The following is a 56,643-nucleotide window of genomic DNA, read 5'->3' on the forward strand; positions in this document are numbered from 1 at the left end:
TCGTTTAATATTCTTGCTCAAGATAACGCATAGCATTATCTGTCTTTTCATTACTTTTGTTTTGTTCTTTTTTAGAACTCTCAAAGGTTTCTTATGCTGTTTTATTGTCTATGTTCGTTGCTGTCATTTGAGACAGCTTTAATAGTTTAGCACATTCGCTTTAACTTGTCAAGAACTTTTTTAACTTTCTTTTTTCTCAACCGCTGCTCTTTCGAGACAGCTTGAACAGTTTATCACGTTTGTTGCTGCTTGTCAAGAAGTTTTTTCTTCTTTTCAAAACTATCTTTTTCTTTGTTTATTCTGTCAAGTTCGACAGCTTTGTTAGTTTATCACAACCGGCTGATAATGTCAACTGGTTTTTAACTTGTTTTTCAATTAATATTTGCTCACCCAGCTTCTAAGGCTGAAGTGCTTTTATATTGTAGCTCACTTATTTATCTTTGTCAATCCCCTTTTTACCCTTTGAAATAACTTTTTTCCTGCCGCTAAATTTCTGCCGTCATCTTCATTCCTATCAGATATTGACCCTGGCCGTACACTTGCAGACCTCTGATTATCCCTGAGAGACTGTTCCATTGCAAATGAAAATGAACGCATTTCTGCGTTCATTGCATTTATTGATTTTCATGTTTTTCTATTTCTTCCTTTATGCTCAAAGCAACAGGATCATCAGGGTTTATCTTAAGAGCTGTCTGAATGTCTTCTTTTGCTCTTTCTATCTGATTGCTGTAGTAACATGCAACAGCACGGTTGCAGAATACTTCGCAGTTGCCGGGATCTATGCTGAGCAAAGTGGAGAACAGTTCCTCGGCTTCAACATACTTATGTCTGCATATTTTGCACATGCCCAGCTCGTTTAAAGCATCCTTCTGCATGTTTTCAATCTTTAACACATTTTCAAAATAGGTTTCCGCAATTTCATACTCACCCAGCATTCTATAGGCAAGTCCAATGAAAAACAACAGATTCCACCAGCCTCCGAAGTCCTTCACAAGAGGAAGCAGCAGATCAAGACCTTCCAGAGGCCTTTCCTTAAGAACAAGATTGTACCCGTTTTCATAATCTACCAAAGGTTTCAGTTCGATGAGCTCATTTCTTACTTCATCTATTCTAATTGCATCATCATCCAGCTCCTGATGTTTTTCCCATATAATCATAGCCTTCACATACTGCTGCTGCCGCTTGTAGTAATATCCAAGCTTGTAAAGAGACAAAACAAACTTGTCATCGTAATCCAGGGTTTTCTCAAAGTATTTCAGGGCTTCTTCCAAAAAGTACTGTGCTGTTTTTTCTTTCCCCGTAGTGCTTTGTTCCATCCCCATTTTTTCCAATGACGATGCATATATGAAGCAGCTTTTTTCGTTTTCTTCGATGTTTACCAGTGCCCTGGCGTAAAGAACTGCGTCCTTGGCTTCACCGTCACCAAATTTGTTTATGCAGTAGATTATATACGGTTTTATGTCAAATTTCAGTTCATCAAGCATTTCATCGTAATCATTCATGAATTCAAAGTCTTTATCTGTGCCTTTAACCGCAATGATTCCGTCAATGATGCTGTTCAGCGTTATGCCGTCTCTTTCGTTTTGCTTTTTTATGTCCTCCATGAGCTTTTCAACTCTCACGGGAACAGGAAGTTCCTTGCCCGTATTGTATGTTTTTTCCTTGAAGCTTATGGCTGCACCCTTTTTTAATGTTATAAAGGATATGTCATTTCTTTTCTTTTCAAAATATTCATGAAAATATTTATCTCTTTTGTTCATAGTCTCTCCTTATTAAATCATTGATTACATATGTACCGCACCTGTTGAATATGTTGTTTTTATCACTGTACACAAACAATATTGCGTCTTTGCCTATTTCAACGATTCTGAACTCATTAATCACCTTTTCGTCCTTCCCTGCACCGGGAAAGTACTTGTTTTTAAAATGCTCATCGTTTGAAATGCTTCTTTTGATGAACCTGTACTTTTCTTCGCTTTCCCTCCCAAGATATTCTGGCAGGTCCTCAAACTGATTGTTGTACACATAATCGTACCTCATACAGTCTAAGAATTGACTGTCCGCTCCATTTATGTATTTTATATAATCATACATTATTTTGTAAAGCTTTTTTCTGCTGTGTGAAACCTTGTACAATCCGTTTTGCTTCCAAAACAAACTGAAGGATTCGTAAAATTTAAAGGCTGATTCAGGGAAAAATTCAGCTGTAACATACTCAAGAGTTTGTTCGAAATATTTTTCGTTGTAATATTTGTCTACGAGCTCTTCTATGTCTTTTAGCTTCAAAATTTCATCAACCGTAATGTAATTTGTGCGTATGACTTCGTAGGGTGCCGTTCGCCTGTACCTGATGCCGTGCTTGAATCTGTCTTCGTAAATCTTCGTTCCCTTTAAAATCTTGAGAAATCCAAGCTGTATTTTTTCGCAGTTCAGGCTGTGCAATCCGTCAAAGGACTTCTTAAATGAATCATAGCCTTCGTACGGGAGCCCTGCTATGAGGTCCAGGTGCAGGTGAATATTTCTTTTATTCTCTATGAATCTTACTGTTTCAAACAGCTTATCAATGTCCATGTGTCTGTTTATTTCCTTCAGTGTTTCTTCGTTCAGCGACTGCACTCCGATTTCAAACTGAAACATGTTTACGGGAAGAGTGCCTATAAAGTCAAGAAATTCTCTGTTTATAATATCTGCTGTTATTTCAAAATGAATTGTCATGTTGTTTTTGTTGTTGTCCACTATGAAGTTTATTATTTCCATGGACCTTTTGTAGTCTGCGTTGAATGTCCTGTCCACGAACTTTATCTGCCTTGCTTTTGTTTTTAAAAGCTTTGCCAGGTCGTTTCTAACTCTTTGCAGAGAAAATGTCCTCATCCTTTTATCTATGGAAGACATGCAGAAGCTGCAGCAAAAGGGGCATCCTCTGGAAGATTCGTAATATATTATCTTGTCTTCAAAGCTTTCTTCTTCTTCGTAGGGATAGTTGACACTATCTAAATTCATAATGAGATTTCTTTCTTCATTTATGACAACGCAGCCGTCTTTTCGAAAAGCCAGTCCTTTCACCGCCCCAAAGTCTGGGTACTGCTTATGGTATTCAAGCAGGAATTCCCTGAATGTCGCTTCTCCTTCCCCGAATATCACAAAGTCCGCATAGGGCTGTTCCTCCATAAGTTTTTCTACCTCAAAAGAAACTTCGGGACCGCCGTACAATATTTGGATGCTGCTTTTTGCTTCTTTAATTATATAGCTGAGTTCCTTTACGAACTCAATGTTCCATATGTAGCACGAGAAACAAACTATATCAGGATTTGCTGAAAAGATTTCGCCAAGTATGTATTCCTGCTTCTGATTTATGGTAAATTCTTTTATTTCTATGTCAAAGCCGTCATCCCTGCAGAATTTTTTCAGATATCTCACAGCCAGATTGGCGTGGATGAATTTTGAATCAAGAGTTGTCAAAAGTATTTTCATATGTTCACCTTCATTAGTCCTGTCTTGTTTCTAAGCACCACATATTCTTCGGACCTCTTTACTATTTTACACTTTCCTAAAAGAGGGTGGCTGAATGTCTGAGACTTAAAAAATTCCCTGAGCTCCGGTATTCTCCCTTCAGGCATTTTCAGTTTTTCCGGGCTGATGATACCCTTTCGCAGCTTCAAAAGATATGAAGAATAGCTTGAAAGCAATTCTTCGTTGTATTCTCCCACCGCAGCATTCATGTTGAAGATGTGCCTGAGCAAGCTGAACTTTTGTATGTAATCCTCAGAATAAATATCTGATGTGGAAATTTTTTTGATTCTTTCCCTCTCATAATCTATTATGTTTCTTTTGTTCAGTTCAAAATTGTTCTTTTGAGAATATTCCTTCAAGGAAAAATCTATAAGCCTTTCCTTTGCATTTTTTTCTATAACGTCATATTCAGCATCTTCTTCTTTTAGGAAGTCATGCACTGCCGACGATAAAAGAATTGAGTCCAGTATGGTTGTATTGCTGACAGAAAAAAACGTTGCTGCCTTTACAGCTTCATTAACAATGTTATCCCATTCCGTGTTTGCAATAACAGCAGGAAGTATTTTATATTCCATAAGTTTGTCTTCTTCTTCACCGGCCTTGCTGGTTTTCAGGTAACTTTCAAGAGAATCATCCCGCCCGTTTTTGTAGAGCTTAAGAAGTTCAATTTCATTGTTGTATCTTTTCAGATCCAGGTAACATCCTATTTTGTCCTCATAAGGCATCATCGATTTCACCGCAGTTAAAAACAGCTGAAACCTTATGTCCGGCAACTTGTCCGTAGTATTTTCCCCATAGCAGCTGTAAAGAAGATTTTGTATTTTTGAAAGCATACATGCTCCTTGTAAAAAAATAGAATCTGCAGCGAACTGCGATTCTATTATACATTCAATTGATGAAATTATCAAACTCTTCTTTATACTGGTTTGCAAACTGCAAAACAGTGGCTGAATAATCGCTTTGACCCGGTGTTTCAAAGTGGCGCCTCATTTCCATGTAATCTGAAAGCCCCTGCTGTCCTCTGTTGTAGGCCGTAAGCGCCATATGAATGTCTCCGCCGTAAAGGTTCACAAGGTAAGAAAGCTGCGTAATCGTAAGCTTCAGGTTGTATTTCGCATCAAACAGTTCGTCTTCATTGTATGTGTATCCCAGGTTGTTTGCGACGATTCGTGCAGTGTTGTCCATAAGCTGTCCCAAACCCCGCTCTCCGGCAGCACCCCTGGCTTGGGGATTAAAATTGCTTTCCCTTTTGATGACGCCAAGCACAAGAAACGGATCAATGTTTTCTTTTTTGCTTTCCTTCACCAGAAATTCACAGCCGCCGTAGTCAAGTTCAGTAAGATTTTGAGTGTATTGCACCAGTTTTTTCTCGTTTATATACGAATCTCTTAAATCAAATATAAAGGTATCCCGCCTGTCCGTGTTTACTTCCGAGCCGTAATATCTGGATAAATCTTCGGCTTCAGCCGTCATGCTCAAATTAACCATCATGAAGTAGGAAAAAACACAAATCACCAGCAGCACTGTCATGTATTTTTCGCGTTTCATCTTATCACCCTTTTCGTTTGTTGATTAATTATATTTTAGCAACATTTACAGGTCAACAGAGAATAAAGGGATGTATTGTTGAAATTTGATTGTTTTTAGCAGATAAGAAAAGTCCATGACCAGCATGGACTATAATATTACATCTTTTCGGGTGTTTCCATTCCCAGAAGTTCCATTCCTTTTTTAAGAACAGAGTTCACTGACTGAGTCAGCAGAAGTCTGGCCTTCTGTACCTCAGTGTCTTCAACTATGATAGGACACTCGTGATAGAAACGGTTGAACTCTTGTGCAAGGCTTACAATGTACCTAGTGATGAAGAACGGCTCGTATTTTTCGTGGGCTCCCAGCACTGCAGCCTTAAATCCTTCAAGCTTCCTGATGACGTTGAAGGCTTCCTTGTCAGTAAGCACAGAATAGTCAACGCTGTCGTCGATTTCAACTGTAGCCTTTCTCAGCAGACTGCATGTTCTTGCGTAGGTGTACTGAACGTAAGGTCCGGTTTCACCTTCAAAGCTCAGCGTCTTTTCCCATGAGAACATGTAATCCTTTATTCGGTTGTTAAACAGTTCCTGGAATATAACGGCTCCTATTCCCACCTGTTTTGCAACCTCTTCCTTGTTTTCAAGATTTGGATTTCTTTCATCTATTATTTCTGTTGTCTTTTCTATGGCTTTTTTCAATACATCTTCAAGGAACACGACTCTTCCCTTACGTGTTGCCAGCGCTCCGTCTTCCAGGCTCACTGTTCCGAACATTACATGGACACAGTCGTATGCCCAGTCATACCCCATCAGATCGATGATTTTTCTCCACTGGTCAAAGTGAAGTTTTTGCGGTGCTCCTACAACATATATGTTTTTATAGAAATCGTAAGTCTTCTTTCGGTACATGGCTGCTGCAATGTCTCTTGTTACATACAGCGTAGAACCGTCGCTTTTTTGAATTACAGCATCTGTCAGGCCGTATTCCTGAAGCTCAACAATTTTTGCTCCCTCCGAATCCTTCAAAAGGCACTTATCTTCGAGTTCATCCAAGATGGCAGGCATTTTGTCGGAATAGAAGCTTTCTCCTGCATATGAGTCAAACTTGATTCCGAACATGTCGTATACGCGGTTGAATTCCTTAAGGCTCACTTCCCTGAACCATGCCCAAAGCCTGTGAGCTTCCTCATTCCCCGTCTCCAGCTCCTTGAACCAGTATCTTGCTTCGTCCTTGTATTCAGGGTGAACTTCTATTTCCTGGTTGTATCTAACATACAGCTTCAGAAGTTCAGGAATAGGATCTTTTTCTATTGCTTCAACTATTTCCGGAGTTCCCCATTTCTTATATGCTGAAATAAGCATTCCGAACTGAGTGCCGTAATCTCCCAGGTGGTTTATGGTTATAGTGTTGTATCCTAAGTACTTGTATATTTTGAATATTGAATTTCCTATGAGCGTAGAACGTATGTGTCCTATATGGAACGGCTTTGCAATGTTGGGAGATGAAAACTCAACTATGACTGTTTTTCCCTGTCCTACCTTTGTGCTTCCGAAGTCTTCTTTTTGGCCGAAAGCTTCCTTTAAGATTCTTTCAGCAAAATGCTTCTTGTCAACGAAAAAGTTTACGTAGGGTCCGTTGCTTTCAATTTTTTCAAACGCATCAACGGTTCCGATTTTTTCTGCGATTTCCGCTGAAATTGCATTAGGTGCTTTTCTGTATTTTTTTGCAAACTTAAAACATGGAACGGCATAATCGCCCATGTCCTGGCTTGGCGGTGTCTCTATTAACTGAAGAGCATCATCCATGGACAAGTCAGTCTCTATGGAAGTGAATAGCTCTGCTACCTTTTCTTTAAAATCCATCTCTTTCCTCCAATGTAATCCCTTGTATTAGTTTAGGTTATAATATCACAGCTGTATTTCAATGTCAATGCATGAGCAAGATAGAACCATTGATTTCGCAGTTGATAAGCAATAGATTTTTTTAATTTTCCTGACCGCGTCTGTTTCTTCTAAAGGTCCAGCTCTGTTTCCCCGTCACCCTGCGTTATGTGCCAATTCTCGTGTCCTGTTATTTCTTCCAGAGTAACCCTGTCTGACAGTATGTTGGCTATCATCATGTTGTTTTTCGGAGGCTTTCTAGTAATCATGAAGCCGTTATCCAACAATGCTTTTTTGTATTTTCCGTAAAGACCCGTGCCTATGACCACATATTCCAGGTCGTTTTCATAGCAGTACTTGGCAAGGCCGTCAGCCAGTGACTTTATGTATCTTTCGCTTGTGGGATCCGTGAAAAATTCCACGGCTGACGTCATTTTTGAGCCGTTGGCAACGGAATTGTGGAGTATTGCAAATCCTATTATCTCACCTTTATGCTTTGCCAGGACCGTCACATAATTAACGTCTGGTCTTTCATTGTATCGGTAGTTCAGATACTTGTAGTCACGGACAAGCATGACGCTGTACTTTGATTTGTATTTGTCCCAGCATTCTTGAACTTTTTCCGGCACCCTGTCAAGTATTTCAAAGGTGATTTCCTTGTCCATCTGATTTTTGAGCTTATTTTTCATGTATGACGAATAAACGGCATTTCCCATGGAAGCAAGGAATCCTACCTTAATTCTTCTTTTCAATATGTTGTTTATTAATATTGGCTTTACATACACTTCCTTTTCAAACAGCGTAGGCCATCCGAACCTTTGGTATGCAGGGTATGACTGGTCGTTTGCGAGACCTATTACTACATCGACACCGTCCTTAAGCCCTCTCTCGCAGGAGTTCTGTGTCATGGTTCTGAATATTCCCTGCTTCTTGTAGTCCGGGTGAGTCATGGACTTGACGGAATGGGCGGTGAGAAGAACCTTGCCGTTAACGTAAAGCTCGTTTGGCAAAAGGCCGTCGCAGCCTATTACCTTATCTCCTTCTTTTAAAAGGTACATCATGTTTCCTGATTTATTGTATGGGTTTTTATCAAAAAGCCATTGATACATTTCCTTCTTGCTGTTTGTTCCTTCTCCGAAAGATATGACGGAAAGTTCTTCAAAAGCTTCAAAATCCCTATCCATGTCCAATCTTACTATTTCTCTTTCCATAAGACCTCCAGTAAAATTTTGCTTCTATTTTATGCTTTTTGTATTTTATTATAATGTTTGCAACATAAAAATGCAAATAATTTAATTATTTCTATTATTTGTAAGCGCTCTGCGTTATTGTATAAAAGAAACGACCCTGCCGGGTCGTTTTGATTATTGAGCTGTTATATTTGACCTACTTGAAAGTCACTATGGTCACGCCGTCTCCTCCTTCATTGAAGGAGCCAAGCCTGGATTCCTTCACATGCTTGTGCTTTTTAAGAAACTGCGTCACCCCCTCACGGAGTATTCCCATGCCCTTGCCGTGAATAACCTGCACTTCGTTCAGGTTGGACATGAATGCGTCGTCCAGATATTTGTCGAGTTCAAGAAGTGCTTCGTCCAGGTTAAGTCCCCTCAGGTCAATAACCGGATTGATGGAGGATGTCTTCAGCTTTATCATTCTTGAGGTGTTGGTCTTTTGTTTTACTTCCTCATCCGATTTTATTTTAATCAAATCGGACTTCTTGACCTTCATTTTAATGAGACCCAGCTGTACCATGACGTTTTGCGAACTGTCTGCGTCTGAAATGACAAATCCCTTCTGGTTTAGGCTTTTTACAGTGACAGCATCTCCCTTTTGTATTTCACCGTTTGTGTCGTAATTGTCTTCCTCGTAGATTTGTTCTGTAAACTTGTTGTTGTCTTCAAGCTGTTTTGTCATATCATTCAGATTTTGTCTCAGATCGTTTACCCTTCGGTTTTTGTCCCTGTCCATTTCAAGGTTTAATTTCCTTAATTCCTTGATTATTTCGGCAGCTTCCTTTCTGGCGTTTTCAACGATCTTTCTTGCTTCGTAGTTTGCTTCGTCAACGAGCTTTTCACTCTTTTCAAGAGACTTTCTTTCCTTGGCGATGAAGTCTGCGTGCTTTTTTTTGCTTTGTTCGTCAAGTCTGTCGATTTCCCTTTTCTTTTCTTCCATGTATATTCTGTTGTCTTCAATTTGCTTTAACGCATCTTCAAATTCAACCTTGTCTGTTTCGATGGTTTTTTTTGCCTTATCTATTATCTGCTGGCCAAGACCGAGCTTTTTAGATATTTCAAAGGCATTTGACTTCCCCGGAACACCTATGAGAAGCTTGTAGGTTGGACTCAGTGTTTCAACGTTGAACTCCACGCTGGCGTTTATGACGCCTTCAGTGTTCAGGGCATAAAGCTTCAGCTCGCTGTAATGTGTTGTTGCAGCCGTGACGATTTTTTTGTCATGCAACGTGTCAAGTATTGCAATTGCAAGAGCAGCTCCTTCCGTGGGGTCTGTACCGGCTCCCAGTTCGTCGAAAAGCACAAAGGACCTTTCGTCCACTTCCTTCATAATCTTCACTATGTTCGTCATATGAGAGGAGAAGGTGCTCAGACTTTGCTCTATGCTCTGTTCGTCTCCGATGTCTGCGTACACGGCGCTGAACGTTGAAATCTCTGTTCCGTACTCTGCAGGAATATGAAGACCTGCCATTCCCATGAGTGAAAAGAGCCCCAGGGTTTTTAATGATACAGTTTTTCCTCCGGTATTAGGTCCGGTAATTATGAGGGTTGTGAACCCATCTCCAAGCCATGCGTCTATGGGAACCACAATCTTGGGGTCAATGAGGGGATGCCGTCCTTTCTTAATGCGGATGTATCCTCTGTCGTTTATCCCGGGCTCTACTGCATTGATGCTGATTGCATACTTGCCCTTTGCAAATATGAAGTCCAGTTTGGTCAGTATCTCCTGATTGGTGATCATTTCTTCGCTTACAGCTCCGATCATGCCGCTGAGCTCAAGCAGTATCCTTTCAACTTCCTTCTTTTCTTCTGTCTTGAGATTTGCTATGTCATTGGTCATCTCCACTACGGCAATGGGCTCAATGAACAATGTGGAGCCTGTTGAAGACTGGTCGTGGATGATCCCTCTTACCATTGAGCGGTATTCCTTGCGCACAGGAATAACATACCTGTCGTTTCTCATGGTCACGATGCTTTCCTGCAGATACTTCTGCATTGCAGATGAGCTGACAATTTGATTGATCTTGTTCTTTATGGCGTTGTTCTTAATCTGGATTTCCCGTCTGATTCGTTTAAGCTCTGGGCTTGCATCGTCGGCAATTTCTTCTTCGCTGATGATTACCCGGTAAATTTCATCTTCTGTATCCTTGTTTGTGTATATGTCCATACACAGCTTTTCAAGCATGCTGTAGTCACGGTCTTCCTTGTTGTTCAGGAGCACGTAATTTTTTACAAGCCTGGCAGCCCTTAGTGTGTCGGCGCAGTTAACGAGACCCCTCAGGGATATTATCCCCCCTACGGAACCTCTTTTTACGTATTCCTTTATATCGTATATTCCTCCCATGGGAGGGTTTCCTTTTTCAATTATGATGGAAAGGGCCTGCGCAGTTTCCTTTTGCCTGAAAGTTGCCCCGTCAAGGTCTGAAGATACGTCTAGGCGCAAAACTTCGTTCTTGCCGTTTGAAGTTTCCGCAAACTCCGCCAGTTTCCCTATAATCTTGTCAAATTCCAAGACTGATTTTGATTTTTGCTTCATTTCCAATCCCTTCTTTTATTAATTAAGAATTAAGAGTTAATAGTTTAGAATTAAAAATTATGGAAGGAATTTTGCTTGTAAAATTCCAACAATTAATTCTTAATTCTTCATTCTTAATTATTAACTTTAACTAATTACAATATGTTTTTTAGGTAGTGGCCCCGTGTAAAGGAATTTTCCCTGAGGACCGCCGGTGTCCTTACTCCGTTTATGCTGCAGTACATTGCATCTATTATTTCCTCTGGCTCCTCCAGATATTTCGTGTCAACCATGAAGTAGTCGATGCCTGCCCTTATGAAGTCATCGGCCCTGTCCAGTATTGTCAGAGGAACGCTGTTGTAGATGTGGGTAAGGCGCCTATCCCTTTCGACGTTGAAGTAAACACCCTTCCTGTCCTTAAGGGAAATGCTGTCTTTGTACTGACATTTGTCGCAGTCCTGAAGGTTTTTGCAGTTTTTAAGCATGGACATTGGACAGTTTTTCATGACCATGAGCTGCGCATAGGCGTGTGCAACAACTTCCGTGTTAAGCGATGTGTTTATTGTAATGCTTTCCATGTCCCTGATGTTTGCTTCTATGGAAAATGTGAAGCCTTCTGCTCCCTTCTTCCTTAAAAGCTCAGCAGAAAATGAATTTATGACATTAAAAAACGGTCCGCAGTGAATCCTCAGACTGCTATTCTCTTTAAAAAACTGCAGGGTTCCAATGTTGTTTATGCAAACACCCCCGAACACTTCCTCGTAAAGCTTCATGTTTTCCGCTAGAACCTTATAATCACTGACTGATACTATGTTGGGTATCCACAGGTATTTTTCATCCACTTCAATGTTTTTTAATGATGCCGCGTCAAGTTGAAACGGCATGTAAACCCTTTTGACCTTCATGCTGTCAATGAGGCTGATCTCATCAGCGGAGTTTATCTTAAGGCTCAGTTTTGGCTTCGGATTTTTCTTGGCAGATGTAAAAGCAAAGATGCTGGAATGCGGGATCGCACCGATTTCCTTTCTTTGATGGACAATGGCTCCCGCCTGGTACAGCGCTTCTGTTGCTTCGCGCCTTAATTGGTTCAAGGTGCTCTTGCGCAGGAACACATCTTCATCTTTGATTATTTTCAAATCTTCAAGTTCATATATAGTATTTCCCAGTTTTCCCAACTGTTCCTTTATTATTTCCTCTGTGGCCGGATTTTTTATGCTTGTTTCGCACGCTTCCGCACTGTTTACAACAGTATGGTTACTGCCGTCCGTTGCTTTCAATACTGCCTTCTCTCCTATTTTAAGGATGATTTCAAATCTCAGTTTGTTCCTTCTGAAAGCAGAAAACTCTGTTGCCTTGTCCTTTGTCTCTTCCTGTATGTCTTCTATGTCGTCGCCCTTTACTCCGGAGCTGGTTCTTGCAAACATTTCGTCTTCCTTGGAGGGTTTGAGATAACCGTTGGTGTACCCTCTGCTGAAGGTTGATATTGCCTTTTTCTCAAGTGCAGCTGTGTCCTCTTTCCTGCCGCTGAGGTGGTTATCGATGATCTGTCTGTAGTATTCAACCACCGCAGAGGTGTATTCTGGTCCTTTCATTCGTCCTTCAATCTTAAATGTGGAAATGCCCAAGTCAATAAGCTCTCCTAAGGATGCACCGGCGTTGAAGTCCTTAAGGCTTAAGACAGGCATGGTTTCAAAGTCTTCCACTTCCGACTTTCTTTGTCTGTCGTAGAAGCTGTAGCTTAGCCTGCACGGCTGTGCACATTTGCCGCGGTTCCCGCTTCTTCCTCCCAAAAAGCTGGACATGTAGCACTGACCTGAATAGCATGTGCAAAGGGCCCCATGGATGAATACCTCCAGGTCTGTGTCTGTGTTTTTTATGGTTTCCCTGAGATTTTCCACAGAAAGTTCCCTGGCCATTATAACCTTGTTTACGTGAAACTCATCAAAAAATCTTACTCCGAATTCATCATACACCGAAGCCTGAGTGCTCATGTTCACATTTAAGCCGGGAATGAACCGCTTTATGAGGAAAAGCATCCCCAAATCCTGCACAATAACAGCATCAGCATCGTTGTCATGCAAAAAAGCGGCGTAATTTAAGGCATCAGCAATTTCTGTGTCCTTAAGCACGATGTTCAGTGTCACATACACCTTAACGCCCTTGTTGTGAGCATAGCGTATGATGTGCTTCATCTCCTCGTTATCAAAGTTTTGCGAATTTTGTCTTGCATTGAATAGTTTTCCCCCCAGGTACACGGAGTCCGCTCCGCTGTTTACGGCTGCGTAGAATGATTCCATGCTTCCAGCAGGTGCCAGTAGTTCTGTTTGTTTTTTCATCTTATCTCCTGTTTCTAAAAAAGAACGCAGATGCGTTCCTTTTGTTTAATTGGACGTTTCTTCCTCAAGAAGCTCCAAAAGATCCTTGTTGTCCTTCTTGAGCTTGTTTATCTCAAGCTGGTTTTGAAAGTTTTCGGTTTCCTTGCGGTTGAGCCTGTCCTGAAGCTCATTTATGCTGTTGATGAGGTTTTCCTTGTCATTGTTGGTCATGAGAAGTTCCTCAAGGTATTTTTCCTTCTCGTCGTTTATACTGTCATATTTTTTCTTAAGCTCCTCGGTGCTTGATTTTAGCTCTGCAATGACCCTGTCCCTGGCGCTTATGACTTCATCCTTTTCATTGAGCTTGTTTTGAAGAGCCATGATTTTATTGTTGAGGGAGTCGATGTCCTTTTGCTTGGATTCCATCATCAGATTCATTTTCTGCTGATCATCCGAGAAGTTATAAATCTTCTGGGATTTGTCCTCAATGCTGCTCTTAAGTTCCCTTATGCTCTTCTCAAGCTGCGCCACATACTGCTCACGTTCGTTAAGCTTAAGCTGAAGCTTTGATATCCTTCCGTTCAAGCTGCTCTTTGTGTTGTTCATAAAGCTCAGTTCCTTGGTGAAGTTTTCCCTCTCCTTGGACAGTTCCTCGCACGCATCGTTAAGCTCCTCGTTTTTAAGCTTAAGCTCGTTTATGAGCATCTCGCTCTTCAAAAGCTGCTGCTCCTGCTCGCTTATTTTGTCCTGTAGCTTTGTTATCTGAGAGTTGAGATATTCCCTGTCATTGTCCTTAGCCAGGAGCTTTTCCCTGTACTTTTCCTTTTCAAGAACTGCCTCTGAGGACCTGTGGGCAGCTTCCTCCATTTCAAGGACGGCCTTTTGCTTTTCTTCCTTTAAAAGCTGAATTTCATCGCATATTTCCTTTTTGTAGTCGGTTACTTCCTTTGTAAGCTTTATATATTTGTCGACAATGACAAAGGATGACAAAATAAGTTTGTCAATGTCGTTGAATCGCTTGTTTGAATTTGCTATGGCATTTATCTGATCATTGAGAATTGTTTCTATATTCTTGACATATTCGGGACTTTCATCTGTCTTGACGTTGTATTTTTTATCACCAATTACAATTTCTATTTTATTCATATACAAATCCCCTTTTTATTTTTCTTCAGTTCCTGGATTTAAGTAAAAACTGTTCTTCTATTTGAATTTTCATATTTTCTGAGATTATATATTAATATTAAAGGAAATTGCTTAAAATTTCAATAGTAAATAATACATTTTGTCTTTTATTTTGATTTACATATTTTGCTAATATCAGCCTCTCTGCTCTCTTAGCATAAAAAAACCCGCCTTAGCGTAAGCTGTGCGGGTTTGATGTCTTTGTCCTTGTATAATTTTCTGCTGCCTCTATTAAAGCCCGGTACAGAGCTATAACCTCAGGATACCTGTCCAGCATAACCTCCGGATGCCACTGTACACCCACTGCAAATGCAAGTTCATCGGATTCGATTGCTTCAATTATTCCATCCTTTGAATATGCGCTGACTGTATATCCAGGAGCAGCAACCCTGACTGCCTGGTGGTGGAAAGAATTAACCCTTACAACACCATTTCCCATAATGCTGTGAAGCTTTGTTTTGCTTTTTATATCAACACTGTGATGTTCGAAACCACCAGGTGCAAATCTCGGTGAATGTCCGTTTGCTCCGGTATGCTGCACATAAATGTCCTGGTACAGCGTGCCGCCTGCTGCAACGTTCATAATCTGCTGGCCTCTGCAGACTCCAAGCATGGGGATATTTTTTTCTGCAGCCTTTTTACAAAGCTTCATTTCAAAAACATCCCTGTCATAGTCCACCGCACCAAGCTGTTTTATAGGCTCCTCACCAAAAATAAGGGGATTTATGTCACCCCCTCCGGTCAGGTATAATCCGTCAATTAATTCCATGTATTTTTCAATAATCTCATCATCGTCAGTAATGGGAAGCATTATGGCTGCTCCTCCGGCCTTTATGACAGCCCTTATGTTTGTTTCATTGAGCTTTTCGTAAAAGAACCCGTCCTCCATAGCCTTATCAGTAGTAATTCCTATTATCGGCCTCATACTTGCCTCCTCATAAAACGTACCGTATCCTCGGCTATGCTTTCGGCATCCAGCCTGTTTTCCTTCAACAGTTCCTCCACCGATCCGTGTTTTATGAAATCATCGGGAAGAGTCCTGACCATGACTGCTGCTTTATCTGCAAGCAGTGATTTTATTTCCGATGCAAATGATCCCAGGGGTACAGTCTCATCTATTATTACAGCCTTTCCGGTCTTTTTGACACTGCTTAACAACAGCTCACTGTCCAGAGGCTTTATGAATCTCAGGTTCAGAACCTCCGCATCGATGCCGGAGCTTTTCAAAATTTCCCTTGCCTTTACGGCTGTGGCTACCATCTTTCCACAGGCAGCAATGGTCACATGGCTTCCTTCCTCTGCAACATATCCCTTGCCGGTTTCTATTTTTCTGTAGCTCAGGTTCACATAATCCCTCATGCTGCCTCTGGGGTACCTTATGGCCACAGGACCTGACATGCTGTTGACGGCATAGTCCAGCATGCTTTCAAGTTCCCTGTAATCTGCCGGTGACATGACGGTCATGTTTGGTATCTGCATGAGAAAAGATTCGTCAAACACACCCTGGTGCGTTTCCCCGTCATTTCCCACCAGACCTGCTCTGTCTACGGCAAAAACCACATGAAGGTTTTGCAGTGCAACATCATGTACAATCTGGTCATAAGCTCTTTGCAGAAACGAAGAATACAGTGCCACCACTGGAATGATGCCGTTGGAAGCCAGACCCGCCGCCATGGTCACTGAATGCTGCTCGGCTATCCCCGCATCAAATATCCTTTTCGGAAATTTTTTTGCAAACCCGTCAAGCCCTGTTCCGTCTGTCATGGCTGCAGTTATGGCAACCACATTCCCGTTTTTTTCTGCGATTTCGCAAAGCTTGTTTCCGAATATTTCAGAATAAGATGCCACAGTGGATGTTTTCAGGCTTTTTCCCGTCTCTATATCAAATGGCGATACGCCGTGGTATTCATTGGGCTTTTGTTCTGCAAACCTGTATCCTCTTCCCTTCTTGGTTATTACGTGCATAATAAGCGGTCCCTCGATGTTTTTGGCTGTCTTGAACGCATCAAGAAGTTCGCTTATGTTGTGCCCGTCTATGGGACCCATGTATGTAAGACCAAGCTCTTCAAAGAGCATTCCCGGAACCACCATCTGCTTGATGCCGTCCTTGGCCCTCTTTAAAAATGCCTTGACTTTTCTTCCTGCAAGAGGCATGTTGTTAAGGAAGTTTTCTAAGTCTTTTTTCGTTGAAAGGTACCTGGTGTCAGTCCTTACCTTGCTTAAATATTTAGACAGTCCTCCAACATTTTTGGATATGGACATTTCGTTATCGTTAAGTATTATTATTAATTTTGTATTGCTTCTTCCGGCATCGTTTAATGCTTCAAATGACATTCCCCCTGTAAGGGCTCCGTCTCCGATGACTGCAACAACCTCATAATCTTCGTTTTTAAGGTCTCTTGCCCTCGCTATTCCCATTGCAGCTGAAACAGACGTGCTGCTGTGGCCGGTGTCAAAGCAGTCGTAGCTGCTTTCGGCTCTTTTCGGAAAACCGCTGAGTCCGTTTAACTGCCTTAAAGTCAGCATATCTTCCCTGCGGCCCGTGAGGATCTTGTGCACATAGCTTTGATGCCCCACATCCCATACAATCTTGTCCTGAGGTGTGTTGAAAGCATAGTGCATTGCCACTGTCAGCTCTACAACACCCAGGTTTGAAGCCAGGTGTCCGCCGGTTTTCGAAACGCTGTTTATGACGAATTCCCGAAGTTCGTTGGCTACCAGGGGCAGTTCGCTTGTCTTCAGCGTCTTCAGGTCATCAGGCGAATTTATTTTATCCAGATATTTCATTTTTCCCTCTCAAGCATTATTAATTCTATGCATTACATAATTATATATTGTTTAAATATATATGTCAAAATTAATTATTTTTATATCAAGCTAAAAAATATATTGTACTTTTAACTAAATATGTTATATTATTATCTATAATATTTGTCAAAATGATGTTACTCATACTGATAAAATGTTAATGAGACATACTCATGGTAACAGCTTCACAAATTTCAAGGAATATAAAGAAATTATATATTGATTTAATGGAGGATGTATGAGCAAAAAATGGGTTTACTTATTTAGAGAAGGAAACGCTTCGCAAAAGTACCTTCTTGGAGGAAAGGGTGCCAACCTGTCTGAAATGACAAACATAGGGCTGCCCGTGCCGCCTGGGCTGACGGTAACAACCGAAGCATGCACAGAGTTTTACGAAAAAGGAAAAAAATTAACCGAAGAAATCATAAGTCAGATCAAGACACACCTGGGACTCCTTGAAGAACAGACCGGAAAGAAATTCGGAGACGCCAAAAATCCGCTGCTGGTTTCAGTTCGTTCGGGAGCAGCATTTTCAATGCCCGGAATGATGGATACAATATTGAACCTGGGCCTCAATGACAACACCGTGGAAGGTATGGCAAAAAACACAGGAAACACCCGTTTTGCCTATGACAGCTACAGAAGGTTCATTCAGATGTTCGGCGATGTTGTTTTGGAAATCCCAAAATACAAATTTGACAACGTCCTGGATGACATCAAGGAAAAAAACAACTACAAATACGATACGGATATGACAGCCGATGACCTTAAGGACCTGGTGGTTGAATTCAAAAAAATCTACAGGGATGAAACAAAGACCGACTTCCCACAGAATCCGGAAGAGCAGCTGCTGATGGCTGTTGAAGCTGTTTTTAAATCCTGGAACAACCAAAGAGCCATAACTTACAGAAACCTGTATGACATCCCTCATAACCTTGGAACAGCCGTAAACGTGCAGTCAATGGTTTTCGGAAACATGGGAGACACGTCCGGAACCGGAGTTGCCTTTACCAGGAACCCCTCCACCGGTGAAAAGAAAGTTTTCGGAGAATTTCTGATCAATGCGCAGGGGGAAGACGTTGTTGCAGGAATCAGGACTCCTTTGATAATCGACAAGCTTGAAGAAGTAATGCCTGAGATATACAAGGAATTCATGGAAGCTGCAAACACGTTGGAACAGCACTACAAAGACATGCAGGACATCGAATTCACCATTGAGCAGGGTAAACTGTACTTCCTGCAGACGCGAAACGGAAAGAGAACTGCCGAAGCAGCATTGAGAGCTGCTGTAGAAATGGTTGGCGAAGGCCTCATAGACAAAAAGACTGCCGTAATGAGAGTTGATCCCAAATCCTTAGACCAGCTTCTCCATCCGAAGTTTGACCCTGAAGATCTGAAAAAGGCAACTCCTGTGGCAAAAGGACTGCCTGCATCTCCCGGAGCTGCAACAGGAAAAATTTACTTCACAGCTGAAGAAGCGGTAGAAGCCGCAGGCAGAGGTGAAGCAGCCATCCTTGTTAGAAAGGAAACATCTCCTGAAGATATAGAAGGAATGAACAAGGCCAAGGGAATTCTTACATCAAGAGGAGGAATGACATCCCATGCGGCGGTTGTTGCCAGAGGAATGGGCAAATGCTGCGTTGCAGGCTGCGAAACAATCTTGGTGGATGAAGCCAGAAAGACCATGACCGTTCAGGGAAAGACGTACACGGAAGGTGATTTCATCTCCCTTGACGGAACCACAGGAAATGTTTATACAGGAAAAATCAAAACCGTTGAAGCCAACATTTCCGGAAACTTCGGAAAACTGATGGAATGGGCTGATGAGTTCAGAAGGCTTAAGATAAGAACAAATGCCGACACTCCCAACGATTCTTCCACAGCGGTGAAATTCGGAGCAGAAGGAATAGGCCTCTGCAGAACGGAACACATGTTCTTCGAGGAAAGCCGAATATTCTCTGTAAGAAAAATGATAATTTCAGAAAATGTTTCTCAAAGGGAAAAAGCACTGGCAGAAATACTGCCCATGCAGAAGAATGACTTCAAAGAAATATTTAAAATCATGGGCATCAGACCTGTTACCATAAGGCTTCTGGATCCTCCTCTGCACGAATTCATTCCAACAAACAAGGATGACATCGAGGAGCTGGCCCGTGACATGAAAATTCCGGTTGAAAAGCTCACGGACACTATAAACTCCCTTCACGAATTCAACCCCATGCTGGGACACAGGGGATGCAGACTTGCAATAACCTATCCTGAAATAGCCAGAATGCAGACAAGAGCCATCATAGAAGCTGCCATAGAGGTTTCTGATGAAGAAAACATCACGCTGGTTCCGGAAATAATGGTTCCGTTGGTTGGCAAGAAGGAAGAGCTTGACTTTTTAAGAAAGATAATTACAGAGACATCAGAAAAGGTTAAAAATGAAAAGGGCTCGGATCTGAAGTACCTGGTAGGTACAATGATAGAGGTTCCAAGAGCATGCGTGACAGCCGATGAAATAGCACAAAGCGCAGATTTCTTCTCCTTCGGGACAAATGACCTGACTCAGATGACGTTTGGTTATTCAAGAGACGACGCCGGAAAATTCATCAGCGACTACAGGGAAGTAGGAATCCTCGAACAGGATCCTTTCCAGAGCATCGATCAGGGCGGCGTAGGCAAAATGGTTGAAATGGCAGTGAGACTGGGAAGAGGAGCAAAAGACCACATTCACATGGGCGTTTGCGGAGAGCACGGCGGTGACCCTGCCTCAGTAGAATTTTTCCACAAAACAGGGCTGGACTACGTTTCATGCTCGCCTTTCAGGGTTCCCATAGCAAGACTTGCAGCAGCCCAGGCAGCGATTAAGACAAAGTAAGCGTTGAGTTGAATGTAATGTCAATGGCGTGAAAGCATTGAGGCATAACGAGTTAAGAGAATTTTATTATTACGTAAATAAGGTGCTGACAGATAAAATTTTGACTACCAGCACCTTATTTTTTTACTAAAAACAGTGTTTTTCAAGTGATTCATAACTGAAAAACATGCATTATGGAACACTTTTTAGGGTTGAATTATGGCTCACTTTTTACATGGGAAAATGAAGACTAGCCTATTTGCAAGCAATGCTACAGTTTTTATAATTAATTCTTTCCAATATAAAAAATAGGATTGCTCTACTAGCAGTCATATTCTGAATTTTAATTTAGTTCTATATAGTTATTGCCAATTATTATATAATACTCATAAGGGTGGTGGATTTGTTGTGTGTAAATACTGTGATGATATTTTCTTAAGAGATTCGTTTTATAGTCCTGTCGATTACATGAATTGTTTGGAGTATATTCAGGAATTAATCAAAGCAGGTCGCTATAAACTTATAGAAAAATCTTGCGACTTGGATAAGGTAAGGAATGAGAATGGTCGTTGGGATAGTGATATTATCGAGCACGTAATTCAATGCACTTACTGTTGAAAACAGTATTTATGTTTTGCTGATACATATCATGGAAGTGGAACTTTTAGAGAAAGCAGGGACTAAAATGTGGAGCAAAATTGATAATGGCGTTACCATAGGCACAGAAGGAAGCGAAAAATGGATTATTGTAAAAGATGAAGAGCATCGTGAAGGAGCTCGAATTACTCTGGAATAAGATGCTCATGGTATTCCTTTTGCGATTACCTGTGGAATTTATGGTTTAATGGTTCATACAGCCTTTGCCAGTAGGGAGAAAGAGGCTCTGGATAAATATAACGAGATGAAACAATGTATCCTGTCATTTTTGTCTACAAATACGAGTGAGAAAGAAATCAGCGATTGGTGCAATTGGTTTGCCAATAAGTTTTAGCAGTCTACCAAAGAGGGGGTGATATCATGTTTTGGAAGAAAAAACGAGGTTGGTTTGGTGAGCATCTGGAGGAGAACATAAAAGCTTTAAATGAAGGAGACCTGAGGAGGCTTCCTTGGATTTTCTGCGTTTTCAGCGAGGAAGATTCTCAATCCAAACTTCTAGCTGCAAAAGCATTGAACAATGTACTAAAAAGTTTTGATTTTGATGATATCATCCGAATAGATATGCAGATGAGACAAACTACTTCGATGGAGTGGAACATTAATTGGCGTGAACAAAAAATAGGAAATTTCTTCACATCTACAATGAATATAGAAGAGCGTAAATCAGTATTAATATTTGCTTCATTTAACGCTAACGGCTTTATTCGAGAGAGGGCTGTCCAGATGATGGGCGATTATGACGGCTCATTACCATACATTATTTTACGGCAAAACGATTGGGTTTTGCAGGTTCGTCAAGCTGCCAGTAAAGCTTTTGATAAAAGGATGCAAAACCTGTCCAAAGGCGAGATCCTTACTTCATTACCATTTGCTGAAAAACTGAAGTGGAGCAGTCGTGGTTCGCATGGAGAATATACCCAAAAATTTTTTGATAAGCTTGTTAGTCCAGAACATAAGGAAGATTTAGCAAGAGGCTTACAAAGCCAAAATTTAAGGACTCGTAGGATTTGTATAGGAGCATTATTTGAAGCTTCTCAACCGGATATTCAAAAGGCATTTGAACGGCTGACAGATGAGCCGGAACCATTTTTGCGTACAGTTTTATTTGAAAAACTACGCAAGATTGGTATAGATATGGCTGAACCCTCTCGAATCATGTTGAGAGATAAATTTACACGTAACCGTATTTTAGCTTTGCAATACCTTTATGATAAACAAGCAGGGGAAATTTATGATATTTGCGTAAATGCACTGATGGATAAAGATGCTTATGTCAGAGCATTTGCACGTAGTATTATTCTAAAATATAATCCGAACTTTGATTTTCGGGCAACATATTTAGAAAACATTGAAAAAGCCGGTGCTCCAGCAATATTAGGCATTGGAGAAATCGGGCAATTAATCGATGCAGAAATAATTGAAGAATACCTTGATGACAGTCGTATCGCGATCGTTAGAGCTACTTTAGTTTCTTTAATGCGGCTGAATAGTGAAAAATATAAAGCACTCCTGACAGATATGCTAACTGACAGCAGAATCGGAATGATAAAGACTGCACAAAAGCTAATTCTCAAATATAATGTCCAGAATTTCAGTAGAACTTTTGAGATTTTTCAAGGCACACCTTATGAATATACAAGAGTTAAGTGTGCGGCTATCCTTTTCAAGGCTTCAAAATGGGAACGCTTAATTTATATGCTGGAAGCCTTATCGGCTGAAGAAGAAAGCATAAAAAAACTGGCGTTGCAGTCTATACAAAGATGGATTTTTACCTTTAACAGGTCATATGTGCAAGTAAGCAGTCAACAGAAAAATAAGATTCAAATTCTGATAGAGAAGCATAAGGAAAGGCTTTCAGTCAATCTTACAAGAGAGTTGAAGTTCCTCCTAAATTAGATTCTGTATGAGGATTTTATGAATAACTTTGATGCAAATATAAAAAAGCACTTGATAAATTATTACTGGACTACAAAATACAGCCAGTTGGACATGGATATATTGACTGTATAACTCAGAAAGAGAATGTTTATAGATTTGTTAATTCTCTGAATGAATTAGGAATCAAAGTCACAGATATCACTTGGTGGTGTCACTGTGAAATAGGAAGTAACAAAGATACCGGTTGTCCTCATGGCAGGAGTGGACCAAGGAGTAAATATTTTGATGGTTACTTTAGCGAAATGTATCAAATACCAAATATAAAAGTTAGGGACAATAACGGAATTGCACCGTACATTTTTGATATATGGCCAACTACAAAAGAATATTTACCATGTTTGATTCCAGCCTTCTGGTTGGATGTACCAGAAGGCTGGAGAAATACTATTCATGATTAGAGTTTAAACTAAGGAGATATTAATGAGAAGAGAGTTTGTTATTGATGGTAGCAAATTTAATGACTTAGAAGGTTTTTATCATGAAATCCAAAGCGTGATTACTAAAGACTTGCCATGGGAAATAAGTAATTTAGATGGATTTAATGACATCCTTAGAGGTGGGTTCGGCGTTCATGAATATGGGGAACCTATAAAGTTCAAATGGGTGAATTTTAAAATCAGTAAAAAATGCCTTGGATATGAAGCAACAATTAAACATTATGAGAGAGTACTTAAATTTTGTCACCCTACCAATATTGACCGTATTAAGTTGCTTTTGGAGAATGCAAAAAGACATTCGGGTCAAACTCTTTTAGATATAATAGTTGAAATAGTATTAGATACAGATAATTCGGGACATGACTGTCAGTTGGTTATTGAGGATTAATTATGATTAATAGAAACACGATATTCAAAATAGTGAAGAAAGAAATTGACGAATTTAATCTATTTGATTTGTTACCAGAAGCACCAAGTGATGAATTTGACAGTGAATCAGAGACAATTGCAAGTCAAATAGATGTTAATAGCACAACAGAAGAAATTGCAGCAATCATAGCCAATATATTTTCAAAAACTTTTAGTGAAAAGTTCTCACAAAAAGATTTTATGATGACAGCGGAAAAAATCTATAAATTATTGAAAGACATGTAAAGGTGAGCTTTTAACCGAAGTGTTCCATAATGTGAAAAAACGGAGATTGGTCTATTTTGATAGACGTGGTCCAGGCGGCGATTAAGAACAATTAAGAATTAATAATGAATGACAAAAAAGTCAGGCTCGCCTGACTTTTTTCATTTAATTCTTCATTCTAAATTCTTAATTGATTTATTTTTGTATGTGTTGAATATGAACTTGAAGCCGTTATTTTCGTGGACTTCCGATGCGTAGGACAAATACCACTCTTCATCTTCATCAAAATTGTGAAGAAACGTATCGGCATCTTCCACCGCATCCACCTTGGTTATGTAAGCTTCACTGCAATATGGATAAAGTTCGTTGTATATTTTCCCTCCCCCTATTACAAACACATCGTCGCTGTTGTAATTTTTAAGCTCTTCGAACAGCTCCTGGAAAGAATGGCATATGGTGCAGCCTTCAGCCTCAAATTCCGTATTCGTGGTAAGCACTATGTTTGTTCTGTTTTTTAAGGGCTTCCCGCCTGGGAAGGACAAAAGCGTGTTTCTTCCCATGACTACGACCTTATTCAAGGTAGTTCTTCGGAAAAATGCCATATCGTCAGGCAAATCGAACAACAGACCGCCATTGTGGCCTATGGCCCAGTTTTTTGCTACTGCAACAATCAGTTTCATTCTATCTCCTCTACACTGCTATGGGAACCTTGACTTTAAACGGATTGTACTCATAGTTTGTCAGTTTAAAGCTGTCCACTGCAAAATCATAAAAGTTGTTTATGGATTTGTCTATTTCAAGAATCGGAGCATCATGCTGCGCCTTTTCGATGAGTTCTTCTATAATCGGAACATGCCTGTCGTAAATGTGTGCGTCGGATATTACGTGAACCAGTTCGCCTGCAACCAGCCCGCTTGACTGCGCCATCATGTGAACAAGTATGGAATACTGAACAACATTCCAGTTGTTGGCAGCCAGCACGTCCTGTGAGCGCTGGTTAAGTATGGCATTGAGCTTGTTTCCCGATACATTAAACGTCATGCTGTATGCACACGGATAAAGGTGCATATCGTGAAGGTCTTGAAAGTTGTAGATGTTGGTCATTATTCTTCTGCTGGCCGGGTTGTTCTTCAAGTCATAAATGACTCTGTCCACCTGGTCGAACTCGCCTTCCTTGTACTTGTGCTTCAAGCCCAGCTGATAACCGTAAGCCTTTCCTATGGATCCTGTTTCATCAGCCCAGGAATCCCAAATGTGGCTGTTGAGGTCATTTACGTTGTTAGATTTTTTCTGCCATATCCAAAGGAGTTCATCAACTGCAGCCGTGAAATTCGTCTTTCTCAAAGTGAGTATTGGAAAGCTCTCCTGCAAATTGTACCTGTTTATAATTCCGAACTTTTTAATGGTGTGTGCAGGAGTACCGTCCTCCCACCTGGGCCTCACATCGTAACCAGTATCCCAAACCCCGTTGGCAAGTATGTCTTTGCATGTTTCAATAAATATTTTATCTGCTGTGCTCATGCAGCACCTCCTGTCTGAATTACTACTATTATACAATAGGACAGGCTTCATTACAACAAAAAAGAGAACTAAAGTTCCCTGTCACCGCATGGAGTTCTGATTGATGAAGTTTTTAATCTGCATCTTCTGCTCGAAACCGGATACCCTCATTGCCGCTGAGTTTTCATTTTCAAAGTTTTTAAAATAGATGCACATCTCGCCATCCTTGGTATCGTCATAGCGGATGCATCTGAAACCGCTGTCGTACATTTTTTTTATTCTTTCATAATCGTCCATAATACACTCCCATTATTTCCTTCAATCTATATACATATTATGGCCTAAGTATGATAAATTATTACAAAAAATAAAAATAAGCCGTTGAACTACAACAGTAATTACGGCTTACGCAGTCTTGAATCTTCTTTCGGACGCTTCATAATCAAGGGCATCCAGCACTTCCCTGTCAAACAGCGAATCTACCGACGGAATGATTATGTCTGCAGTGTCCTTTAAGTTTATCTTGCTGCTTACTCCGGACAATACGCCTACTCCTATGGCTCCCGAATTTCTTGCAAACAGCATGTCGTTGTGGGAGTCTCCCACAATAGCTACCTCGTATGGCTTGAACCCGTACATTTCACAAAATCTCACGCACATGTCCTTGTTTGGTTTTGGTTTCATTACTCCGTCGTATGACCCGAAGAAATCATACAAATCGTGGTGGTTTAATTTATTGACCATGTGCATTGCAGACTGATATGAGTCAGCTGTTGCCAGTCCCACCTTTATGCCGTTATCCTTCAGATGTCCGAACAGAGTCCTTAAATCTGTAGTTTCCCTAAATTCCACATCGTCCCTGAGCACTTCGTTTCTCAGAAGTTCAGCCACATGAACCTTGAAATCCATGAAATCTATCTTTTTGTACTTGCTCAGGATGAAATGTATTTCAGCAGCCACGTCTTCATGCGTCTTGTATGCCAGAGCTCCGAAAGGTTCAACTCCTTTTTCGGTTATGCCTATGGACCTTTGAAGAGATCTTTCAATCATTGCATCTTCCAATCCCTGTTCTTTCATTATAGTTGCAACCGTGTTGATTCCAGCATTCCTCCACAGGGAAAAATCAATTATGGTGCCGTCCTTATCAAACAATATTCCTTTTATCATATTTTCACCTCCTTCATGTATAAAGTACCATCTCTTTGTAATGTCTCAATGCTTTTAATGTAAAAAGTCTGTAAATTTATCTTAGTATATTGTACAAGCCTTTAGGTATCCTTAAGATGATGTTTTATATTATATTGCATAATAGATGAAATGTGAACTGTTTTTTCCAAATCTGAGCATAATTGCATTGCAAATGAAGATAATAGAATCATGAGAGGACGTGATAAATTGAAAGTACCAAGGCATATAGGAATAATACCCGACGGCAACAGACGGTGGGCACAGAACAAGGGTTACGAAAAGCAGGACGGTTACATGTACGGCCTTTCTCCCGGCCTTCAGGCGCTGAAGCTTGCACAGGAATACGGAATTGAAGAATTGACATTCTACGGCTTCACCACAGACAACTGCAAGCGCCCCAGAAAACAGATAGACTCCTTCATACAGGCGTGCGTCGATGCAGTGAAACTCATTGCAAAGGAAGATGTTTCCCTTTTGGTCATAGGCAACAGCAGTTCACCCATGTTTCCACGGGAGCTTATGAATTACACGCAAAGAACAAACATCGGCCGGGGCGGGACTAAGGTCAACTTTCTGGTAAACTACGGCTGGGACTGGGATATATCAAACCTGAACAGCACCAACGGAAGGAAAAACATCATGGAGGGCCTTCATTCAAAAGACATTTCAAGAATAGATCTTATACTGAGGTGGGGCGGGAGAAAAAGGTTGTCCGGATTCCTGCCGGTGCAGTCCGTCTATTCCGACATCTATACCATTGACGACATGTGGCCTGACTTTCATCCTCAGCAGTTTCACGATGCCATGAAGTGGTACGGCATGCAGGATGTGACTCTGGGCGGATAAACAAAGGGACGTTGGCCTGTGGCTACGTCCCTTCAATTATCTTGGAATTCTAATTATTTTTTCTTTTGACTCTCTGTAAATGACAAACTTGTTTCCTATGCTCTGAACAAACTCCGCACCCACAGACTGGGCAACCTCATTGGCGGTTTGCTTTGTTTCAAGCATGCTGTTGTTTAACAGCTTTATCTTGATAAGCTCCCTTGCTTCCAACGCTTCATCTATCTGCTTTAGCACATTGTCCGTAACCCCGCCCTTGCCGATCTGCATAATGGGGTCTATTCCGTTTGCCAGTGATTTTAAATAGCTTCTTTGCTTTCCTGTCAGCATTTGTCCTCCTTTAGAACATGCAATGCGTAAATATAATGGGATTTACAAGCTAATCCACGAAGTCGAATTCCACTCCGCATACGCTTACTAAATCTCCTTCTTTGGCTCCTGCTTCCCTTAACCTGTCAATGACTCCCTTGTCCATGAGAACCTTCTGGAAGTTGCTGAAGGATTCAAAGTCATCGAAGTTTGTGGACCCCACAAGCCTTTCCAGGAACTCTCCTTCTGCAAGGTAGTAGCCGTCTTCTTTGGAAATGACGATGGTGTCTCGTTCCTTTCTGTCAAAGAACCTTTCAACTTCAACCTCATCCACAAACTCAACCTCATCTTCGATTTCCAAAAGCCTTTCATATGCCCTCTTCTTCATGTAGTCAAGATTTGCTCCTGTTGCGGCGGAAACCTCTATTATTTCGTGGTCACCAAGTTCCTTTTTTATTCTGTCTATGTTTTCCTGAGCCTGTGGAAGGTCAGTCTTGTTCAGGATTATTATCTGTTCTTTTCCTGTAAGCTTCTCGCTGTACTTCTTAAGTTCTTCGTTTATCTTGTAAAAATCGTCCACCGGGTCTCTGTCTTCCTGTCCGGAAGCATCAATTACGTGCAGAATTAGCTTTGTTCTCTCCACGTGTCTTAAAAATTCAAGTCCCAGTCCCGCACCTTCGCTGGCTCCTTCAATGAGGCCGGGTATGTCTGCAAGGACATAGCTTTGGCCTTCTCCTATGCTCACAACTCCCAGATTTGGCTTCAATGTGGTAAAATGGTAATTTGCAATCTTTGGCTTGGCGCTTGTGACAGATGCCAGGATTGTTGATTTGCCCACATTTGGGAATCCCACAAGTCCCACATCGGCTATGAGCTTGAGCTCCAGGATGATTTCCCTTGCTTCGCCCTTTGTGCCGGGCTCTGCAAATCGAGGGGTTCGCCTTATGGAGTTTTTAAACTTTACGTTTCCTTTTCCTCCTCTGCCGCCTCTTGCGCACACGTATTGCTGTCCGTTTTCTTTTAAATCTGCCAAAACAATTCCGGTTTCCTCATCCTTTACCAGCGTTCCTGTGGGAACCTTCAGGTACATGTCCTTGCCGTCAGAACCGTATTGTTTCTTGCCTCTTCCGTCTTCACCGTTTTCGGCCGAATAGTGTCTTTTGTATCTGAAATCCATCAGTGTCCTTAATCCTTCGTCCGCAACCAGTATAATGCTGCCTCCGTCCCCGCCGTCTCCTCCGGCAGGTCCTCCCATGGGCTCATACTTTTCGCGTCTGAATGCGACACTGCCGTTTCCGCCTTTTCCGGCCTTAACACTAATTTTTGCTATGTCTACAAACATATTATCCCAACCTTTTCTTCTATTCACAGTTAAATTTGTTCAAAATTCACCTGTTGTTTCTACCGCTGAATTTCTTTAATTATCATGCTTACCTGCATTATTTGGGAATTTCTTGCGGTTGACCTACCAGCAATTTCTGCTTCCCTCGCGGTCGCAGAAATTGGGTTCTTAGCTTCGCAGTAAAATTCACAAAATTATCAGCTCGCTGCCGCTCGCATAATTTTGGAATTTCTTGCGGTTGACCTACCAACAATTTCTGCTTCCCTTGCGGTCACAGAAATTGGGTTAGGTCATACAAAAAACCTACCGTTAAGGTAGGTCATTTTCGTTTATTATGCTTCTATTTCACAAGGATATACACTGACTTGCTTTCTTGTTTTGTCTTTTCTTTCGAATTTCACTTTACCGTCTACCATTGCAAACAATGTATCATCGCTTCCAATGCCTACATTCAAGCCAGGATGAAGTTTAGTTCCTCTCTGTCTTACAAGAATATTTCCAGCCAGAACAAACTGTCCGTCAGTTCTTTTAACTCCAAGTCTTTTAGCATTGCTATCACGACCGTTTTTAGAGCTACCAACACCTTTTTTATGTGCGAATAACTGCAAATTTAATTTCAATAACATGTTTACACCTCCTCAAATTTAAGTGTAATATAATCACTGTAATCTTCCAGCAACAATTCAATTCCTACCATAAAGCTTCTGTATATGACATCCGTCTTCTCATTGTTCTTCAGCGTTCTCATGTTCATGAAGCCAGTTTCCTCATCTGTTTCATAGGTGATGAATTCCGGTTCTATACCGGCAACCAGGTTCATGGCATTCAGCGCCGTGTAGGACAAAATCGATACCGATGCACACACTATGTCCGATCCTTCCTCAGCGTATCCGGAATGACCTTCAATTATAAAACCTCTGATTTCATCTTTGGTTTTATATATTGTGATTTCAATCATATCACTATCCAACTATTTTACCGATCTTAACCTGAGTGTATGGTTGACGGTGACCTTGTTTCTTTCTGTAGTCTTTTTTAGCTTTATATTTGAAAATTATGATTTTCTTTGCTTTTCCCTGATTTTCAACAACTGCTTCAACTACAGCTCCATCAACATATGGTTTTCCAACATTCAGTTTTCCTTCTTCGGCTACAAGCAAAACTTTATCAAATTTTACTGTTTCTCCGTCAGCGATATCAAGCTTTTCAACTCTAACAACATCGCCTTCCTGAACTCTATATTGTTTTCCACCTGTTTCAATAATTGCGTACATAACGTTACCTCCTCTTCCCAGTCTCGCCATTGCAGGTACTGTAAGTTTTAACCTGATCCGTGCGGCTCTTGCAAATATAAATATTATCAAACAATTTATGGTTTGTCAACTTATTTTTGAATTTAAGTATGAATTAATATATTCTGTATTTCCAGTCTTTTCAACGGCAATTTCATCTGTAAGAACATTTTCGTCCACACGGAAAAATATTTTTATGCTGTATTTCTGCTGTATTTTTTTTATTATGTCCATGCAGTTGTTTTGTATGAAGCTGTTCATAATGTAGCCTGATTTCAGAACAACCGCTTCCGAGGTGGTGTTTTTCCTGATGTTTTTGATAATGCTCTCAAGTCTTAAGAATATGTAAATCTTCGAGGCTGTCCTTCCGCTTCCGCTGCAGTGGCTGCACTGCTGGGTGATCAGGTTGTAGAAGTTCTCCTTGTTCTTTTTCCTTGTTATTTCCATAAGGTTCAATTTTGTCATACCCAGAACGTTTGTCTTTGCCTTGTCATCCCTGAATGCTGACTTTGCTCTGCTTATGATGAGCTCGATGTTGTCCTTGCTCTTTACATCGATAAAATCAATTAGTATAATGCCGCTGATATTTCTGAGCCTGATCTGCCTGGCTATTTCCTCCATGGCAGCTAAATTCAGCTGCAGAGCTGTTTCTTCCATGTTTTCGCTTCCCACGTACTTTCCGCTGTTCACGTCAATGACCGTCAAAGCTTCAGTCACGTCGATGAATATGGAACCTCCGTTTTGAAGTTCCACCTTTCTTTCAAACAGGGTCTGTATTTGCTTTTCAACTTCAAACTCCTGGAAAGACCTTTCGGATTCTACTATTTTTATGTTCCTGAGTTCGTCGCCGCACATGTTTATCATGGAGGAGAGCTTTTCCTTCGTATTTTTGTCTTCCACGTAAATTTCGTCGACAGAGGAGTCTATAGAATCCATGAATACCTTCTCCACAAGGGAATTGCTTTTATACATGAGCTTCGGAGCATAGGAATAACCAAATTCCTGCTCAATTTGCTCATAGACGGATGAAAGTATCCTGTATTCTTTCTCAATGGCATCTTTCGTGCAGTCCTGGGCATAGGTCCTTATTATCATGCCGTTGCCGTTTTCCATGATTTCTTTACCTATTGCTACGAGCCTCTTTCTTTCTTCTGCATCCTTTACTTTTTTTGATATGTTAACCTCTATGCTCTTAGGAATTAGGGCAATGTACTTTCCTGAAATGGAAATGTCCGTTGTGACGGCCACATTTTTTTCTCCAATGGGTTCCCTTGCAATCTGAACCAGTATTTCATCGCCTTTTTTCAGAATCTTGCTGATATTTTTGGCATCTTTTTTCCTGATGTTTTTTTCCTTCAGAAATTTATCCGAAAGAAGGTCATCCAGGAATAAGTAAGCATTTTTATCCAGACCAACGTCAACAAAAGCAGCCTCCATACCAGGGAGAATATTCATGACGCGTCCTTTGTAAATATTGCCCACCAGGCTTTTCGCATCCTTTTCCTCATGGAAAAAGTCCTCAAGTTTCCCGTCCTTAAGGATTGCCACCTGGTCAAAAAAGATTGAATTGTTGATTAAGACCTGCTTCAAGTTACCCACCCCCTTTTATTCTTAATTGCTCTACATTATCGGCTTCATGTCTTTGTCAAGGGCGTCAATCTTCATTATAGTATGGTAATCAAATGTGAAGCCCTTGCCTTCCACGAGTTTTAAAAGCTCATCAACCTTCATGCTTCCTGTTTCGGTTGTCAGAAATACTGCTTCCACCGTCACCTTATCCTCGCTGTGTTTTTGTGCCTTCAGATACTTAATGTAGTCCTTTGTGTTTATTTCCTTTATTACGGTCTGGTTTTTCTTGTTTTTCTTCTGCCTTGGAAACACCATTCCGTCACTGAGCATCTCGTCGAAAAGTTTGTTAAGCTCATTGATGTCTATGAGTCTTGTTTCAAGGGTAATCAGATATTCAGCAAAGGCGCATACTGACATAAGCGACTCTGTGCTGTTGCTTTCCCTTGACATCAGAATCTGCATTTCCTTAGGCAGGACGCTGTTCATTTTTTTCATGAACAATTCCGGATCTGTCTTTTCGTTCATTTCTATTTCAAAATATTCTCCTATGCTTTCCGTGCCAAGCGACAAGGGATAACCGAAGGCTGTCTTCATGTGAGGGTTGAATCCCTCCGAATACTTTGCCGGAAGATCAGCTCTTTTTACAGCCCTTTGAATGAATCTAAGAACGTCAAGGTGTGAGATATATTTCAGATTCCCGGTTTTGCTGTACTTATTTATTAATTTGCACATGAGGGCAGGCACCTCCTATAAGTTTATGGTTTACACCGCAGTTGGCGCATTGCTGCCTGCAGTCCGGTGTTGTTGTTTGTTGCATGGACTTTTCGTATTCATCAATGAGGAATTCCTTGTCTACACCTATGTCTATGAAGTCCCACGGCAGAACTTCCGTTACTTCTCTTTGTCTTCTTCCGAAGAAATCAGCATCTGTATTTGTTTCTCTAAATGCTTCCATCCACTTGTTGAAATCAAATATGTCGTACCATCCGTCAAAGCGGCATCCTTTTTCCCACGCACGTATAAGTGCTTTTGAAAGCCTTCTGTCTCCTCTTGCAAAAACGGCTTCAAGATAGCTCAGTCTTGGTTCATGGTAACTGAAGGAAACTTTCTTGTCCTTTATTTCTCGTTGCAGAGATTTTGCCTTGTCGTAAAATTCATCCATGCTGTCCTGCTTAACCCACTGGAACGGTGTGAAAGGCTTTGGAACAAAGCATGAAGCGCTGGCATTTATCTTGAGGTTTCCCTGTATCTCTTCCTTTGGTCTCTGGAAAAACTTATCCTTTACCTTGTAGGCCAGGTCCTTAATGCCCATAACATCCTCCATGGTTTCACCCGGAAGGCCTATCATGAAGTATAGCTTAACTGTGGACCAGCCAAGCTTAAAAGCTGTTTCAACAGGTCCGAGTATTTGCTCTTCTGTCAGGTTTTTGTTTATTACATCGCGCATGCGCTGGGTTCCTGCCTCCGGAGCAAATGTTAAGCCTGATTTTCTCACTTCCTGAAGCCTTTCTATTATGTCGAAGGTCATGGAGTCAAGTCTCAGGGATGGAAGAGAAATGCTGATGTTCTTGTTTTCATACAGGTCAAGAAGCTTCAGCGTCAGGTCCGGAAGGCACGTGTAATCTCCGGAGCTCAGGGAAGTCAGTGACACTTCATCATGTCCTGTTGAGCTTATGAGGCTTTCAACCTGGCTTACCAGAGTTTCGGGTTTCTTTTCCCTCACGGGCCTGTAGACCATGCCTGCCTGGCAGAATCGGCAGCCTCTGGTGCAGCCTCTGAATATTTCAAGCACAACCCTGTCATGCACAACATCTATGTATGGCAGTATGCTTTTTTCAGGATAGAAGCTTTTGTCCAGGTCTTTGATTATTCTCTTTTTTATTTCAGTTTTTGCATTTTCGTTAAGTATCTTTCTTTCACTTATGGTGCCGTCTTCATTGTATACTTCCTCATAAAAAGATGGTACATAGACTCCTTCCAGGCGGGCTGCCCTTTCAAGGAACCTTAGCTTGTCACAGCCGTTTTTCTTTTCTTCCTGGTACAGCTTTAACAGCTCCGGCAGCAGTTCTTCGGTTTCACCTATCGTGAACAGATCTATTACCTCATGAAGCGGTTCAGGATTGTAAGCACACGGCCCCCCGGCAATAACAATAGGACAGTCATCATTCCTGTCTTTTGCCCTTATGGGAATTCCGGCCAGATCCAGCATGTTAAGTATGTTGGTGTAGCTCATTTCATACTGCAGGGTAAATCCAACAAAATCAAATTCCATGAGTTCGTCCTTGCTTTCAAGTCCGTAAAGAGGAATGTTGTTTTTGCGCATCACTTCCTCCATGTCGGTCCAAGGAGCAAACACCCTTTCACACCATACATTTTCAATGTTGTTCATCAGGTGGTACAATATGTGCATTCCCGTGTGAGACATACCGACCTCGTAAACATCCGGAAAAGCAAAGGCAAATCGCACATCCACATCTTCCTTGTTCTTAACCACACAGTTCAGTTCGCTTCCCACATACCTGGCAGGCTTTTCGACCTTCAGAAGCTCCCTGTCTAATTTTTTAAAATCTATCATCAGATATATTCCTTTCATCTAATTATTATTTAAAATCTTAATTTTTAATTGCTCTCCACCAACATCTGCAGTTCCGTCAGAAACTCTTCCGCGCTGCTTGTCTCGTGAACATCGATTCTGTAAAGCTCTATGGGGTCGGCCATTACCCTGTATCCACGTTCCCTGGCGTAATCCAGCATCAGCGGCAGAAAATGTCCCGTTTTTTCGTAGCCGCCTCTGTATGAAAGCGTAAGATACTTTCCCTTGGGCAGTATTCTGTCGTAATTCTTATCCTCGCTGTCCAAAATGAAAAATACCGATGTATATGCATTATATACCTTTTCGTTTATTTTGGAAAGACTCATGGTAACTCCAACATAATTGTTGCCTAAAAGATACAATTTATCCTCATGTTTCTTGTGAAGTTTCTTTATGAGGAAATCAGCCTCCTCGTCCCTGCTGAAGCCATCATTGAGCATTATTACCTTTCTTTCAGGAATTTCAACTTCTGTTATGTTTTCTATGTTTTTTTCCTGGGCATCTTCCTTCAGGGATTTCATACGCGACAGTATTGTGTTTTTTTGAACCTTCAGCTGCTCCATCTTCTTGTTGATTATTGTAATTTCCTCATTCAAAATATCCAGAGTGTTTTCCACTGTCTTGTTTTCCAGGTAGTCCTTTATGACTTCCATGGGCATGTTTAAGTTTCTCAAATCCTTGATTATGTTAAGCTTCCAGATATCCTGTATGCTGTAGAGCCTGTATCCGTTGGTGTCCCTTTCGGGACTGAGTATTCCTATTTCTTCGTAATACCTGAGGGAGTCCTTTCCGATATTGTACAGATTTGAAATTTCATTTATCTTGTAATAATTTTTCATTTGATTTCCCTTCATACAATTCCAAAATTCTATGATATTTTAACATACCAATTATCAATTGACAACTTTATTGGATAAAAATTTTTCCAAATGGCTTGAAATATTGAAGCGGTTGAAATATTATATAATTTGATATTACTTAACGGGGGTAATTATGAACTACGAAGAATCAATTGATTTTATACATTCCACTTACAAATTCGGTTCCAAGCTGGGGCTTGAAAACATAACCAGACTCACAGAGCTCTTGGGAAATCCCCAGGACAGCTACAAAATAATACATGTGGCCGGCACAAACGGGAAAGGTTCAACCAGCAACATGATACATGACGTGCTTATGGCATCAGGCTACAAAACGGGCCTTTTTATAAGCCCGTTTCTTGAAGAATTCACAGAAAGGATACAGGTTAACAAAAAACACATAGACAGGCAGTCTCTTGCAAAAATAACGACTCTTGTGAAGGAAAAGATTGATGTGATGCTTCAGGAAGGCTGCAACCACCCTACTGAGTTTGAGGTTGTCACAGCAATCGGCTTCAAGTACTTCCAGGAACAGAACATTGACTTTCTTGTCCTTGAAGTAGGCATGGGAGGAAGGTTTGACGCCACCAACGTTGTCAGGAACACGCTGGTATCAGTCATAACTTCCATAAGCTATGACCACATGGAGTATCTCGGAGACACGCTGGAAAAGATTGCGTTTGAAAAGGCAGGGATTATAAAAGAAAATTCAAATGTTGTTGTTTATCCTCAATCAGAAGAAATAATAAGCACAATCAGGGATACGGCAGTTGAAAAGGGTGCATCTGTCACTGTGGCTGACTTAAAAAACATCAAAAAGACAAGAGGTGACCTGACTGGCCAGTGGTTTAATTATCTTAAGAAAGACGTGTTCGATCTGCCGGAGGCAAAGATAACCTTCCTGGGAGAGCACCAGATTTACAATGTGCTCACAGCCCTTGCCGCCTTGGAATTTGTAAAGAAGGAAGGATACAAAGTAACTGAAGCCAGCATTGTGGAGGGACTTAGAAACTGCCGTTTTGCAGGAAGGTTTGAAATACTGAAGGAACATCCTGTCATAGTACTTGACGGAGGCCACAACATCAATGGCATTGAATATTTTTCAAAAGCAGTTAAGGAAAACTTCGGCAGCAAAAAAATCATTTTGTTCTTTGGAATGCTCAAGGACAAGAATCCTGAGGATGTGCTCCCTTTCATAATACCTCTTTGCAAAAAAGTGTACACCCTAACTCCCAACAATCCGAGAGCCATGAAATCGGAAGACCTGGCAATGCTCATCACAAAACACTACGATATTGAAACTGAACCTCTTGATGAATACTGCGAAGCGATTCCTGTTTTAAGAAATGCCGATCATGAAGAATGCATCGCATTCGTAGGTTCCCTGTACATGATAGGAGACATAAGAACACTGTTAAAAACCAACGGCTTCATAGATAACAAATAAATAGAAGCAAAAGGAATTGTGCTCGCACAATTCCTTCCTTCATTATTAATTATTCATTTTTAATTATTGACTTTTAACCTTGTTAAAAGTCAATTAGCCCCAGGCTTATTTTCAGGCAGTCGTCAACTTCACCCATAAGGTTCTTGTCAAACCGTCCGATTTTTTCCTTCAGCCGTTTTTTATCGATCGTGCGGATTTGTTCAAGCAGTACTACCGAATCCTTGGGCAGGCTGAAATCCTCAGAACTAATTTCAATGTGGGTCGGCAGTTTCGCCTTGTTAATCTGAGAAGTAATTGCAGATACTATAACTGTCGGACTATATCTGTTCCCGATATCATTCTGTACAACCAAAACCGGCCTCACGCCACCTTGCTCCGAACCGATTACCGGGCTTAAGTCGGCATAGTATACATCTCCCCTTTTTACAATCAAACTATTCACTTCCTATTAATTTTGTTTCATAGCTTAAAAAGTCCTCATAGTCCCCTTCTGAGTATTCTTCTGTAATACTTTTGTTTATTTTGCTCATTTCCAAATAGCCGGCCTTCATTTTGTTTCTGATTTCCAGCTTTCTTTTTTCAATCAAATAGAACCTGATTGATTTTCTGATAAAATCACTTCTGTTTGTACCTTCTTCTTTTACCGCGTTGTCCAGTTCTCTCAGCAGGTTTTCTGGAATTGAAATTAATATCTTCTTATTGTCAGCCAAATCACACACCTCACAATTGCATTCTCAGTTCATTATCTCATTATCATGTTAGTAATTTTACCACACCTGGTATAAAAGTTGTATGGTAACTTTTTGTATATATGTGAAATATTATTCCTCGATTTTAATGTTTTCATACTCGATAGTTTTTACCAAATTATCGTTTTTATAAATATGAATTGATTCCGGAAGCATTGTTTCCCTGCTGAACTTCAGATCATGTCTGTATGTACCGTCATAGTATATTGTTTCATCTAATGAAGGATCGGATGAATTGTCGAACTTCTCAAGATCAAAGTCATGAACAAGAAGCTTCTCCAGTTGAAAATCTTCGATTGTGACGCTTCCGTCAGGAAACTTGTCGTTATTTAAAACACATCTTCCGCCTGAAAGGTAAGCCGTGTTCCATGTTTCACCGCCGGCTGTGGTGCGAATGCTGTAATTGCCTCCCCTTACAATGATATTTACATTGTAGGTATTTTCCGTATTATCAGCATACACCTTCATAACCGCTGCCCCTGTGTAGTCAGACGGTATTACATAAACTTTGCTTTCGGCCTTGCATCCGAATAACAATACAGTTGCTAAAATAGCGAAACAAAACTTAAGCCTCATACATTAACCTCTTCACATTTATATAATACATATATGTTCGTGCATGAAAATATATGCCTACATAAATATCATTCGGCTACGCAGTATGCAATGGCATGATCCTTGGTATGCGAAATGGACAGATGTATTTTTTCAATGTCAAGCTCCTCCGACCTCTTCAATGCGTTGTTTCTTAACACAACTCCTGGTTTCCCCTGTTCGTCCCTGATAATTTCAATGTCACAGGGACCGAAATTTGTAAATCCGGTTCCAAGACATTTGGATACTGCTTCCTTTGCGGCAAACATGCCTGCAGCCGTCTGATGGTTGAATTTCCTTGATGCAAGGTATTCTTCTTCAGCCGTTGTGTATATCTTTCTCAGAAATCTTTCGTTTCCAAGGTTCCTGGCAATTCTGTCCACCTCTGAAATATCTGTTCCTATTCCTTTTATCATTTGTAGCTGCTCCTTCTGAAGAAAAAAATTAATTGACAAAGCGACGCTGGTATATAATAATTATATTACATGTTCAAAATCTTTACAACAAATACTAACAATTCTTCAATAAAGGAGTCAACATATGAATAATGTAACAGTGGTCTCTCACCCGTTGATTCAGCACAAGCTGACAATGTTAAGGGACAAAAATACTTCCTCAAAGGATTTCAGGGAACTTGTAAGAGAAATTGCCATGCTGATGGCTTACGAAGTTACAAGAAATCTTCCGCTTAAAGATATTGAAATCGAAACACCAATATCAAAGACTACAGGAAAGGTTCTGGCAGAAGAAGACATAGCAATAGTTCCTGTTTTAAGAGCAGGACTTGGAATGGTCGATGGAATGCTTGATTTAATACCAAATGCAAAAATAGGACACATTGGATTGTACCGCAATGAGGAAACATTGGAACCTGTTGAATACTACTGCAAACTTCCCTGCGATATAGATAAAAGAACCGTGATAATCACTGAACCGATGCTCTCAACAGGCGGCTCCATGAATGGTGCAATCGCATTGTTAAAGAGGCACGGAGCAAAAAAAATAAAATCAATCCATCTGGTTTGTGCTCCGGAAGGTCTCAAGAAGGTCACTGACGCGCATCCGGATATTGAAATTTACACTGCCAGCATAGACGAGAAATACAACGAAATCGGCTACATAGTTCCAGGACTTGGAGATGCAGGCGACAGACTCTTCGGCACAAAGTAAGCAGACGCCCCAAATCTTCGATTTGGATGCGGTCGCTTATCAGCAATAGCGAAAGATCTTATACACTCGAAACCTTACGAAAGTCGAATGCTTATCCGCCATAGCGAGAATCGCATTAATTATTAATTAAAAATTGACAGAATTAAAATGCAAAGGGCGGACTTTAAGTCTGCCCTTAAGTTTGCAGAGGTGCACAATGAACAAGCTTACAAGAAAACAAACCGGCAATGAATTTTTGACAACACTTTTTGTCATAGCGCTGCCTGTTGTTATACAGAACATCATAAGCATAGGGTTGAACATGATAGACACTGTCATGGTCTCAGGCCTTGGCGAAAATGCCATATCAGCAGTCGGTCTCGCCAACAGGCTTTACTTCATGTTTACAACAATCTGCTTCGGAATATACAGCGGAGCTTCAATTTTCATAGCCCAATATTGGGGCGCACAGGACAAGACAAGCATCAAGAAGGTCTTTGGCATTGACATTGTAATCGGATGCTCCCTTTCACTTTTATTTTCCGTGGCAGTGTTTGTTTTCCGCAGGCAGATAATGGGTGTCTTCATAAACGATGCCAACGTAATTGAACTGGGCAGCAGCTATTTGAAAGTCGTGTCCTTTTCCTACTTCCTTACAGCCGTTTCATTTGCCTACAGCTTCAACTGCCGCGCCATACACATGCTGAAGATGCCCACGGCAGTAAATGCAGCTGCCCTTTGCATAAATACCTTTTTAAACTGGCTTCTCATATCCGGAAGAATGGGTTTCCCTGCCCTTGGTGTTCAGGGAGCTGCTGTGGCCACTGTCATCGCCAGATTCTTTGAGTTTTCTGCTCTTCTTTTCTTAATATACAGAAATGAGAACCACCCTCTGGCAGCAAATTTTTCAGAACTTCTTTCCTGGGACCTGACACTTCTGAAAAAGGTTTTAGAGACATCATTTCCGGTGATCTTGTCTGAAACCGCCTGGTCGGTGGGAACGAGCGTATACTTCATAGCCTACGGATTCATAGGTTCTTCAGCCATCGCAGTGGTTCAGATAGCATACAACATATCAGACTTCTTTCAGGCCCTTTTCTTCGGCATAGGCAATGCCAGTGCTGTCATGATAGGAAACGAAATAGGCAGAGAAGACATAGAAAAGGCCCACGATTACAGTAACAGGTTCCTTAAAATCACATTTGCCCTTAGCATCACGCTGGCATTTCTCTTGTACATGTCCAAGGGAAAAATCATAGGTTACTTCAATCTGACCGAGGAAACCAGCATTTCACTGAGTAAGACCTTAACGGTATTTTCCCTGTACTTCACTCCAAAGATGTTCACATATATGTTCATATGCGGCATACTGCGTGCCGGTGGAGACACAAGGTTTTGCATGATTGTGGATATAGTAACCATTTGGGTAATCGGTGTGCCGGTTGCCTTCATATCTGTGCTGCTTCTGAAGCTCCCAATTCATCTGGTAATAGCCATGGTGTTCGGAGAGGAAATCATCAAGGCAGTCACCGTAATCAGACGCTTCAAAAGCAACAAATGGCTCAACAGAGTAATTGGTTAGGCCCGGATTTCCGGGTTTTCACAGTGTTATCTTTAAAATTATGGAGGAAATCATGAGGCACATATTTATCATAAATCCTGTTGCAGGAAAAGGAAAAACACAACCGCTAATCGAAAAGGATATCCATGAAACACTGAAGCACGAGAATGCTGACTACGAAATCTATTTCACCAAAGCAAGGGGCGATGCCCGGGTTTTTGTTCAGGAAAGATGCGGCGACATGATTCCAACGGTATTTTATGCCTGCGGCGGAGACGGAACGCTTCATGAGGTGGTAAACGCAGCCCTGAACTTCGAACATGCACGTGTGGGAGTTATCCCCTGCGGTTCAGGCAACGATTTTGTAAAGAACTTCGAAAACATGCACCTCTTTCAGAACATAGGATCCCAGATACGCGGAAACGATGTGGAACTTGACCTTGTAAAAGCAGGCAGAGAATATGCCGTTTCTGTCTGCAACGTCGGTTTCGATGCCGATGCTGCATTCAACATGCACAAGTTTAAAAAGATACCTTTCATCTCCGGTTCAGGCTGCTACATCCTGTCGGTCCTTTACTGCCTTATGAAAAAGCTTGGAAAGAATCTTTCCATAGAGGCAGACGGTGAACATTTCGAAGGAACGTACCTGATGGGTGTTGCAGCCAACGGTCACTCCTACGGAGGAGGCTACAAATGCGCTCCAGAGGCATTTATAAACGACGGCATCATAGATATGTGCCTTGTAAGGAAATTGTCGAGATTAAAGATTTTAAGCCTTATAGGAAGCTACAAGAGCGGAACACATCTGGAAAACGAAAAACTTAAAAGCTACATCACATATAAAAAGTGCAGGAATGTTACAGTCAAAAGCGGCGAGCCCATCAATCTCTGCATTGACGGTGAAAATTATGTATCGGGCGACATTAGTTTTAAAGCAGTTCCCGGAATCTTAAGGTTCAATCTTCCTGAGGGAGTAAAGGTTCAGGGCTCTGAGACAGTTAAAGCAATATAGCAGCAGGATGGAACATCATATCCTGAATATGCAAAAGGACGATTCAATGGAATCGTCCTTTCTTTCATTTAGTTCATCGACAGTCTTTGGGAAAACGCAGAATTTTCCATCAGTACATTCACAACCTGTGTTCCGGCAACTGTAACCACAACCAGTTCTCCCAGAGCAACATACATTGCGTTAACAAGAAATGGCGTCTGGAAAAGGTATGTGAGCTCCAAGCCTACGAAAATTGCATTTGAAACCACAGGTCCCAGGCTTGCCAGGTACAAAGATTTCTTGTTCAGTCCGAATGACTTTCTTACCCATATGATGTATATTACTGCAACCAGCGTTGCAAATGACCCCACGACTATGTCTATGACGCCCAGTGTGCTCGTCATGTTTGCCAGGACGCATCCAAGCACAAGACCTAACCCATACCTGGGTTCAATCAATGCAAACAGTACAAGTATTTCTGATACTCTGAACTGAACCTGGCCGTAGCTCATGAACGCAAAGGCGTAGGTAAGAGCCGCATAGGCTGCCGCTATGAGGGCAGTGTGTGTTATAAATTTTATTTTGTTTGATTTGTTAATTCTATCCATTAAAAAAACTCCTTTCGAAATAATTCTTGGGAGTCACTAAAAAAATCTTGATTTTTAAAGTGGGTGCCAAGAAAACACTCGGAGATTCCGCCAGTGCGGAATCTCCATTGTATTCATTTTTATTATTATCTCTTGCTGAACTGTGAAGCTCTTCTTGCTTTTTTCAAACCGTATTTCTTTCTTTCTTTCATTCTTGAATCTCTTGTCAAGAATCCGGCTTTCTTAAGTATTGGTCTTAATTCCTGGTCTACCTGTAAGAGCGCTCTTGATATTCCGTGTCTGATTGCTCCTGCCTGACCTGTGTATCCGCCGCCGTTAACATTAACCATAACGTCATACTGACCTAATGTATCAGTTATAACCAACGGTTCTCTAACGATTGTTCTTAAAGTTTCATACTTGATATAATCTTCCAAGTCTCTCTTGTTTATATTGATTTTTCCAGTTCCTGGAACCAATCTTACTCTAGCGATAGCTTTTTTTCTTCTGCCTGTTCCTCTGTATTGTGCGTTCATCTATTTGTCCTCCTCCCTTATTAAAACTCGTATACCTGTGGTTTCTGAGCCTGGTGATTGTGCTCAGGACCTGCGTATACTTTAAGTTTTTTCAACATTTGTCTTCCAAGGCTGTTTTTCGGAAGCATTCCCTTTACTGCAAGATAAAGAGGTTGTGTCGGTTTATCCTGGAATAAGTTTCTGTATGGAGTTTCCTTCAATCCGCCTGGATATAGAGAGTGGTGTCTGTATAATTTCTGATCTAATTTCTTTCCTGTCAATACAACCTTGTCTGCATTCACTACTATGACAAAGTCTCCTGTATCAACTGAAGGTGTATATATTGCTTTATGTTTTCCTCTTAAAAGTTTAGCAACTTCTGTTGCAAGTCTACCTAAAGTTTTTCCTTCGGCATCTATTACATACCATGCCCTTTCAACTTCATTAGGTTTAGCCAAGAAGCTTTTCATCTTGTTTCCTCCTGTAATTTTCAACTTAAATTAATAATTTGTACTTATATTCAAAAAACCTAACTCCGGGGCATTGGAACGGTTTTTCTTAATCATTTCATACCTAAGATATTCTATATTACTTGTAATTAATTGTCAAGCCTTTTTTGTAATTCACGCTTACTAAAAATAATCCCTGGGGCTCAGCCGTCTGGCCTAAAACCGAACGTTCTCTTTCCTCTAAGGCTTTTTCTATGCAGGAAACTTCCTTTGTCCCTTTTCCTATGTCTATGAGAGTTCCAGCTATGATTCTCACCATGTTGTACAGAAATCCGTTGCCTGTTATAAAAAGCTTTATGAGATTTCCGTGTCGTTCAAATCTGGTTTCATACACTGTCCTGACAGTTGTCTTAGCCTGGGATCCTGCAGCCATAAATCCGTAAAAGTCATGTTCTCCCTCAACAAGCCTGAATGCTCTCTCCATTTTTTCCGTGTCAAGATTTGATGGCACAAAGCATGAGTAGTTCCTTAAAAAAGGGTCACCGATCCTGCTGTTGTAAATCTGGTACATGTACGTCTTGTCATGGGCATCAAACCGTGAATTGAATTCTAAAGGCACATCCTCTGAATCGAGAACGCTTATGTCATCAGGCAGCACAGCATTGAGTGCTATCTTTATCTTTTCCTGCGGAATTCTTGTATCAGCCCTGAAGTTTGCTACCTGTCCCAGGGCATGGACACCGCTGTCGGTTCTTCCTGAGCCTGTGATTTCAACCTTCTGTTTCATAATCTTGGAGGCTGCTTCTTCCATTACCTGCTGTATGCCTGTTCCGTTTGTCTGAGTCTGCCACCCGTTGTAGCTGGTGCCGTCATAGGCTACTGTAATCTTTATGTTCCTTACCATATTTTCAGTACTATTATGGCTGCAAAGTACACGGTAAATACAAATGATGCAGCATAATCGCCCTTTGAAATTTTAAGCTGTCTCATGCGCGTTCTGTTTTCCCCGCCTCTGTAGCATCTTGCCTCCATTGCCATTGCCAGCTCGTCAGCTCTCCTGAATGCGCTTATGAATAGTGGCACCAACAGCGGCACAAGGTTTTTGGCCCTGCTCATGATGTTTCCGCTTTCAAAATCCGCTCCCCTTGACTTCTGAGCCTTCATAATTTTTTCAGTTTCTTCCATCAGCGTAGGAATGAATCGAAGAGCTATGGTCATCATCATGGCAAGCTCATGGGCCGGAAGCCCGAACCTCTTGAACGGGTTTAATAGGCTTTCAATGCCGTCTGTAAGAATTATGGGTGAAGTTGTAAGCGTCAGCAAAGAAGTTCCCATTATGAGCAGCGTAAGCCTTATGGCCATGAATCCTGCCTGTCTCAGTCCTTCTTCAGTAATCTTTATGAAGCCTGCCTGGAAAATTATCTTTCCCGGAGTCATCAGCAGATTGATGATGAAAGTTATTATTATTATCATCAGAATGGGTCTTAAGCCTTTGATAAAAAACCTGAAGGGCACCTTTGAAAGCTTTATTGCAAGCGCAAGAAAGGCTGCAACAATCAGGTAAGTTGAAAAAGCTTCTATTAAAAACAAAGAGATTATGAATACAAAGGTCATTATGATCTTCACTCTCGGATCAAGTTCGTGAATGGGTGATTCAACAGGATAATGCTGCCCAATGGTCAGATTCTTAAACATGATGTCCCCTCACTTCCCTGAGTATTTCTTCCTTTGCCTCTTCCACTGTTATTATGTCAGGCCTTATGTTGAAGCCTCGTTTTCGAAGCTCTGTCACTATTTCCGCCACCTGCGGAACACCGAGTCCGATTTTTTTCAGTTCCTCCGCCTGTGAATATATTTCCTTGGGCGTTCCCTTCATATGAATTTTTCCCTTGTAAAGAACCACAACCCTGTCAACCATGTTGGCTATGTCTTCCATACTGTGAGAAACAAGTATTACGGTCATTTTGGTTTTCTTGTGAAGCCTTTTGATCTGGTCGAATATTTCGTTTCTTCCTGCCGGGTCAAGTCCTGCAGTGGGCTCGTCAAGAACCAGGTACTGAGGCTTCATGGCAAGTACACCTGCAATGGCAACCCTTCTTTTCTGGCCTCCTGAAAGGTCGAAGGGAGATTCATCCTTTATTTCGTTGTAGTCAAATCCAACAAGTTCCAGCGCTTCCTTCACCCTTTTGTCTATGTCGTCCTGAGGAAGTTTCAGATTCATGGGACCGAATGCCACATCCTTGGCAACAGTCTCTTCAAAAAGCTGGTATTCGGGGTACTGAAACACAAGTCCAACGGTCTGGCGCACCTTGCTGAGCATCTTCTTGTCTTCTCCCACAACCATGTCGTTAACATGAATTTTCCCTGATGATGGTGATTCAAGACCGTTTAAAAGCTGTATGAGAGTTGATTTTCCTGAGCCGGTGTGTCCGATTATTCCCAGAAAATCTCCTTCGTTTATATCAAGATTCACTTCATCCAGTGCTACGGTACGAAACGGCGTTCCTTCGCTGTATATATATTGAATGTTATCTGCTCTTATTGACATAACAAATCCACCAAGTCCTTTACGTTGATAATATCAGACGGTATATTGAGGCCTTCCTTGGCCAGTTCCTGGGCAAGCTCCGTTACCTGGGGAACGTCAAGTCCGAATTTTTTTATTGCTTCAATGTTCTTGAATACTTCTTTCGGAGTACCGTCAAGCTTTATGTTTCCCTGATCCATGATCACGACCCTGTCAGCCATAACAGCTTCATCCATGTAATGGGTTATCAGAAGAATTGTCTTTCCCTGTTGGTTTAGCTTCTTGAGTGTTTCCATTACTTCCTTTCTGCCCGATGGGTCAAGCATTGCCGTGGGTTCGTCCAGGATGATGCAGTCAGAATTCAGAGCCAGCACACCGGCAATTGCTATTCTTTGCTTCTGTCCTCCGGACAGCAGGTGAGGCGGTCTTTTCCTGTATTCGTACATGCCGACGGCATTCAGGGCGTCATCAACCCTTTTTCTTATTTCAGCAGGCTCTACCCCTTGATTTTCAGGGCCGAAAGCTATGTCTTCCTCAACAATTGTGGCAACCAGCTGGTTGTCAGGATTCTGAAACACCATTCCTGCAGCCTGCCTTATATCCCAAAGCCTGGAGTCATCTGCAGTGTCCATATCCTTAACGTAAATCTTGCCTTCCGTTGGAAGGAGTATAGAGTTTATAAGCTTCGCAAGTGTCGACTTGCCGGAGCCGTTATGACCGATTATGGCTGTGAACTCACCCTTTTTTATATTCAGATTCACTCCGTCCACGGCATAGCCGGTGTCATCCCTGCTGTATTTAAACTTGACATTTTCAATTCTAATTATGTAATCGTCCATCATACACCTGTAATTTTTATTTAGCGTTCAATCCGCATTTAGATAATATCATCATTCTCCTTTTTTTACAACACCAAATTTGAACGCCTGAGCCAAACAAAAAAATATTTTGCCTCTGTTTTAAGGCAATCTAAAGAATTCATCCACAATCAGGTATGTCAGAGTCGTCTGTTACAATATTTCTGCCGAGTGGCTCAAGAATATTAGCATTTCGCATTTGTTCAAAGTTGAGAGCCAAAAATAATGAGTACATTTTGATTATATTGAACAGGTTCTTTATGTCCATTCTCTTCAGTATGCCGGCGGGTGAGAATACTTCCTTCCGCGCCCAGCGCATTCCGTACTCAAGTTCTCCGGGAGACATGTTCTTAGGCCTGTACACCGCATGTTCACCGTCATACATCGACCAGGCCCTCTCGATAATTCTGCCTTCTTTTTCAAGCTGCCTGTAGTAAGCTGTTCCCGGATACGGAGTCATGACAAAAAAGAGCGGCAGGTCTAATTTAATGTCTTTGCAAAGCTTCACTGTCCTTTTGAACACATCAGTTTCATCATCGTCGCTTCCGAAGTCGAAGCTGCCCATGACAATTATACCTTTGGAATGGAGCTTATCCATAAGCTCCGCATATTCATAGACTGTATTTATCCCTTCTTGAATGTTTGTCTCATTCTTTTGGTTTACAGTTTCAAAATTGATGATAAGTCCTTTGCAGCCGCTTTTTTCCAGAAGCTTAAGGAGCTCATCGTCTTCTCCAACGTCAGCGGTTAAGTGACCGAACCAGCACTTTTTCAAAGGAATCATTTCCCTTAACAGTTCCTTGGCAAATTCCTTATCTGCAATCAGGTTAACATCGGGAAAAACGACAATTCTTCCTTCCATCTCCTTTATCTCCCCGATTATGTCAATGACAGATCTTTTGTAGAGTCTGGAGCCGAAAGCTGCGGGATAGGAGCAGAAACTGCAGGAATGATTGCACCCACGCAATGATTCCACCGTATTCGTGGTAAAATATTTCTTTTCGTTCAATAAGTCCTTTCTAGGTAGAGGCCTGTCATTTATGGAAGCGTTCTCTCCCTGGAAGTAAAGTTTCTGTATGCATCCTTCCCTGTAATCCAGAAGCATGCGCCGGAAGTTGCTCTCTCCAAGTCCTACAACTACTGAGTCAGCATGTTCCATGGCTTCATAGGGCTTCAGCGAAGGGTGTACTCCTCCAAGCACTACCGTGACTCCTCTTGCCCTAAAGTAATCCGCATACTTGTAACACCTTTTTGCAGTAGCAGTGATGCATGTTATTCCAATTATGTCGGCTTCAATGTCAAGAGGTATTGCTTCAGCCGTTTCATCGTATATAGCTACCTCAGCACCCAGCTCTTCCGGCACAAAGGCAGCGAGAAGGGCCAGTGTGACCGGAGCGTAGTAAAGATTTCTGTGAAACGCTCTATTGTAGCGGTACATTGCTCCTGCAGGAGCTAAAAGTGCTATCTTCATATAATAACCTCTTATTAGTTTACTTGTTTACAGATTTTATTCTACCCTGTAAGACCTTATCGAAACATTTCCAATAACATAAATCAATATTATTATAGCAGAGACATTTGTCAAAAAAAGTAAAAAGCAGTCTAGATGAAACTGCTCCATACTAAAATCCCACAGGTTTTTCCTGTGGGATTAAGTCAACTTTATTCGGCAATAGAATTATACTAATTCAATTATTGCCATCTCTGCTCCATCGCCTCTGCGTGGTCCCAATTTTAGAATTCTGGTGTATCCACCGTTTCTGTCCTTGTATTTAGGAGCAACTTCTTCAAATAGCTTACTTACTGCATTTTTGTCGTATAAATAAGCTGCCGCTTGACGTCTTGCATGCAGATCTCCTCTTTTACCAAGAGTAATAGTTCTTTCTGCAACTCTTCTTAATTCTTTGGCTCTGGTTACTGTAGTAACCATTCTGCCGTTCATGATTAAGTCAGCTGTCATGTTTCTTAACATAGCTACTCTGTGGTCAGACTTGAAACCAAGCTTTCTGTGACTACCCATGCTTAGTCCTCCTTTTACTGCTAATTATCATTTTTCCTTAGAGACAATCCTAATTCTTCAAGTTTCTTCGCTACTTCGTCCAAAGATTTCTTGCCGAGGTTTCTAACTTTCATCATGTCATCTTCAGACTTGTATGTAAGTTCCTCAACAGTATTGATTCCTGCTCTCTTCAGACAATTGTAGGATCTTACCGACAAATCAAGTTCCTCTATTGTCATTTCCAAAACTTTTTCTTTTTCATCTTCTTCTTTTTCAATCATTATTTCAACATCGTTGATGTGTTCTGTCAATGATATGAATAAGTTAAGATGCTCGCTTAATATTTTTGCACCTAATGAAACTGCTTCTTCAGGTTCAATTGTTCCGTTGGTCCAAATTTCAATTGTCAATTTGTCAAAATCTGTTCTGTTTCCGACTCTGGTGTCTTCAACTGTGAAGTTAACTTTCTTAACAGGCGTGTAGATTGAATCAATAGGAATCACACCTATCGGCTGGTTTTCCTTTTTGTTTCTCTCTGCAATCACATATCCTCTTCCTTGCTCCATTTCCATCTCAATAATGAGTTCGGAACCTTCTTCAAGGGTTGCTATATGCAGATCTTCGTTGATTATCTCAACGTCTCCGCCTGTTATTATATCTGCTGCTGTAACCTCTTTAGGACCTTTAGCGTCTATAAGAAGCTGCACAGGTCCGGGCACGTTCATTTTCGCAGCCAGATTCTTAATATTAAGAATTATTTCTGTCACGTCTTCTCTTACTCCGGGTATTGTAGAAAATTCATGCAATACGCCTTGAATGTTGATCGATGTAACAGCTGCTCCTGGTAACGATGAAAGAAGTATCCTTCTGAGTGAATTCCCCAATGTTGTTCCATAACCTCTTTCAAGTGGTTCAACAACTATCTTTCCATATGAGTTATCATCATTTTTTTCAATTAACGTTATATTAGGTTTTTCTATTTCTATCATCCCAACCCTCCTTAGATGTGATGTATGTCGAGGGTAATAATTCTTAATGCTTACTACTTAGAGTACAACTCGACAATCAGATGTTCTTCTATTGGTATTTCAATATCTTCCTTCGCAGGTTCAGCTATAATTCTGCCTGTGAAATTTTCAGGATCAACTTGCAGCCATTGCGGCGCAGTCTTCTTGTGATTTTCAACTAAAGCCTTGAATTTATCTGAGCTTTGGCTCTTTTCTTTTATCTTTATTTCATCGCCAACTGAAAGAATCATTGATGGAATATCTGCTTTTTTACCGTTAACGGTAAAATGTCCGTGAACTACCAATTGTCTGGCTTCAGGTCTTGAACTTGCAAAACCTAATCTGTAGATTACATTGTCAAATCTGAGTTCCATCAGTTTCAACAGGTTATCACCAGTCTTGCCAGCCATCTTATCTGCCGTTTTGAAGCATTCTGCGAACTGGCCTTCCAATACGCCGTAATACTTTCTAACTTTTTGTTTTTCTCTCAACTGAACACCGTAGTTAGTCAGCTTCTTTGTGTTCTGACCATGCTGTCCAGGTGCGTAGTTTCTTCTGCCTATTGAACACTTGTCAGTGTAGCATCTGTCACCTTTTAAATATAACTTTAATCCTTCTCTTCTGCATATTCTGCAGACAGGTCCAGTATATCTTGCCATCTTTTCACCTCGTTTCCATTATACTCTTCTACGCTTAGGCGGTCTGCAACCGTTGTGCGGTATCGGAGTAACGTCTTTTATCAAATTAACCTCAAGTCCTGCTGCCTGCAAAGATCTGATTGCTGCTTCTCTGCCTGAGCCTGGTCCTTTAACGTATACTTCTACTGTCTTCAAGCCATGTTCCATAGCTCTCTTTGCTGCTTCTTCTGCTACCATAGATGCTGCATATGGAGTAGATTTTCTTGAACCCTTGAATCCCAGCTGGCCTGAGCTTGCCCATGAAATTGCATTTCCCTGCAAGTCAGTAAGAGTTACAAGCGTATTGTTAAAAGTTGACTTAATATGTGCCTGGCCTTTTTCAATGTTTTTACGTTCTCTTTTTCTTACTCTTGTTTTTTGTTGTTGTTGTTTTTTAGCTGCCACTTAAGTCCCTCCTTTTACTTCTTAGATTTTTTTCCTGAAACTCTCTTAGGACCTTTTCTAGTTCTAGCATTGTTCTTAGTGTTCTGTCCTCTTACCGGCAATCCTTTTTTATGTCTCAAGCCTCTGTAGCAGTTGATTTCTTTAAGTCTCTTTATGTTCAACGCTATTTCTCTTCTCAAGTCACCTTCAACAGGATGCTTATCTATTTCAGTTCTTAACTGCTGTACTTCGTCTTCTGTCAGGTCTTTAACTCTTGTATCAGGGTTAATGCCTGTGTCTTTTAATATTTGGATTGAAGTTTTTCTGCCTATACCATAGATATATGTCAGACCGATTTCAACCCTTTTTTCTCTTGGTAAATCTACACCAGCGATTCTGGCCATTAAGCTTACACCTCCTACCTCAGTAGTACTTAATATTTTAAACTGTTATTCTGTTAGCCTTGTTTTTGTTTGTGCTTAGGATTTTCGCAAATTACCATAACTTTGCCTTTTCTCTTGATAACTTTGCATTTTTCGCACATTGGTTTTACTGATGGTCTTACTTTCATTGTAATACCTCCTTACTTTTTCCTCCAGGTTATTCTTCCTCTTGTCAAATCGTACGGTGACAATTCGACAGCCACTGTATCTCCCGGAAGAATCCTGATATAGTTCATCCTCAGTTTTCCAGAAATATGCGCTAAAATCTGGTGTCCATTCTGAAGCTCAACTATGAACATTGCATTAGGAAGTGCTTCCAGGACTTTTCCTTCGACTTCTATGACATCTTTCTTGGACATTGATCACTCAACCTCCATTTCTACAGACGCACTTTGGGTATAGGGCTCAAGAAGCCTTCTCACAAATGCATCATCGAGATTTTCGTTACATTGTAACTTAAATGCAAATTCTGTCAATACTGTATTATAAATCATTAAATGCCTTATCTTTTTCTTTTTGGGAGAACCTAGTTTCCTGAGATCCCCGTCACATACCAATACATTCTGCTCATCCAGTATGCCGCACACGAGGAATATTCTTCCCTTGTCTCTGCCTGCCTTGGATTTCACTATCTGACCAATTTTAATATCTGTCGTTAATTCCAATAAATCACCCCTATAATACGGTTAAAAGCTCCGGTTCCCCATCTGTAATCGCAACAGTATGTTCGTAGTGTGCTGACGGCCTGCCGTCAACAGTCACCACTGTCCAGTTGTTCTCAAGTATTTTGACGTTGTAAGTTCCTGCATTAATCATAGGTTCTATGGCAAGGACCATTCCTTCCTGCAGCCGCGGTCCCTTACCAGGTCTTCCGAAGTTCGGAATTTGCGGTGATTCATGCATATCCTTCCCCACTCCGTGACCGACGAAATCTCTTACAACCGAAAATCCCTGTCCTTCTGCATATTGCTGTATTGCGTGGGAAATATCAGAGAGCCTGTAAGACATTTTTGCATACTTTATCCCTTCGTAAAAGCTTTGACGAGTAGCCTCAACCAAACGTCTCTTCTCGTCGTCAACTGCTCCTACCAGGAATGTTTTTGCACTGTCCCCCACATAACCATCAAAGGTTGCACCGATGTCGATGCTGACTATGTCTCCTTCAATAAGCTTTCTGTCACTGGGGAAGCCGTGAACGACCTCTTCGTTGACAGAAGCGCATATTGAATATGGAAATCCGCCATAACCCTTGAATGTAGGTATAGCATTCTGGCTTCTTAAGAAATCTTCAACTAACTGATCAAGCTCTTTAGTAGTAACTCCGGGTTTGATGTGCTTTCTCACAAGTTCATGTGACTGGGCCACCAAACGACCGGCTTTTCTCATTACTTCTATTTCTCTTTTAGTCTTGAGGATAATCATACTATTTATTCCTCAATTTTGCAACAATGTTTTTGCCAACCTCAGCTATTGGTTTTTCTCCGTCTATGTTAACTATTATACCTTTACTGGTGTAATATTCGATAAGCGGTTCTGTTTGCTCCTGGTAAACATTAATTCTCTTGGTGACTGTCTCTTCAGTGTCATCTTTTCTCTGAAGAAGTTCGCCGCCGCAATTGTCACAAATTCCTTCCTTTTCAGGCTTGTTGAAAGACATGTGGTATGTCTGACCGCAGTCCTTGCACACCCTTCTTCCGACAGCTCTTTCAATAAGAAGTTCTTTTCTTACTTCTATATTTATAACATAATCCAATTTCTGGCCCATGCCTGTTAAAGCAGCTTCAAGAGCATCCGCCTGAAAAATCGTTCTTGGAAATCCGTCAAGCAGAAATCCGTTTTTGCAGTCATCTTCAAGCAGTCTGTCCTTTACAAGCTCTACTGTGAGCTCATCCGGAACCAGCAATCCCTGATCCATGTATTCCTTGGCTTTTCTTCCTAGGGATGTTCCTTCTTTAATATTCTTTCTGAATATGTCTCCGGTGGATATGTGTGGTATTGAAAATTCCTTTACAATCGTATCTGCCTGAGTACCCTTTCCGGCTCCCGGAGGTCCCAACAAAATTGCTCTCATTTTCGTACCTCTCTTTACTTCAAAAATCCTTTGTAGTGTCTCATCAACATCTGAGCTTCTACCTGCTTCATTGTTTCAAGAGCCACACCGGTTACAATCAACAGTGATGTTCCGCCAAAGTTAATGTTTAGATCCGTGAATGAAAATATTAAAGTTGGTATAGTCGCTATAATTGCAAGTGCAATCGCTCCTGCTATTGTTATTCTGTTTAAAACTTTGTTCAAATATTCTGCAGTTGGTCTTCCTGGTCTTATTCCTGGGATAAATCCTCCATTTTCTTTGAGGGTATTTGAGTATTCAAACGGGTTGAATTGTACCGCTGTATAGAAATATGTGAAGAATATTATCAATAACACGTTCAATATTGTATAAACGTATATTCCTGGACTCTGAGCTGTAGAGAAATATTTCTGTACTCCCGAAGCCATGCCTGGGAAGAAGAATGCCAATGTCTGAGGTATAGCCAACAAAGTTGAAGCGAATATTACAGGCATAACACCTGCCATCAACACTTTCATAGGAATGTGCGTGCTTTGTCCGCCGTACATCTTTCTTCCTACAACTCTTTTAGCATACTGAACCGGTATCTTTCTTTCACCTTGCTGGATAGCAATAACTCCAACTATTATGAAGAAAGCAAATATCAGGAATATTATTATTTCAAGGAAGTTCACCGCACCGTTTTGAGCCTGGTAAATCATTGTTCCCAGGTCACGTGGATAACGTGATACTATACCTATCATTATTATCAGTGATATACCGTTTCCGATACCTTTGTCTGTTATTAACTCGCCCAGCCACATTAAGAACGCTGTACCAGCTGTAAGCACTATTACTACTGAAAGCATTGACAGGAAGCTTTTGTTTATTATCGCTGAATTGAAGAATCCAACGCTGTAAGCTGTCGCTTGTATCAATGCCAGTATAACCGTTACATATCTGGTCCATTGAGCCATTTTTTTTCTTCCGTCTTCAGCCTTGAAATATTGTTCAAGCTGTGGAATGGCAATTGCCAACAACTGAAGAATAATAGAAGATGTAATGTATGGATAAATGTTTAATGCAAAAATTGTAAAATCTTTGAAAGCCCCGCCGGACATCATATCGAAGAAATCCAGCAATCCTCCTGCAGTGCCTGAAAACATGCTTTGAACAACTGTCTTGTCAATACCCGGTACAGGTATTACAGCACCTAATCTGTACACTACCAGCATTAAAAACGTAAATATCATTCTTTTTCTTAAATCAGGTATTTTCCATGCATTTTTTAAAGTTTCAAACAACTTAAATCACCTCAGCTTTTCCGCCGGCAGCTTCGATTTTCTCTACCGCTGATTTGCTGAATTTATGAGCTTTAACTGTAAGCTTCTTAGCAAGTTCACCGTTTCCAAGTATCTTAATACCGTCCAGTTGTTTTTTAACAATACCTTCTGATTTAAGAACCTCTGGAGTAACCTCTGCTCCATCTTCAAATTTGTTCAACACTTCAACATTTATTTCAGCAAACTCTGTACCAAAGATATTAGTGAATCCTCTCTTTGGAAGTCTCCTGTAAAGAGGCATCTGTCCGCCTTCAAATCCTGGTCTTACTCCTCCGCCTGAACGAGATTTCTGTCCATTCATACCTCTGCCGGCAGTCTTTCCCTGTCCTGTAGCTGTACCTCTTCCTAATCTCTTTCTGTTCTTTGAACTACCAGGACTTGGTTTTAATTCATGAAGTTTCATCTTTAACACCTCCTTATAGTTTTATTCAATAACCTCTACCATGAAATCTACTTTTCTAATCATTCCTCTTATCTGAGGAGTATCTTCTTTTTCAACTACATGGCCTATTTTTCTCAAACCTAAAGCTTTAATGTTTTTTACCTGGTTAGGTGTTCTTGCAATAGCGCTTTTTGTTTGTTTTATTTTAATCTTTGCCATAATCTTCACCTCTTAACCTAATATTTCTTCTACAGATTTCCCTCTGACTTTTGCTACATCCTCAGGTTTCTTAAGAAGTTTTAAGGCTTCAATTGTTGCATTAACGACATTTCTTGGGTTGCTTGATCCCAAAGATTTCGTTCTTATGTCTCTAACTCCTGCAAGTTCCAATACCGCACGAACAGGACCGCCAGCTATGATTCCTGTACCTTCCTTAGCTGGTTTTACAAGAACTCTGCCTGCGCCATATCTGCCGATTATTTCATGTGGCACTGTTGTATCTTTCAGTGGCACTTCTATCATGTTCTTTTTAGCATCCTGGATTGCTTTTCTAATAGCATCCGGAATTTCAACAGCTTTTGCCATTCCTATTCCAACATGACCATTTTCGTCTCCAACAACAACCAATACGCTGAATCTAAAGTTTCTACCACCTTTAACAACTTTAGTTACACGGTTGATGCTGATAACTTTTTCTTTTACATCCAGTTGGCTTGCATCTATACGTCCACGTTGCTCCATGATTAACCTCCTTTTTAAAATTCAAGTCCGCTTTCTCTTGCTCCTTCAGCAAGTACTTTTACTCTGCCGTGATATAAATAGCCGCCTCTGTCGAAAACTACTGTATCTATACCGTTCTTTTTCGCTCTTTCTCCTACTGTTTTGCCTACCAATTTAGCTGCATCAGTCTTAGTAAGCTCAGCTACCTGGTCTCTTATTTCCTTGTCAAGGGTTGATGCGGAAGCAAGAGTTTTTCCAGTAGCATCGTCAATTACTTGAGCGTATATGTGCTTAGAGCTTTTAAATACATTCAATCTTGGTCTCTCAGGAGTTCCTACGACTTTATTTCTTATACTATAGTGTCTTTCTATTCTTTTTTGATTTTTATCAATTTTTTTAAGCACTAATACTCACTCCTTTCCTAATTATTTACCAGTCTTACCAGCTTTACGTCTAACAACTTCATCAGTGTACTTAATACCCTTTCCTTTGTAAGGCTCAGGTCTTCTCCAGTCTCTGATAACTGCCGCGTAATTTCCTACTTGTTGTTTGTCGATACCTTTTACTATTATTTTATTAGTTCCTTCAACTGCTGTTTCGATTCCTTGTGGATCTTCCATTTCAACAGGGTGAGAGAAACCTAAGTTCAATACCAGTTTATTTCCTTGTTTTTGTGCTCTATATCCAACACCTACGATTTCAAGTGTCTTATCGAAACCTGCAGTAACACCAACTACCATGTTGCTGATGAGAGTTCTTGTCAATCCGTGAAGAGATCTGTTAGTTTTTTCATCGTTAGGTCTTGAAACTGTTATTTCAGTTCCTTCGATTTCTATTTTCATGGATTTAGCCAGCTGTTGTTCAAGCTGTCCCTTTGGTCCCTTAACAACTGCATAATTGTTTTTGTCGATTTTAACTTCAACATTTGCAGGTATAGTTACAGGTTTAATACCTATTCTTGACATCTTAGCACCTCCTATTCGTTATTATTACCATACGTAGCAGATTACTTCTCCGCCAACTCCCTGTGTTCTTGCCTTCTTGTCTGTTACGATTCCATTAGAAGTGGAAAGTATAGCTATGCCTAAGCCGCCTAATACCTTTGGAGTTTCGTCTTTACCAACGTAAATTCTAAGGCCTGGTTTAGATATTCTCTTAATTCCAGTTATAACTCTTTCCTTGTTCTGCTGGTATTTAAGTTCAACTCTTATAATACCTTGCTTTCCGTCATCTA

The 56,643-nt window shown here is 40.9% G+C and carries 62 protein-coding genes (1 of these 62 only partly in view); 9 read left to right on the forward strand and 53 right to left on the reverse strand.

Translation table 11 applies throughout. From position 1 onward, the window contains the following. Nucleotides 1–614: 614 nt before the first annotated feature. The 11 genes from AAGU76_RS16485 to dxs all read right to left on the reverse strand — a co-directional run bounded on the left by AAGU76_RS16485 (nt 615) and on the right by dxs (nt 16,954). Nucleotides 615–1,760 (reverse strand): tetratricopeptide repeat protein, encoded by a 1,146-nt coding sequence (locus AAGU76_RS16485; protein WP_342486629.1) that lies wholly within the window; start codon nt 1,758–1,760, stop codon nt 615–617. Then, complete coding sequence (locus AAGU76_RS16490) at nt 1,744–3,471, reverse strand: DUF4080 domain-containing protein (protein ID WP_342486630.1); 1,728 nt, start codon at nt 3,469–3,471, stop codon at nt 1,744–1,746. Before AAGU76_RS16490 ends, AAGU76_RS16485 begins: the two co-directional genes overlap by 17 nt. After that, entirely contained in the window at nt 3,468–4,343 is an 876-nt protein-coding gene (locus AAGU76_RS16495; protein WP_342486631.1) for a hypothetical protein, read from the reverse strand. Before AAGU76_RS16495 ends, AAGU76_RS16490 begins: the two co-directional genes overlap by 4 nt. 55 nt (nt 4,344–4,398) lie before the next feature. Next, on the reverse strand, nt 4,399–5,058 hold the full coding sequence (locus tag AAGU76_RS16500) for a transglycosylase SLT domain-containing protein (RefSeq protein WP_342486632.1): 660 nt from the start codon (nt 5,056–5,058) through the stop codon (nt 4,399–4,401). Nucleotides 5,059–5,195: 137 nt separating this feature from the next. Continuing rightward, complete coding sequence (gene argS / locus AAGU76_RS16505; protein WP_342486633.1) at nt 5,196–6,902, reverse strand: arginine--tRNA ligase; 1,707 nt, start codon at nt 6,900–6,902, stop codon at nt 5,196–5,198. A gap of 149 nt (nt 6,903–7,051) precedes the next feature. After that, complete coding sequence (locus AAGU76_RS16510; protein WP_342486634.1) at nt 7,052–8,131, reverse strand: GNAT family N-acetyltransferase; 1,080 nt, start codon at nt 8,129–8,131, stop codon at nt 7,052–7,054. A 175-nt stretch (nt 8,132–8,306) separates the two neighbouring features. After that, nucleotides 8,307–10,688, reverse strand: coding sequence for an endonuclease MutS2 (locus tag AAGU76_RS16515; protein ID WP_342486635.1), 2,382 nt, complete (start codon nt 10,686–10,688; stop codon nt 8,307–8,309). 134 nt (nt 10,689–10,822) lie between these two features. Then, nucleotides 10,823–13,003 (reverse strand): U32 family peptidase, encoded by a 2,181-nt coding sequence (locus AAGU76_RS16520; protein ID WP_342486636.1) that lies wholly within the window; start codon nt 13,001–13,003, stop codon nt 10,823–10,825. A gap of 45 nt (nt 13,004–13,048) precedes the next feature. Then, nucleotides 13,049–14,128: a hypothetical protein gene (locus AAGU76_RS16525; RefSeq protein ID WP_342486637.1), complete on the reverse strand. Its 1,080-nt coding sequence runs from the start codon at nt 14,126–14,128 to the stop codon at nt 13,049–13,051. A gap of 211 nt (nt 14,129–14,339) precedes the next feature. Beyond that, the gene (locus tag AAGU76_RS16530; protein WP_342486638.1) at nt 14,340–15,092 is read right to left on the reverse strand and encodes a gamma-glutamyl-gamma-aminobutyrate hydrolase family protein; all 753 of its coding nucleotides are present in this window, start codon (nt 15,090–15,092) and stop codon (nt 14,340–14,342) included. Then, complete coding sequence (gene dxs / locus AAGU76_RS16535) at nt 15,089–16,954, reverse strand: 1-deoxy-D-xylulose-5-phosphate synthase (RefSeq protein ID WP_342486639.1); 1,866 nt, start codon at nt 16,952–16,954, stop codon at nt 15,089–15,091. Before dxs ends, AAGU76_RS16530 begins: the two co-directional genes overlap by 4 nt. A gap of 259 nt (nt 16,955–17,213) precedes the next feature. Between dxs and ppdK the strand changes: the two genes are divergently transcribed. The 4 genes from ppdK to AAGU76_RS16555 all read left to right on the forward strand — a co-directional run bounded on the left by ppdK (nt 17,214) and on the right by AAGU76_RS16555 (nt 23,503). Further along, complete coding sequence (gene ppdK / locus AAGU76_RS16540; RefSeq protein ID WP_342486640.1) at nt 17,214–19,838, forward strand: pyruvate, phosphate dikinase; 2,625 nt, start codon at nt 17,214–17,216, stop codon at nt 19,836–19,838. 996 nt (nt 19,839–20,834) lie between these two features. After that, nucleotides 20,835–22,370, forward strand: a complete 1,536-nt coding sequence (locus AAGU76_RS16545; RefSeq protein ID WP_342486641.1) for a hypothetical protein — start codon at nt 20,835–20,837, stop codon at nt 22,368–22,370. Between the two features lie 462 nt (nt 22,371–22,832). Further along, nucleotides 22,833–23,237, forward strand: coding sequence for a ribonuclease inhibitor (locus tag AAGU76_RS16550; protein WP_342486642.1), 405 nt, complete (start codon nt 22,833–22,835; stop codon nt 23,235–23,237). Nucleotides 23,238–23,239: 2 nt separating this feature from the next. Continuing rightward, the gene (locus tag AAGU76_RS16555; RefSeq protein WP_342486643.1) at nt 23,240–23,503 is read left to right on the forward strand and encodes a DUF1871 domain-containing protein; all 264 of its coding nucleotides are present in this window, start codon (nt 23,240–23,242) and stop codon (nt 23,501–23,503) included. Between the two features lie 152 nt (nt 23,504–23,655). Here the strand turns inward: AAGU76_RS16555 and AAGU76_RS16560 are convergent, their stop codons facing one another. From AAGU76_RS16560 to AAGU76_RS16575, 4 genes are all read right to left on the reverse strand, one after another. After that, nucleotides 23,656–24,162, reverse strand: coding sequence for a dihydrofolate reductase (locus AAGU76_RS16560; RefSeq protein ID WP_342486644.1), 507 nt, complete (start codon nt 24,160–24,162; stop codon nt 23,656–23,658). A 10-nt stretch (nt 24,163–24,172) separates the two neighbouring features. After that, nucleotides 24,173–25,003: a thymidylate synthase gene (gene thyA, locus AAGU76_RS16565; protein ID WP_342486645.1), complete on the reverse strand. Its 831-nt coding sequence runs from the start codon at nt 25,001–25,003 to the stop codon at nt 24,173–24,175. Between the two features lie 81 nt (nt 25,004–25,084). Next, the gene (locus AAGU76_RS16570; protein WP_342486646.1) at nt 25,085–25,279 is read right to left on the reverse strand and encodes a hypothetical protein; all 195 of its coding nucleotides are present in this window, start codon (nt 25,277–25,279) and stop codon (nt 25,085–25,087) included. 108 nt (nt 25,280–25,387) lie between these two features. Then, nucleotides 25,388–26,149 (reverse strand): HAD family hydrolase, encoded by a 762-nt coding sequence (locus tag AAGU76_RS16575; RefSeq protein WP_342486647.1) that lies wholly within the window; start codon nt 26,147–26,149, stop codon nt 25,388–25,390. A gap of 228 nt (nt 26,150–26,377) precedes the next feature. Here AAGU76_RS16575 and uppS point away from each other — a divergent pair, with 228 nt between their 5' ends. Further along, on the forward strand, nt 26,378–27,016 hold the full coding sequence (gene uppS, locus AAGU76_RS16580) for a polyprenyl diphosphate synthase (protein ID WP_342486648.1): 639 nt from the start codon (nt 26,378–26,380) through the stop codon (nt 27,014–27,016). A gap of 36 nt (nt 27,017–27,052) precedes the next feature. On the opposite strand, the gene yhbY is transcribed toward uppS, so the two are convergent. The 9 genes from yhbY to AAGU76_RS16625 all read right to left on the reverse strand — a co-directional run bounded on the left by yhbY (nt 27,053) and on the right by AAGU76_RS16625 (nt 34,957). Then, nucleotides 27,053–27,343: a ribosome assembly RNA-binding protein YhbY gene (yhbY, locus tag AAGU76_RS16585; RefSeq protein ID WP_342486649.1), complete on the reverse strand. Its 291-nt coding sequence runs from the start codon at nt 27,341–27,343 to the stop codon at nt 27,053–27,055. Between the two features lie 49 nt (nt 27,344–27,392). Further along, on the reverse strand, nt 27,393–28,664 hold the full coding sequence (gene obgE, locus AAGU76_RS16590) for a GTPase ObgE (protein WP_342486650.1): 1,272 nt from the start codon (nt 28,662–28,664) through the stop codon (nt 27,393–27,395). A 332-nt stretch (nt 28,665–28,996) separates the two neighbouring features. After that, nucleotides 28,997–29,290 (reverse strand): 50S ribosomal protein L27, encoded by a 294-nt coding sequence (gene rpmA, locus AAGU76_RS16595; RefSeq protein WP_342486651.1) that lies wholly within the window; start codon nt 29,288–29,290, stop codon nt 28,997–28,999. Nucleotides 29,291–29,292: 2 nt separating this feature from the next. Continuing rightward, nucleotides 29,293–29,622: a ribosomal-processing cysteine protease Prp gene (locus AAGU76_RS16600; protein WP_342486652.1), complete on the reverse strand. Its 330-nt coding sequence runs from the start codon at nt 29,620–29,622 to the stop codon at nt 29,293–29,295. A 4-nt stretch (nt 29,623–29,626) separates the two neighbouring features. After that, complete coding sequence (gene rplU / locus AAGU76_RS16605; protein ID WP_342486653.1) at nt 29,627–29,938, reverse strand: 50S ribosomal protein L21; 312 nt, start codon at nt 29,936–29,938, stop codon at nt 29,627–29,629. A 105-nt stretch (nt 29,939–30,043) separates the two neighbouring features. Then, on the reverse strand, nt 30,044–31,546 hold the full coding sequence (locus AAGU76_RS16610; RefSeq protein ID WP_342486654.1) for an Rne/Rng family ribonuclease: 1,503 nt from the start codon (nt 31,544–31,546) through the stop codon (nt 30,044–30,046). A gap of 30 nt (nt 31,547–31,576) precedes the next feature. Then, nucleotides 31,577–32,257 (reverse strand): TIGR03936 family radical SAM-associated protein, encoded by a 681-nt coding sequence (locus tag AAGU76_RS16615; RefSeq protein ID WP_342486655.1) that lies wholly within the window; start codon nt 32,255–32,257, stop codon nt 31,577–31,579. Further along, complete coding sequence (locus AAGU76_RS16620) at nt 32,238–34,100, reverse strand: TIGR03960 family B12-binding radical SAM protein (protein WP_342486656.1); 1,863 nt, start codon at nt 34,098–34,100, stop codon at nt 32,238–32,240. Before AAGU76_RS16620 ends, AAGU76_RS16615 begins: the two co-directional genes overlap by 20 nt. 44 nt (nt 34,101–34,144) lie before the next feature. Further along, complete coding sequence (locus tag AAGU76_RS16625; RefSeq protein WP_342486657.1) at nt 34,145–34,957, reverse strand: MerR family transcriptional regulator; 813 nt, start codon at nt 34,955–34,957, stop codon at nt 34,145–34,147. 154 nt (nt 34,958–35,111) lie between these two features. Between AAGU76_RS16625 and AAGU76_RS16630 the strand changes: the two genes are divergently transcribed. After that, on the forward strand, nt 35,112–36,425 hold the full coding sequence (locus tag AAGU76_RS16630) for a folylpolyglutamate synthase/dihydrofolate synthase family protein (protein ID WP_342486658.1): 1,314 nt from the start codon (nt 35,112–35,114) through the stop codon (nt 36,423–36,425). A gap of 82 nt (nt 36,426–36,507) precedes the next feature. Here AAGU76_RS16630 and AAGU76_RS16635 read toward each other — a convergent pair whose 3' ends face one another. The 4 genes from AAGU76_RS16635 to acpS form a co-directional block, all read right to left on the reverse strand. After that, complete coding sequence (locus tag AAGU76_RS16635; protein WP_019229552.1) at nt 36,508–36,858, reverse strand: type II toxin-antitoxin system PemK/MazF family toxin; 351 nt, start codon at nt 36,856–36,858, stop codon at nt 36,508–36,510. Between the two features lies 1 nt (nt 36,859). Beyond that, nucleotides 36,860–37,135: a ribbon-helix-helix protein, CopG family gene (locus tag AAGU76_RS16640; protein WP_342486659.1), complete on the reverse strand. Its 276-nt coding sequence runs from the start codon at nt 37,133–37,135 to the stop codon at nt 36,860–36,862. A gap of 111 nt (nt 37,136–37,246) precedes the next feature. Continuing rightward, the gene (locus tag AAGU76_RS16645) at nt 37,247–37,750 is read right to left on the reverse strand and encodes a hypothetical protein (RefSeq protein ID WP_342486660.1); all 504 of its coding nucleotides are present in this window, start codon (nt 37,748–37,750) and stop codon (nt 37,247–37,249) included. A gap of 68 nt (nt 37,751–37,818) precedes the next feature. Beyond that, nucleotides 37,819–38,184 carry a holo-ACP synthase gene (gene acpS, locus AAGU76_RS16650; protein WP_342486661.1) on the reverse strand — a complete coding sequence of 122 codons (366 nt, stop codon included), beginning with the start codon at nt 38,182–38,184 and terminating at the stop codon, nt 37,819–37,821. A gap of 124 nt (nt 38,185–38,308) precedes the next feature. Here acpS and upp point away from each other — a divergent pair, with 124 nt between their 5' ends. The 3 genes from upp (at nt 38,309) to AAGU76_RS16665 (ending at nt 41,490) form a co-directional block, all read left to right on the forward strand. Further along, nucleotides 38,309–38,938 (forward strand): uracil phosphoribosyltransferase, encoded by a 630-nt coding sequence (gene upp, locus AAGU76_RS16655; protein WP_342486662.1) that lies wholly within the window; start codon nt 38,309–38,311, stop codon nt 38,936–38,938. A 196-nt stretch (nt 38,939–39,134) separates the two neighbouring features. After that, complete coding sequence (locus tag AAGU76_RS16660) at nt 39,135–40,499, forward strand: MATE family efflux transporter (RefSeq protein WP_342486663.1); 1,365 nt, start codon at nt 39,135–39,137, stop codon at nt 40,497–40,499. A 52-nt stretch (nt 40,500–40,551) separates the two neighbouring features. Continuing rightward, nucleotides 40,552–41,490 carry a YegS/Rv2252/BmrU family lipid kinase gene (locus AAGU76_RS16665; RefSeq protein ID WP_342486664.1) on the forward strand — a complete coding sequence of 313 codons (939 nt, stop codon included), beginning with the start codon at nt 40,552–40,554 and terminating at the stop codon, nt 41,488–41,490. A 68-nt stretch (nt 41,491–41,558) separates the two neighbouring features. Here the strand turns inward: AAGU76_RS16665 and AAGU76_RS16670 are convergent, their stop codons facing one another. From AAGU76_RS16670 to rpsH, 25 genes are all read right to left on the reverse strand, one after another. Next, nucleotides 41,559–42,077 carry a QueT transporter family protein gene (locus tag AAGU76_RS16670; protein WP_342486665.1) on the reverse strand — a complete coding sequence of 173 codons (519 nt, stop codon included), beginning with the start codon at nt 42,075–42,077 and terminating at the stop codon, nt 41,559–41,561. 125 nt (nt 42,078–42,202) lie between these two features. Next, nucleotides 42,203–42,592, reverse strand: a complete 390-nt coding sequence (gene rpsI / locus AAGU76_RS16675) for a 30S ribosomal protein S9 (RefSeq protein ID WP_342486666.1) — start codon at nt 42,590–42,592, stop codon at nt 42,203–42,205. A 20-nt stretch (nt 42,593–42,612) separates the two neighbouring features. Then, nucleotides 42,613–43,041 carry a 50S ribosomal protein L13 gene (rplM, locus tag AAGU76_RS16680; RefSeq protein ID WP_342486667.1) on the reverse strand — a complete coding sequence of 143 codons (429 nt, stop codon included), beginning with the start codon at nt 43,039–43,041 and terminating at the stop codon, nt 42,613–42,615. Nucleotides 43,042–43,159: 118 nt separating this feature from the next. Beyond that, nucleotides 43,160–43,924, reverse strand: coding sequence for a tRNA pseudouridine(38-40) synthase TruA (truA, locus tag AAGU76_RS16685; RefSeq protein ID WP_342486668.1), 765 nt, complete (start codon nt 43,922–43,924; stop codon nt 43,160–43,162). After that, nucleotides 43,918–44,715 (reverse strand): energy-coupling factor transporter transmembrane component T, encoded by a 798-nt coding sequence (locus tag AAGU76_RS16690; RefSeq protein WP_342486669.1) that lies wholly within the window; start codon nt 44,713–44,715, stop codon nt 43,918–43,920. Before AAGU76_RS16690 ends, truA begins: the two co-directional genes overlap by 7 nt. Then, nucleotides 44,708–45,568, reverse strand: a complete 861-nt coding sequence (locus AAGU76_RS16695) for an energy-coupling factor transporter ATPase (protein WP_342486670.1) — start codon at nt 45,566–45,568, stop codon at nt 44,708–44,710. The genes AAGU76_RS16690 and AAGU76_RS16695 overlap by 8 nt, the downstream gene beginning before the upstream one ends. Further along, nucleotides 45,559–46,386 (reverse strand): energy-coupling factor transporter ATPase, encoded by an 828-nt coding sequence (locus AAGU76_RS16700; protein WP_342486671.1) that lies wholly within the window; start codon nt 46,384–46,386, stop codon nt 45,559–45,561. Before AAGU76_RS16700 ends, AAGU76_RS16695 begins: the two co-directional genes overlap by 10 nt. Nucleotides 46,387–46,525: 139 nt before the next feature. Then, a complete protein-coding gene (locus tag AAGU76_RS16705) occupies nt 46,526–47,875 on the reverse strand; it encodes a radical SAM protein (protein ID WP_342486672.1) in 1,350 nt (449 codons plus the stop codon). Between the two features lie 207 nt (nt 47,876–48,082). Continuing rightward, the gene (gene rplQ / locus AAGU76_RS16710; RefSeq protein WP_342486673.1) at nt 48,083–48,424 is read right to left on the reverse strand and encodes a 50S ribosomal protein L17; all 342 of its coding nucleotides are present in this window, start codon (nt 48,422–48,424) and stop codon (nt 48,083–48,085) included. Nucleotides 48,425–48,444: 20 nt separating this feature from the next. After that, a complete protein-coding gene (locus tag AAGU76_RS16715; RefSeq protein WP_342486674.1) occupies nt 48,445–49,392 on the reverse strand; it encodes a DNA-directed RNA polymerase subunit alpha in 948 nt (315 codons plus the stop codon). 53 nt (nt 49,393–49,445) lie between these two features. After that, complete coding sequence (gene rpsD / locus AAGU76_RS16720; protein ID WP_342486675.1) at nt 49,446–50,069, reverse strand: 30S ribosomal protein S4; 624 nt, start codon at nt 50,067–50,069, stop codon at nt 49,446–49,448. Between the two features lie 18 nt (nt 50,070–50,087). Next, entirely contained in the window at nt 50,088–50,492 is a 405-nt protein-coding gene (rpsK, locus tag AAGU76_RS16725; protein ID WP_342486676.1) for a 30S ribosomal protein S11, read from the reverse strand. 14 nt (nt 50,493–50,506) lie between these two features. Further along, on the reverse strand, nt 50,507–50,875 hold the full coding sequence (gene rpsM, locus AAGU76_RS16730; protein ID WP_342486677.1) for a 30S ribosomal protein S13: 369 nt from the start codon (nt 50,873–50,875) through the stop codon (nt 50,507–50,509). 53 nt (nt 50,876–50,928) lie between these two features. After that, nucleotides 50,929–51,042, reverse strand: coding sequence for a 50S ribosomal protein L36 (gene rpmJ, locus AAGU76_RS16735; RefSeq protein ID WP_017753001.1), 114 nt, complete (start codon nt 51,040–51,042; stop codon nt 50,929–50,931). A gap of 12 nt (nt 51,043–51,054) precedes the next feature. Further along, nucleotides 51,055–51,273 (reverse strand): translation initiation factor IF-1, encoded by a 219-nt coding sequence (infA, locus tag AAGU76_RS16740; RefSeq protein ID WP_019229578.1) that lies wholly within the window; start codon nt 51,271–51,273, stop codon nt 51,055–51,057. A gap of 3 nt (nt 51,274–51,276) precedes the next feature. Beyond that, nucleotides 51,277–51,579, reverse strand: a complete 303-nt coding sequence (locus tag AAGU76_RS16745) for a KOW domain-containing RNA-binding protein (protein ID WP_342486678.1) — start codon at nt 51,577–51,579, stop codon at nt 51,277–51,279. 10 nt (nt 51,580–51,589) lie between these two features. Continuing rightward, nucleotides 51,590–52,336, reverse strand: coding sequence for a type I methionyl aminopeptidase (gene map / locus AAGU76_RS16750; protein WP_342486679.1), 747 nt, complete (start codon nt 52,334–52,336; stop codon nt 51,590–51,592). 1 nt (nt 52,337) lies between these two features. Then, the gene (locus AAGU76_RS16755; protein WP_342486680.1) at nt 52,338–52,985 is read right to left on the reverse strand and encodes an adenylate kinase; all 648 of its coding nucleotides are present in this window, start codon (nt 52,983–52,985) and stop codon (nt 52,338–52,340) included. Between the two features lie 14 nt (nt 52,986–52,999). After that, nucleotides 53,000–54,268, reverse strand: a complete 1,269-nt coding sequence (gene secY, locus AAGU76_RS16760) for a preprotein translocase subunit SecY (protein WP_342486681.1) — start codon at nt 54,266–54,268, stop codon at nt 53,000–53,002. Between the two features lies 1 nt (nt 54,269). Continuing rightward, complete coding sequence (gene rplO / locus AAGU76_RS16765; RefSeq protein WP_342486682.1) at nt 54,270–54,710, reverse strand: 50S ribosomal protein L15; 441 nt, start codon at nt 54,708–54,710, stop codon at nt 54,270–54,272. A gap of 21 nt (nt 54,711–54,731) precedes the next feature. Beyond that, nucleotides 54,732–54,908, reverse strand: coding sequence for a 50S ribosomal protein L30 (gene rpmD, locus AAGU76_RS16770; protein WP_342486683.1), 177 nt, complete (start codon nt 54,906–54,908; stop codon nt 54,732–54,734). Between the two features lie 12 nt (nt 54,909–54,920). Beyond that, entirely contained in the window at nt 54,921–55,430 is a 510-nt protein-coding gene (gene rpsE, locus AAGU76_RS16775; protein ID WP_342486684.1) for a 30S ribosomal protein S5, read from the reverse strand. Nucleotides 55,431–55,444: 14 nt separating this feature from the next. Next, nucleotides 55,445–55,813 (reverse strand): 50S ribosomal protein L18, encoded by a 369-nt coding sequence (gene rplR, locus AAGU76_RS16780; RefSeq protein ID WP_342486685.1) that lies wholly within the window; start codon nt 55,811–55,813, stop codon nt 55,445–55,447. Nucleotides 55,814–55,834: 21 nt separating this feature from the next. After that, nucleotides 55,835–56,374 (reverse strand): 50S ribosomal protein L6, encoded by a 540-nt coding sequence (gene rplF / locus AAGU76_RS16785; protein ID WP_342486686.1) that lies wholly within the window; start codon nt 56,372–56,374, stop codon nt 55,835–55,837. A gap of 24 nt (nt 56,375–56,398) precedes the next feature. Then, on the reverse strand, nt 56,399–56,643 hold the 3' portion of the coding sequence (gene rpsH / locus AAGU76_RS16790) for a 30S ribosomal protein S8 (protein ID WP_342486687.1). It continues 154 nt past the right edge of the window; 245 of the gene's 399 nt are visible here — the last part of the coding sequence; the start codon falls outside the window, past its right edge — the gene reads right to left on this strand; the stop codon is at nt 56,399–56,401.

It is taken from the genome of Sedimentibacter sp. (genome assembly GCF_038562225.1).
Taxonomy (GTDB): Bacteria; Bacillota; Clostridia; order Tissierellales; family Sedimentibacteraceae; genus Sedimentibacter.

Excerpts from the sequence above, each read along its gene's own strand:
- AAGU76_RS16485 (WP_342486629.1), bottom strand. The coding sequence starts at position 1,760 with ATGAACAAAAGAGATAAATATTTTCATGAATATTTTGAAAAGAAAAGA.
- AAGU76_RS16490 (WP_342486630.1), bottom strand. The coding sequence starts at position 3,471 with ATGAAAATACTTTTGACAACTCTTGATTCAAAATTCATCCACGCCAAT.
- AAGU76_RS16495 (WP_342486631.1), bottom strand. The coding sequence starts at position 4,343 with ATGCTTTCAAAAATACAAAATCTTCTTTACAGCTGCTATGGGGAAAAT.
- AAGU76_RS16500 (WP_342486632.1), bottom strand. The coding sequence starts at position 5,058 with ATGAAACGCGAAAAATACATGACAGTGCTGCTGGTGATTTGTGTTTTT.
- argS (WP_342486633.1), bottom strand. The coding sequence starts at position 6,902 with ATGGATTTTAAAGAAAAGGTAGCAGAGCTATTCACTTCCATAGAGACT.
- AAGU76_RS16510 (WP_342486634.1), bottom strand. The coding sequence starts at position 8,131 with ATGGAAAGAGAAATAGTAAGATTGGACATGGATAGGGATTTTGAAGCT.
- AAGU76_RS16515 (WP_342486635.1), bottom strand. The coding sequence starts at position 10,688 with ATGAAGCAAAAATCAAAATCAGTCTTGGAATTTGACAAGATTATAGGG.
- AAGU76_RS16520 (WP_342486636.1), bottom strand. The coding sequence starts at position 13,003 with ATGAAAAAACAAACAGAACTACTGGCACCTGCTGGAAGCATGGAATCA.
- AAGU76_RS16525 (WP_342486637.1), bottom strand. The coding sequence starts at position 14,128 with ATGAATAAAATAGAAATTGTAATTGGTGATAAAAAATACAACGTCAAG.
- AAGU76_RS16530 (WP_342486638.1), bottom strand. The coding sequence starts at position 15,092 with ATGAGGCCGATAATAGGAATTACTACTGATAAGGCTATGGAGGACGGG.
- dxs (WP_342486639.1), bottom strand. The coding sequence starts at position 16,954 with ATGAAATATCTGGATAAAATAAATTCGCCTGATGACCTGAAGACGCTG.
- ppdK (WP_342486640.1), top strand. The coding sequence starts at position 17,214 with ATGAGCAAAAAATGGGTTTACTTATTTAGAGAAGGAAACGCTTCGCAA.
- AAGU76_RS16545 (WP_342486641.1), top strand. The coding sequence starts at position 20,835 with ATGTTTTGGAAGAAAAAACGAGGTTGGTTTGGTGAGCATCTGGAGGAG.
- AAGU76_RS16550 (WP_342486642.1), top strand. The coding sequence starts at position 22,833 with ATGAGAAGAGAGTTTGTTATTGATGGTAGCAAATTTAATGACTTAGAA.
- AAGU76_RS16555 (WP_342486643.1), top strand. The coding sequence starts at position 23,240 with ATGATTAATAGAAACACGATATTCAAAATAGTGAAGAAAGAAATTGAC.
- AAGU76_RS16560 (WP_342486644.1), bottom strand. The coding sequence starts at position 24,162 with ATGAAACTGATTGTTGCAGTAGCAAAAAACTGGGCCATAGGCCACAAT.
- thyA (WP_342486645.1), bottom strand. The coding sequence starts at position 25,003 with ATGAGCACAGCAGATAAAATATTTATTGAAACATGCAAAGACATACTT.
- AAGU76_RS16570 (WP_342486646.1), bottom strand. The coding sequence starts at position 25,279 with ATGGACGATTATGAAAGAATAAAAAAAATGTACGACAGCGGTTTCAGA.
- AAGU76_RS16575 (WP_342486647.1), bottom strand. The coding sequence starts at position 26,149 with ATGATAAAAGGAATATTGTTTGATAAGGACGGCACCATAATTGATTTT.
- yhbY (WP_342486649.1), bottom strand. The coding sequence starts at position 27,343 with ATGCTGACAGGAAAGCAAAGAAGCTATTTAAAATCACTGGCAAACGGA.
- obgE (WP_342486650.1), bottom strand. The coding sequence starts at position 28,664 with ATGTTTGTAGACATAGCAAAAATTAGTGTTAAGGCCGGAAAAGGCGGA.
- rpmA (WP_342486651.1), bottom strand. The coding sequence starts at position 29,290 with ATGTTATTGAAATTAAATTTGCAGTTATTCGCACATAAAAAAGGTGTT.
- AAGU76_RS16600 (WP_342486652.1), bottom strand. The coding sequence starts at position 29,622 with ATGATTGAAATCACAATATATAAAACCAAAGATGAAATCAGAGGTTTT.
- rplU (WP_342486653.1), bottom strand. The coding sequence starts at position 29,938 with ATGTACGCAATTATTGAAACAGGTGGAAAACAATATAGAGTTCAGGAA.
- AAGU76_RS16615 (WP_342486655.1), bottom strand. The coding sequence starts at position 32,257 with ATGTGCAAATTAATAAATAAGTACAGCAAAACCGGGAATCTGAAATAT.
- AAGU76_RS16620 (WP_342486656.1), bottom strand. The coding sequence starts at position 34,100 with ATGATAGATTTTAAAAAATTAGACAGGGAGCTTCTGAAGGTCGAAAAG.
- AAGU76_RS16625 (WP_342486657.1), bottom strand. The coding sequence starts at position 34,957 with ATGAAAAATTATTACAAGATAAATGAAATTTCAAATCTGTACAATATC.
- AAGU76_RS16630 (WP_342486658.1), top strand. The coding sequence starts at position 35,112 with ATGAACTACGAAGAATCAATTGATTTTATACATTCCACTTACAAATTC.
- AAGU76_RS16645 (WP_342486660.1), bottom strand. The coding sequence starts at position 37,750 with ATGAGGCTTAAGTTTTGTTTCGCTATTTTAGCAACTGTATTGTTATTC.
- acpS (WP_342486661.1), bottom strand. The coding sequence starts at position 38,184 with ATGATAAAAGGAATAGGAACAGATATTTCAGAGGTGGACAGAATTGCC.
- upp (WP_342486662.1), top strand. The coding sequence starts at position 38,309 with ATGAATAATGTAACAGTGGTCTCTCACCCGTTGATTCAGCACAAGCTG.
- AAGU76_RS16660 (WP_342486663.1), top strand. The coding sequence starts at position 39,135 with ATGAACAAGCTTACAAGAAAACAAACCGGCAATGAATTTTTGACAACA.
- AAGU76_RS16665 (WP_342486664.1), top strand. The coding sequence starts at position 40,552 with ATGAGGCACATATTTATCATAAATCCTGTTGCAGGAAAAGGAAAAACA.
- AAGU76_RS16670 (WP_342486665.1), bottom strand. The coding sequence starts at position 42,077 with ATGGATAGAATTAACAAATCAAACAAAATAAAATTTATAACACACACT.
- rpsI (WP_342486666.1), bottom strand. The coding sequence starts at position 42,592 with ATGAACGCACAATACAGAGGAACAGGCAGAAGAAAAAAAGCTATCGCT.
- rplM (WP_342486667.1), bottom strand. The coding sequence starts at position 43,041 with ATGAAAAGCTTCTTGGCTAAACCTAATGAAGTTGAAAGGGCATGGTAT.
- truA (WP_342486668.1), bottom strand. The coding sequence starts at position 43,924 with ATGGTAAGGAACATAAAGATTACAGTAGCCTATGACGGCACCAGCTAC.
- AAGU76_RS16690 (WP_342486669.1), bottom strand. The coding sequence starts at position 44,715 with ATGTTTAAGAATCTGACCATTGGGCAGCATTATCCTGTTGAATCACCC.
- AAGU76_RS16695 (WP_342486670.1), bottom strand. The coding sequence starts at position 45,568 with ATGTCAATAAGAGCAGATAACATTCAATATATATACAGCGAAGGAACG.
- AAGU76_RS16700 (WP_342486671.1), bottom strand. The coding sequence starts at position 46,386 with ATGGACGATTACATAATTAGAATTGAAAATGTCAAGTTTAAATACAGC.
- AAGU76_RS16705 (WP_342486672.1), bottom strand. The coding sequence starts at position 47,875 with ATGAAGATAGCACTTTTAGCTCCTGCAGGAGCAATGTACCGCTACAAT.
- rplQ (WP_342486673.1), bottom strand. The coding sequence starts at position 48,424 with ATGGGTAGTCACAGAAAGCTTGGTTTCAAGTCTGACCACAGAGTAGCT.
- AAGU76_RS16715 (WP_342486674.1), bottom strand. The coding sequence starts at position 49,392 with ATGATAGAAATAGAAAAACCTAATATAACGTTAATTGAAAAAAATGAT.
- rpsD (WP_342486675.1), bottom strand. The coding sequence starts at position 50,069 with ATGGCAAGATATACTGGACCTGTCTGCAGAATATGCAGAAGAGAAGGA.
- rpsM (WP_342486677.1), bottom strand. The coding sequence starts at position 50,875 with ATGGCCAGAATCGCTGGTGTAGATTTACCAAGAGAAAAAAGGGTTGAA.
- rpmJ (WP_017753001.1), bottom strand. The coding sequence starts at position 51,042 with ATGAAAGTAAGACCATCAGTAAAACCAATGTGCGAAAAATGCAAAGTT.
- infA (WP_019229578.1), bottom strand. The coding sequence starts at position 51,273 with ATGTCCAAGAAAGATGTCATAGAAGTCGAAGGAAAAGTCCTGGAAGCA.
- map (WP_342486679.1), bottom strand. The coding sequence starts at position 52,336 with ATGATTATCCTCAAGACTAAAAGAGAAATAGAAGTAATGAGAAAAGCC.
- AAGU76_RS16755 (WP_342486680.1), bottom strand. The coding sequence starts at position 52,985 with ATGAGAGCAATTTTGTTGGGACCTCCGGGAGCCGGAAAGGGTACTCAG.
- rplO (WP_342486682.1), bottom strand. The coding sequence starts at position 54,710 with ATGAAACTTCATGAATTAAAACCAAGTCCTGGTAGTTCAAAGAACAGA.
- rpmD (WP_342486683.1), bottom strand. The coding sequence starts at position 54,908 with ATGGCAAAGATTAAAATAAAACAAACAAAAAGCGCTATTGCAAGAACA.
- rpsE (WP_342486684.1), bottom strand. The coding sequence starts at position 55,430 with ATGGAGCAACGTGGACGTATAGATGCAAGCCAACTGGATGTAAAAGAA.
- rplF (WP_342486686.1), bottom strand. The coding sequence starts at position 56,374 with ATGTCAAGAATAGGTATTAAACCTGTAACTATACCTGCAAATGTTGAA.